Raw genomic sequence first — 53,021 nt, forward strand, 5'->3', positions numbered from 1 at the left:
CGGCGCGAATGGGTCCCGGACAAGCCCTGCGGGCTTTCCGGGATGACACGGGGAGCACGCCCACAACAAATGCGCCAAAGGCGCACTCCACCCCTCGCACCGCACCATCCGCCCCCACGGCGCCTTCGTGCTCTTCGTGTCCTTCGTGGTCTTGTGTTTCAAAATCCGCCGAGCAGCTTGCCCCAGCCGCCACCAGAAAAAGCAGGTGTCATCCCGGTTTGCGAAGCAAGACCGGGACCCATGAACACCGGATGGATCAGAACCCGGCACGGCCGCGCCTCATTCGTCAAACTCGGCGCGAATGGGTCCCGGACAAGCCCTGCGGGCTTTCCGGGATGACACGGGGAGGAGACCCGCGACAACCGCGCCAAAGGCGCACTCCACCCTTCGCATCACGCCATCCGCCCGCCCGGCGCGAACAAGCCCCCGCAAACCGGGACGCCCCCACGGATGCGGTCCCGTCAGTGCTCCCCGCCGCACAGCCGGTGGTCGGCCAGCGCCTCGATCACCCGGCATTGGGCCACCGGCCCGTGGCTGCAGCTTTCCAGCATCCGCGCCAGCTCGCCCTTCAGCGCCGTCAGCTTGGCGATCTTGTCCTCGACCGCCAGCAGGTGGCGGCCGGCGATCTCGTCGGCCGGCTCGCACGATCCGTCCGGCCGGTCGCTGAGCTCCAGCAGGGTGCGCACGTCGTCCATCTCGAAGCCCAGCTCGCGCGCATGGCGGATGAAGCTCAGCCGCCGCACGTGCCCGGCGTCGTACAGCCGCCGGTCGCCTTCGCTGCGCGGCGGCTTGGGCATCAGCCCGGCGCCTTCGTAGAAGCGGATGGTGGTCACTTTCACGCCGGCCCGGCGCGAGAGTTCGCCGATCGAGATGTCGCCCGTCATTGGCCTCTTGCTCCTACAGTCACTATAGGATGCATCATCTAGGCATGACCTACCAGATCGTCCAACACAAGGCTCCGCCGCCTGCCGCCGAGGGCGCCGCCTGCGCCTCGGCCGGCTGCGGTTGCGAATCGACCGCCCGGGCCGTCGAGACCGGCTCCCCCGCCTTCCGCCGCGCCGTCTGGATCGTGCTCGCCCTCAACGCCGGCATGTTCGCGCTGGAGGTGATCCAGGGCCAGTTGGCCGGGTCCATGGCCCTCCAGGCCGACGCCCTCGACTTCGCCGGCGACAGCGCCACCTACGGCCTGTCGCTGTTCGCCCTGACCCAGAGCGTGGGCTTCCGCTCCAAGGCCGCCCTGGTCAAGGGCGTCAGCCTGGGGGTCATGGGCCTCTACGTCCTCGCCGCCGCGCTCTGGCGCACCTTCGTCGAGGGCGCCCCCGACGCGGTGACCATGGGCTGGGTCGGCGCCCTGGCGCTCTCGGCCAACGTCATCTCGGCCCTGCTGCTGCTGCGCTTCCGCGACGGCGACGCCAATGTCCGCTCGGTCTGGCTCTGCTCGCGCAACGACGCCATCGGCAATGTCGCGGTGCTCTGCGCGGCCGGAATCGTCGCGCTGACCGCCACGAAATGGGCCGACCTGGCCGTCGCCGCCATCATGGCCAGCCTGTTCCTCTCGACCGCCTGGTCGATCATCCGGCAAGCTCGCGGGGAGTTGCGCGCCCTGGCGACTTGAGGCTTCCCAGGGCGTCATCCCGGCTTCGGCGCGGCCGAAGACCGGGAAGACTGGGGCGAAGCCCCCTACCCCTCCGCCAGCGCCCTCAGCGGCCCGTCCGTCAGCCGCCGCACGATCCACTCGGTCTGCGCGCTCGCCCCCAGCGAATCGTAGAACGCGATCGAGGGCGCGTTCCAGTCCAGCACCGACCATTCCAGCCGCGCCAGCCCCTCGTCCCGGCAACGCTGGGCCAGCCGCCGCAGCAGCGCCTTGCCGGCCCCCAGGCCGCGCGCCTCCGGGATCACGAACAGGTCTTCCAGATAGATCCCGTGCCGCCCGCGGAAGGTCGAGTAGTTGTAGAACCACAGGGCGAAACCAACCGGCCTCCCGTCCGCCTCGGCGATGTCGCAGAACGCTCGCGGATGATCGCCGAACAGGTGCCCGGCCACGTCGGCCTCCGTCGCCTCGACCTCGTGCAGCAGCTTCTCGTACTCGGCCAGCGCGCGGATGAAGCCATAGATCAGCGGCGCGTCCGCCGGGGCCGCCGGCCGCACGTGCACCTTGGCCGCAGCGGCGGTCTTCTCCTGACCCATGCCCATCTCTCCCCCTCGGCGGCCGCCGGATGTTCGGCGGCGTCTCCCGCCACGAGTTGTTCTTCGCCCTCATCGCTGACGACGTGCTCTACTTCAAGGCGGACCCGCTCAGCGTCCCCGACTTCGAGGCCGCGGGCTGCGAGCCCCTTGGATCCTCCCCTCTTGGAGGAGGTGGATCGATGCGCAGCATCGAGACGGAGGGGGACTGCTCTCAAGCTGAGTCAAAGTCCCCCTCAGCCAGCCATGCGGCTGACAGCTCCCCCGGCGGGGAGCATCTCGAACAGTTCACCCCACCACGACGCCAGGCGGCTTGCTGCTTTCGGGCACGAAGAAGTCCGGCGTCAGCCTACCGGTGAACTCGCGCCGCGGCTGGCGCGGATGCTCACAGGCTCACGCCGGTGATCGCTTCGGACATCGCCCACAGCCGGTCGGCGGCCTCGGGGTCCAGCGCGTGGGGCATGACCCCCTTCACCGGATTGTCCTTGCTCCAGGGCCCGGCCTCGGCGCAGTCCTCCAGATAGAGCCCGCCGATCCCTTCCAGCTCCTCGCCGACCGCGGCCCAGACGCTGGTCGAGGCGCCCTGCTCGGGGGTCTTGAAGCCCTCGCGGACATTGCCCTCCTCGTCCATCCAGCCCATCGCCACCATCTCCTCCTTGGGCAGGTAGCGCTGCAGCGGGGTCATGATGCCGCCGGGCATGACCGCATTGGCGGTGATCCCGTGCTCCTCGAAGCGGGCGTTGTAGCCGACCGCGAACAGCGAATTGGCGGTCTTCGACTGGCCGTAGGCCTCCCACTTGTCGTAGGGCCTAGTCAGGTAGTTGGGGTCGTCCCAGTTGACGCCGCTGCGCCGGTGGCCGATCGACGACAGCGCCACCACGCGGGCCAGCCGGTCCTCGTCCGAGGCGTTCAGCAGCGCCCGCGTCAGGCCCAGGGCCAGCACGAAATGGCCGAAGTGGTTGGTGCCGATCTGCAGCTCCAGGTCCTCGGCGGTCCGCAGCAGCGGCGTGGCCATCACCCCGGCGTTGTTGATCAGGATGTCCAGCGGCTGGTCGCCCCAGGCGTCGACGAAGGAGCCGACCGAGCCAAGGCTGGCCAGGTCCAGGGTCCCGGCCACCACCCGGTCGGCGCCGATGGCCTCGTTCATCGCCGCCGCCGCCTTCTCGCCGGCGACGCGGTCGCGCACCGCCAGCATGACGTCCGCCCCCGCCGCGGCCAGCGCCTTGGCGGTCTCGTAGCCGATCCCGCTCGCCCCGCCGGTGACGATGACGTTGCGGCCGGAGAGATCGTGGTCGCCGGCCACCACGCGGGCGGGGGTGAAGGCGCCGAAGCGGGAGCGGATCATCGGTCAGGACACCTTGCTGAAGTCGGGGACGCGCTTCTCGGCGAAGGCGGCGAACGCCTCCTTGGCCTCGGCGGACTTGAGCTGGGCGGCGAAGTGCGCGCCCTCCTCGTCCATGCGCTGGGCCAGGCCCGTCTCGTCGCGCATCAGCGCCTTGGTGATCACCACCGCGGCCGGCGGACGCGCCGCCACCGCTTCCGCCGCCGCCCGGGCCTTGGCGCGCAGCTCGTCCAGCGGCACGACCGCGTTGGCGATGCCCCAGTCGACCGCCTTCTTCGCATCGACCGCCTCGCCCAGCACGAACATCGAGAACGCCCGCGCGTGGCCGATCCGGCTCGGCAGGGTGACGCTGGAGGCCGCTTCCGGCACCAGGGCCAGGTTCACGAACGGCGTGGTCAGCAGCGCGTTCTCGGCCAGATAGACCAGGTCGCAGTGCAGCAGCATGGTCGTGCCCACGCCCACCGCGCGGCCGTTCACCGCCGCGATCAGCGGGGTCTTGGCCCGCGCCAGCGCCGCTAGCAGCGGATTGCCGCCGCGCCGCGCCTCGTTGGCCGAGGACTCGCCGGCGTTGACCGCCGCGAAGTCGGAAATGTCGTTGCCGGCGGTGAACATGTCGCCATTGGCCTGGATCAGGACGCAGCGCACGTCCTTGTCGAACTCGGCCTGGTCGATGGCGTCGCCCAGTTGCTGGTACATCTCCCGCGTCAGCGCGTTCTTCTTCTCCGGCCGGTTCATGGTCAGCGTCAGCACGCCGCCGGACTTCTCGATCAAAATGTGGTCGGACATTGAAATGCGCTCCTGAACTTACGCCGTATGCTAACGCGGCAGGGAGCATGGATCGAAGCGCTATTTTCCCGTGTCATCCCGGTTTCGGCGCTAGCCGAGGACCGGGACCCATGAACACCGGATAGATCAGAACCCGGTTCGGCCGCGCCCGACTGGCGTCCGCAAGCGCGAACTCGCAGCCCTAAGCCGCCCGGTACCAGATCACCCCGGCCTCGTCCGGCTCGGCGAGCGCCTGGCCGCGCGCCATCAGGCAGTTGAGGTGCGCCAGGCTCTCGCCGGTGGCCATGCCCAGCACCCACTGGTCGATCTTGCGGCGGAACAGCACCGGGAACACGTCCACCGCCCGCTTCGGCTCGGCGATCAGCTTGCGCAGCCGGCTGAGCCCCCGCTCGTGGCCGCTGATCAGGTGGTCGATCCGCGCGTGCAGCCCATGGAACGGCTCGTTGTGCGCCGGCAGCACCAGCACGTCGTCGCTGACCCGGTCCTTGATCGCCGCCAGGGTGGTCAGCCACTCGGTCAGCGGATCGCCGTCCGGCTCGGTCGGGAACACCGAGACGTTCGACGAGATCTTCGGCAGCACCTGGTCGCCGGAGATGAACAGCTTCAGGTCCTTCTGCCACAGGCAGACGTGCTCGGGGGAATGGCCCGAGCCGACCACCACCTCCCAGGGCCGCCCGCCGATCTCCACCACGTCGCCGTCGGAGAGCCGCCGGAACGCGTCGGGCAGGGCGTGCAGCCCCTTGCCGAAGCCGCCGAACCGGGCGCGGTAGTTCTCCAGCGCCTCCTCGTCCCAGCCGGCGGCGCGGTAGAATTCCAGCGCGTCGGCCGGGGCCTCGCGGCCGGTGTCGGCCGCCAGCGAGCGGCACATCAGGAACTCCAGCCGGCTGATCCACAGCCGGCACTGGAACTTGCGGGTCAGCCAGCCGGCCATGCCGATATGGTCGGGGTGCATGTGGGTCACGAACACCCGCGTCACCGGCTTGCCGCCCAGCACGCCGGCGAACGCCTTGCGCCAGGTCTGCTGGGTGTCGGAACCGCCCATGCCGGTGTCGACGATGGCCCAGCCCTCGCCGTCCTCGATCGCCCAGACGTTGATGAAGGCCAGCGAGCCGCCCAGCGGCATGCGCAGCCATTTCACCCCCGGCGCGACGTCCACCGCCCCGCCCGCTTCGGGGCCTTCCGCGAACGGATAGCTCAGCCGCGGCCGGGCGGTATGCTCCTGCGTCTCTTCGAAACCGTCGCGCAAAGCCAGATCCCCTTCTCGTAATCGCCCTATTTTGACCGCACTCTTGGTCAGGGCAAATGCAACCCTCAGCCGCGTTCAGACGTCGTTCACGACGAACTTGACCCACTGGCGCTGTGGGGGCTTATGTCCGCGCAATAGGGAACCACCCAGGAGTTTTTGAACCATGAGGCCATTCATCACGGGGCTGGCCGCCACCTTGGCCTTGCTGGCCTTGGCGCCGGCGGCCGTCTCGCAAGGCAAGAAAGCCGCCGAGATTTCGGAAAAGGCGCGCACCCAGGGGATGGCTGAAGCTCCGGCCCTCGCCAAGGCCGCCGGCATCGCCTGCAACGTCACCGACGCCTTCTTCATCGGCAAGACCGCCGACAAGGCGGCCAAGACCAACACCAGCTACTACGAGATCGACTGCGATCAGGGCGTCGGCTTCGTGCTGTCGGCGGTCGAGGGCGGCGCGACCACCTCGTTCACCTGCATCGAGGCCGGCACCCCGGGTCCGGACGGCAAGCCGTCGAACCTGGCCTGCAAGCTTCCCGGCAACGCCGATCCGAAGGCCGACCTCGGCCCGATCCTGGCCGCCGCCAAGGTCCAGTGCACGCCCGAGGCCGCCCGCGGCATCGGCCAAAGCGCCACCGCCACCTATCTCGAAGTCGCCTGCCAGGGCTCGGCCCAGGGCTACGTGCTGAAGACCAGCTCGCCGATCGACGCGGCCCAGCCGGTCGAGGCCAGCGACTGCATGCTGTACGACGGCGGCACCAGCAACATCTCCTGCACCCTGCGCACCAAGGAAGAGCGCCTGGCGGTGGTCGACACCATCGCGGCCTCGGCCAACAACGGCTGCACCGTGAAGGAGAAGAAGTACGTCGGCATGTCGCAGACCGGCTCGTCGTTCTTCGAGGCCGCCTGCGCCGACGGCAAGGGCTACCTCTACCGCGTCGACGCCGGCAAGCTGGCCCAGACCTACGAATGCGCCAAGGCCCAGGGCGTCATGGGCGGCTGCACCCTGACCGACACCAAGGAAGCGGTCACCGAGCAGAACGGCCTCTACACCAGGCTGGCCAAGTCGGCGGGCTTCAACTGCGAAGTCGAGAAGTACGCGCCGTTCCCCGGCCCGGCCGGCAAGGACATCGTCGAGATGGCCTGCTCCAACCGTCCGGACGGCGGCGTCGGCGTCTTCGGCGGCCCGAACGACAAGCCGGTCGTCTACGACTGCGCCCGCGCCCCGATCGCCGGCTACCGCTGCTCGTTCACCAAGCTGGACGTCAACAGCTACGGCTCGGTCACCGCCGACCTGAAGAAGATGGGCAAGGCCGACTGCGCGGTCTCCAACGCCCGCGTCATCGGCAAGACCGCCAGCGGCACGACCTACATGGAAGTCGCCTGCGCCGACGGCCTGAAGGGCTACGTCATGGAGTACAGCGCCGACCTGACCCCGCTGAACACCACCGGCTGCGCCTTCACCAAGGACTGCAAGCTGCCCGGCAACACCTGAAGCCGCGCCAGCCACGCCAAAGCGAAAGGCCCGGGGGCGACCCCGGGCCTTTTTTTCTTGGCTCCCTAGCCGCGCTGGGAATCCAGCAGCTCGTGGTTGGTCGCCACGTCCTGCGCCTTGGCGTAGCTCTCGATCAGCAGCAGGACCGCGTCGGCCGGATCGATGACCGGCCGCGCGCCCTCGAAATTGGCGGGAGCGCTCATGATGTTCAGCCGTCCGTCCGGTCGTAGGAGAACTGGATCCCGGCCGTGCCGCCGGTCTCGATGAAGAGGTTCATGAAGGCCGGGACGGTGTCGCTGCGCGACCAGTCGCGCTGCAGTTCGCAGAACAGTTGCGGCACGCTGATCATCTTGCCGCCGGCCTGTTCGATGCGGCGCAGTCCCATCTCGTGGGCCGCGACCGAGGTCCCGCCCACCGCGTCGGCGACCACATAGACCTCATAGCCTTCCTTCAGGGCGTCCAGCGCCGGGAAGGTCAGGCAGGCCTCGGTCCACAGCGCCGTCATGATCAGTTTCTTGCGGCCGGTCGCCTCGACCGCCTTGCGGAATTCGACGTCCTCCCACGAGTTGATCGTCGTGCGGTCATATGTCGGATAGCCGTCCAGCACCTTGCGTAGCTGCGGGATCGGCGGCTTGTTCAGCCCGGTCTTCACATTGACCGTCGAATGGACGATCGGCAGGCCGTAGGCCACCGCCGCCTTGGCGGTCCCGACGATGTTGTTGACCAGAAGCTGGCGGTCCATCGAGGCGATCGAGTTCACCTGCACCGGCTGGTAGTCGATGATCACGAAGGCCGAGTTCTGCGGCGTCAGCAGGTGGTCGCTGGCCGGATCGCGGATGGGTTCGCTGGTCATGGGTCGTTCCTTTCGGGGGAAAAGGGCGCCGCCGGCGGGGGGCCGACGACGCCAGGGGGGCTAGTGGGCGATCTGGCCGAACTGGCCGCGGTTGAAGTCGGCGACCGCCTGGGCGATCTCGTCCTGGCTGTTCATGACGAAGGGGCCGTAGCCGACGATCGGCTCGTCGATCGGCTCGCCGCTGAGCAACAGCACCACCGCGTCGGTGTCGGCCCGGACCTCCAGGCCCTGGCCGTCACGGTCCAGCATCACCATCTGGGCCTCGCGCACGTCCTGGCCGTTGACGTTGATCGCCCCGTCCAGCACGACCAGCGCCAGGGTCCGGCCTTCCTCGATCTCGAACCGGCTGATCCCGCCCTGCGTCAGGCGCATGTCCCAGACGTCCATCGGCGTGAAGGTCCTGGCCGGCCCGCGGCCGCCGCCGTACTCGCCGGCGATCACCCGCACTGCGCCCGCCCCGCCCGGCAGGGCGACCGAGGGGATCTCGGCGTCCAGCAGGGTCTGGTAGCCAGGGGCCGCCAGCTTGTCCCTGGCCGGCAGGTTCACCCACAACTGGACCATCTTCAGGGTCCCGCCGGCGCGGGTGAAGTCGTGGGAGTGGAACTCCTCGTGCAGGATGCCCGAGGCCGCCGTCATCCACTGCACGTCGCCGGGGCCGATCTTGCCGCCGGCGCCGGTGGAGTCGCGGTGCTCGACCTCGCCGTCATAGACGATGGTGACGGTCTCGAAGCCGCGGTGCGGATGCTGGCCCACCCCGCGCGGCTTGACCGCCGGCTCGAACTTGGCCGGCCCGGCATAGTCCAGCAGCAGGAACGGGCTCATGTGCCGCCCGTGGCTGTCGTAGGAAAACAGCGAGCGCACCGGAAAGCCGTCGCCGACCCAGTGCGGGCGCGGGGCGCTGTAGACGCCGAGTATCTTCTTCATGGTGGTCTCCTGAAGCTGGCCCAATCACGTTGGCTCAGGAGGTAGACCTGGGACGATAACGGCGGTAGGCGTCGATTTTCGACCTCAGAGTTCTGAAAATAGAACGACGACATGCAGGATCTGAACGACCTCTACTACTTCGCCCAGGTGATCGATCACGGCGGCTTCGCGTCCGCCAGCCGCGCCCTGGGCATCCCGAAGTCCAAGCTCAGCCGTCGCATCTCCGGGCTCGAGGAACGGCTCGGCGTGCGCCTCATCCAGCGCTCGACCCGCCAGTTCGCCATCACCGAAGTCGGCGAGGTGTTTTACCGCCACTGCCGGGCCATGGTGATCGAGGCCGAGGCCGCCCAGGACGCCGTCGACCAGGTGCGCTCCGAGCCGTGCGGCACGGTGCGCCTGGCCTGCCCCATCGCCCTGCTGCACGCCCATGTCGCCGCCGTCCTGGCCGAATTCCTGGCCCGCTACCCGCGCGTGAAGCTGCAGTTGGAAGCCACCAACCGGCACGTCGACGTGGTCGGCGAGCGCTTCGACCTGGCCTTGCGCGTGCGCTTCCCGCCCCTGGCCGACAGCGACCTGGCGCATCGGGCCCTGGGCGAGAGCCCCCAGCGCCTGGTCGCCCAGCCGGCCCTGCTCGCCCGCCTGGGCGAGGTTCGCAGCCCCGCCGACCTGCACGGCGCGCCCAGCCTCGACTGGGGTCCGCCCACCGGCGAGCACGTCTGGCGGCTGGAGGGACCGGACGGCGCCCGGGCCGAGGTGCGCCACGAGCCGGTGCTGACCACCGACGACTTCGAGACCCTGCGCACCGCCGCCCTGGCCGGCGCCGGCGTCGCCCAGTTGCCGACCCTGATGCTCGGCGACGCCCTGCGGACCGGCGCCCTGGTCGCGGTTCCGGCCGGCTGGGCGCCGCGCAGCGGCCTGATCCATGCCGTCTTCCCCACCCGGCGCGGCCTGATGCCCGCCGTGCGGGCCTTGGTCGACTTCCTGGCCGAGCGGTTCGCGACGCTGGAGCCGGCCTGATCTAGGCGATCCGCTCGAACACCGCCGGCGGCGCCTGCGGGTTGGCGGCAGCCAGCCGCACCTGCAGCTCGTCGCCGACCTCGACCTTGTGGGCGGTGATCCGCGCCACCACCGGCAGTTCGCATAGCTGCATCCGCGCCCCGCGCTCGTCGATGTCGGTGACCACCGCGCGGAAGCTCTCGCCCTCGCGCCCGTGCAGCATCACGCTCTCGGCCAGGTCGATCACCGCCCTGTCGATCTGCCCGGCCTGGGCGTCGGCCCGGGCCATGACCTTGGGCAGTTTCGCGAACGCCTCGGCCGCGGCCGGCGGGGTCGGCCGGCCGTTGGCGATCGCCAGGGCGGTGTCCACCACATAGCGGTCGGCCAGCCGCCGCAGCGGCGCCGTGGCGTGGGCATAGGTCGCCGCCATCGCCGCGTGCCAGGGCGGCGCGCCCTCGGAATAGGGCACGTAGGACGCCGCCGTGCTGGCCCGCCGGATGGCCAGCATGAACGCTGCGTCCTTCGGGTCGGCGGGATCGAGCGTCAGTTCGTACTGCGCCAGGCTGGCCATCGGCGGCCAGGCCAGGCCGAACGCCTTGGCGGTCTGGCGCAGGCGCTTGACCGCCCGCGCATCGGGCTCGGGCATCACCCGGAACAGGCCGGTGCGGCCGGCCTGCAAGGCCGCCGCGACGGCCAGGTTGGTCGCCAGCGACAGCGCCGCGTTCTGGTCCTCGGCCGGCGAGCGCGGGCGAAAGCGCAGTTGCGGCCGTCCGTCCACCATCACCACCTCCTGCTCGGGCGGATCGACCCGCGAGGCCCTGCGCCGCGCCTCGGCGTCCCTGACCCGCTCGGCCAGCTCGGCGAACCCGGCCGGCAGCTCCGCGGGCGTGACCGTGTCATAGGCCAGCTTGGCGACGCTGCGGATCAGCGCCCGCTCGACCCCGTCCAGCCGCACCTCCCCGCAGGGCCCGACCCGCACGGTGAACACCACCGCCGGCCGCGGCCCGGTCGGCAGCAGGCTGGCCGCCCCCTCGCTCAGCTCGCGCGGATAGAGGCTGGCCTTGCCGTCGGGCAGGTAGAGGGTCGCGCCCCGCTTCCAGGCCTCCTGGTCCAGCAGGTCGCCGTCGCGCACGAACCACGACACGTCGGCGATGGCGTAGTGCAGCAGCAGGTCGCCGCCGCTGGCCTCGATCGCGAAGGCCTGGTCCAGGTCGGTGGAGGTCGCCGGGTCCAGGGTGACGAACGGCCGGTCCGTCCGATCGACATGCTCGGCCGGCGCGCGCTGCGCCGCCGCCTTAGCGGCCGCCAGCACCTGCGGCGGAAAGCCGGCCGGAACCTTGAAGCGGACCCGCAACTCCGCCAGCCCCTGGCTCAGCGCATTGCGCGGATCGATGAGCGTCTTCATGCCCAAGCTCTGTCAGGCCCGCTCGCGCCTGTCACCCCCGTCCCCGCCCCCACGTGTCATCAAGTCAGTTGAGCTTTTGGGGCGGCGCCTCATTCGTCAGGCGCGGCGCGAATGGGTCCCGGACAAGCCCTGCGGGCTTTCCGGGGTGACACGGGAAGAACGCCCACAACAAATGCGCCAAAGGCGCACTCCACCCCTCGCACCGCACCATCCGCCCCCACGGCGCCTTCGTGCTCTTAGTGTCCTTCGTGGGCTTGGTGTTTCAAAATCCACCGAGCAGCTTGCGCCAGCCGCCGCCGGAGAAAAAACAGGTGTCATCCCGGTCTTGCTTCGCAAACCGGGATGACACCCAAGGGAACAGGACGTCGCCCCAAACGAAAAGGCCCGCGGATCGCTCCGCGGGCCTTTCTCGTCAGTTCAGGTCGCCGCTTACGCGTGCGAAGGCAGGTGCGAACCTTCGTCGCCACGCAGGCGCGCCAGGACCTTGCTCACGAACGCGTTCACCGCGCGGTAGAAAGCCAACTGACCTTCGACGTTTTCGTATTCAGCAAACAGCATGATCGCCTCCAAATGCTGAAGGCTATCTATGCTGCGACGCACACAAGATCAATGGTGCGGCGCAATATTTCATATTGTGATGAAAAACGTGAAGCGGGCGCCAGGGCCATCCGTGGTTGATTTCGGGCGGCGGCCGGCGCCGTTCGGTCAATGCTGCGTTGCGAAGTTCTCCTGTCGCGCCTGGGCGCAGGCCTGTTCGCACGCCTGCGCAGATGGAGCGCGCCTTCCTCCCCCATTCATGGGGGGGACCGGCGCAGCCGGTGGAGGGGGCGGCGGCTGGCGATGGGCTTGCGGCTCGCCCCCTCCACCACCCTTCGGGCGATCGCCCCTCTCCCGCCAGGGGAGAAGGAAAGCCAAGCCGTCCCTTAGATCGCCGCCTCGATGAACTTCGGGCCGGGCTCGGCCATGGCCCTGGCGAAGGCGGCGTCGAAGTCCTCGGCCGTCTCGCAGCGCACCGCCGGCACGCCCAGGCCCTTGGCCAGCGACACCCAGTCGATCTTCGGGTCGCCCAGGTCCAGCAGCTTGCTGGCCGACGGCCCCGGATTGCCCGAGCCGGTGCGGCCCATCTCGATGTTGAGGATGCGGTAGGAGTGGTTGGCGAACACCACCACCGTCACGTCCTGGTTCTCGCGCGCCATCGTCCACAGGCTTTGGACCGTGTACATCGCCGAGCCGTCGCCGTTCAGCGAGACGATCTTGCGGTCCGGCGCGGCGACCGCCGCCCCGATCGCCAGCGGCCCGCCGATGCCGATCGCCCCGCCGGTCAGGGCCAGCACGTCATGGGCCTTGGCGGTGGCGCAGGGCACGGCGACGCCGCCGCCCGAGGTCACCGAGTCGTCGCAGATGATCGCGCCTTCCGGCAGGTGACGCGCCACCGACACCCCCGCCGACTGCGGGGTCAGCGGGCCGGTGGGGGCGGCGTCGGCCACCTTGTAGGGCTGGGCCGGGCCGTTCGCCGGCGCGCCCAGGGCGTCGGCCAGGGCCGCCAGGCCCGCCACCGCGTCTTCCGAACGCTGCGCCAGGGTCAGGGTCTCGCAGCCCTCGGGGACCAGCACGCTCGGCCGGTCGGGATAGGCGAAGAACGCTACCGGCGTCACCGTCCCGACGAACACCATCAGGTCGGTCCCTTCCAGGTCCGCCAGCGCCGCCTCGCCGAAATACTGCATCCGCGCCGGCTGGAAGACGCCGGCCCCGCGCGGCTGGCGCGCGCAGAAGGTGTCGACCATCACCCGCACGCCCGCCGCCTGCAGGCGCGCGGCCTGCTCCAGGGCCTTGGCGCTGGTTCCCTGGCCGCCCAGCAGCAGCACCGGCTTGGCGGCGGCGCGGACCTTCTTGGCGACATCCTCGACCACGCCGCTCGCCGGCGGCGCGCGGGTCGGAACAACCGCCTTCACCGCGCCCTTGGTGGTTTCCAGCCAGGCCGAGTCGGCCGGCAGGATCAGGCTGACCGGGCCGCCGGGCGGGCCGTAGCTGGCGCTGACCGCCTCGGCGGTCAGCTCGGCCACGGCGTCGGGGCTGTCGGCCGACTTCACCCACAGCGAATTGGGCCCGACGATGGTCGGGATGTCCGAGTTCAGCGGCGCGTCGTACTGGCGGTGATAGGTGGCGTGGTCGCCGATCACGTTGACGATCGGGGTGAAGGCGCGCCGGGCGTTGTGCAGGTTGGCCAGGCCGTTGCCATAGCCCGGCCCCAGGTGCAGCAGGGTGCAGGCCGGCGTCTCGGCGATGCGGCCATAGCCGTCCGCCGCCCCCGTCGCCACGCCCTCGAACAGGCACAGCACCGGCCGCATCTTCGGCTCGCGGTCCAGCGCCGCGACGAACTGCATCTCGCTGGTGCCGGGATTGGCGAAGCAGGCGGTGACCTCGTTTTCGACGAGGGTGGTAATCAGGGCGTCGGCGCCGTTCATCGTCAGAACACCATCACATCAGGAGCTTCGGAAAACAGTCGCTCGGCCGCCTGCGCGTGCAGCGCCCTGGCGACCGGCTGGGCGATATAGCCCTTGTCGGTGATCTCCCCGGCGTTGGCGTCCGGAGGGCCGTCCAGCACCAGGGCCCGCGCCACCTTGCCGCCCGAGCCCTTGGCCCCGGCGTTGAACCGCGCGATCCCGGCGCGCACCGCCGCCTCGATCTCGCCGCGCGGCAGGTTCGGGTTCGGATAGAACAGCAGGCCGACCGCCTCCTGGCCCTCGCCGCAGACCACTGCGTCGGTGACCGCGTCGCCCACCGCCGAGACCGCCTTGACCCGCAGGTCGCCGACCGTGACGAAGGTGCCGCTGGCCAGCTTGAAGTTCTCCGAGATGCGCCCGTCGAAGGCCAGGCCCGCGCGCGGGTCGGCCTCGTCGATGAACCGCGCCGCATCGCCCAGCAGGTAGAAGCGCTCGGCGTCGAAGCTCTGCGCCGACAGCTCCGGGCGCCCCAGATAGCCCGGCGAGACCTGCGGCCCCTTCACCCGGAACTCCAGCTTGCCCGCCGCCGGCGTCAGCTTCACCGAGGCGCCCGGGACCGGCAGGCCGATCAGGCCCATCTTCTCGTTCGGCCAATGGACGTTGCAGGCCGTCGGCCCGGTCTCGGTCGCGCCGTAGCCCGAGGCGAAGCTGATCTTTTCGCCGACGCTCGCCAGCGCCACCGCCTGGATGCGGTCGCAGGTGTCCTGGCCCAGGGCCGCGCCGCCGTACTGCAGCACCCGCACCTGTTCGAAGAAGGTCCGCGCCAGCGCCTCGTCGCGCTCCAGCTCGCCGGCCAGCAGCATCCAGCCGGCCGGGACCATGTTGTGATAGGTGGTCGCCACCTCGGTCAGGTTGCGCAGGGTCTCGCCGAACCGCCCGGCCACCGGCTGGCCGGCGTCGATGTGCAGGGTCCCGCCGCGGTGCAGCGCCATGTGCAGGATCGAGTTGGCGCCCAGGCTGTGGCTCCAGGGGGCGGAATTGACCATCACCGGCGGCTCGTCGTCGGCGAAACAGGCCGCGATCTGGGCGGAGTTCACCGCGATGCCGCGATGCAGGCAGATCACCGCCTTGGGCAGGCCGGTCGAGCCGGAGGTCAGTAGGTACTTGGCGTGGTCGTCGGGCTTGGCGCTCGCCTCGACGCCGGCCGCGCTCAGCAGCCGCGCCAGCGGCACGTCGCCCGGCCGCGCGTTCCGGCCCGCGATCACCGGCAGCCCGGCCAGGAACGGCGCCTCCAGCGCCTCGGAGAACAGGCCCGCGTCCTCGGTGTAGACCGCCGCGGGCCTCAGCACCTCGACCGCATGGGCCAGCCGCGTCAGGTTCGCGCCCGGCAGGCCGTACTGCGGCGAGACCGGCGCGATCGGCATGCCCTGGCTCATCGCGCCATAGCTGACCAGCGCGTGGTCGATCCCGTTGCGGGCCAGGATCAGCAGCGGCCGCGCGCCCACCACGCCCAGCTCGCGCAGCCCCCCGGCGATCGCCCGCACCTGGTCGCGCGCCTCGCTGAAGGACGTCCGCCGCCAGCCCTCGCCCGAGCGTTCGGCCAGCCAGGTCCGCGTCGGCGCCTCGCGCGCCCAGCGCTCCAGCGCCTGGGTCATGGTGGTGAAATCGCGCGAATAGGCGGTCGGATTGGTGAGGATCAGCTCCCCGCCGCCCCTCTCCTCGATCTCCAGCCGGGCCGGCGCATAGCGCGCGTCGCGGAACGGGGCGTCTGTGGGGCGGATTCTGGCGTCCATGATGCGCATAGCCTTAGCGGGCGCGGCGCGAGGGGGGAAGCGGCGGAACGCAAGTTGCGTCGGCCGTCCCGCCAGGCGAGATTTCACATGGACCTGGGGGGAGGCGCATTCGTCATGAGAAGCACTGCTGTGCTGTCGGCGCTCCTGCTCGCCTCATGCGGCGCTGGAACAACCATCCCCGCCACCCTGCCCGTGGCGCAGGAATGCCGGTTGCTTCCGGAGCAGGGGCCGCGATGCCCGGAAGACCCGATCGCAACACGCTTCTGCGCGAACGGCGCCGCGCTCGTCTACGCCGACGGTCGTGAGACCTCGATGGAGGACCTCAAGGGCTTCGAGATCAGTTCAGGCCCAAAACTCTGCAAGGATGGCAGTCGTCCGCGCTGACCCCTCACCCATGTCATTCCGATTTGCAGCTCATCGGTCGGCGGCGCGCATGGCGGGGATCGCGGGGCGCGCGGTGGCGAACCCCGCCTCGCCGGCCAGCCGCGCGGCCCTGGCCCGCTTCGACAGCCGCCGCCCGGCCTCCAGGCGGGAAAAGACGAAGGCGCTCTCGCGCGCCGCGGCATAGGGCGCCAGCATCCCCAGCGAGACGATGCGCAGCGCCGTGTTGGCCACCCGCAGCCGCGCCCAGGCCCGCCAGTCCAGCGGCAGCCACAGGCCGAGCCCCGCCGCCAGCGCCGAGCGCCGCGCCGCCTGGTAGGGCGCCCATGCGCCGGCCAGGGCCAGCCACGCCGCCAGCGCCAGCGCCCCCAGCGCCGCCGCCTGGCTCCAGCCGGGCCGCGCGCGCAGGTCGGCGGGCGAGAAGCCTCCGGCCAGTCCGCCCAGCACCCCGGCCGCGAACAGCCCGATCATCACCGTGCCGAACCAGCCGATGGCGTAGGCGCTGTAGAGCGGCCGGCGCGCCGCGGCCGCGGCGTCATAGGCCGCCGGCCGGTGCGGATGGCGCAGCCCGCCCCACAGGGCCTGGGCCCGCAGGCGCTCGGCGTGCGGCGCCCACCATCCCAGCGTCAGCAGGTTCAGCCCCCAGTCGCGCAGTTCGGCCAGGGCGCAGGCCCCCGACGACCCGTCCATCTCGAACACCTGCCCGCGCCATTCGGTGCGGGTGGCCAGGTAGACGAAGCCGACGAAACGCGAGAAGCCGACGACCAGGGCCGCGCAGGCGCCCGCCGCCAGCGCCGCGGGCGCGCCCCACGGACCCAGCCCGCGGATCGCCGCCGCCGCGGCCAGCAACGCCGCCCCGACCACCAGCACCTGCAGCACGCAGCCGATCAGCAACTCGGCCCCCGAGCCGCCATAGTCCAGCGCCTCGCCGTTCAAGTCGGTGGCCTCCCACAGCGTCCGCCGCATCCGGGCGCGCGCCCAGAAGCCGTAGAATCCGAGGGTGGCGAGGTTGAAAAGCCCATGCCGAAGGCTCAGCGGCAGGAGATCCCGCGCATCGATGCTCTGCACGAGCACCAGACTCGGGCCGCCCGACTCGGCGGCGTTCGATCGCGACATCTACTCCCCCGCGACAGAGGCTCAGGGCGCGCACGAACGCGCCGGGTACTTCCCACCGCCGGTAGTATGGACGTCAATGGTTGCCGAGACCCGAACTCGGGACTTCGCCTCAGCCGCCCAGGGTCTCGGCGAATCGCACCGGCTGGCCCTGGCCAGGCGCCGTCAGTTCGTCGTCGCGCATCACCACCGTGCCGCGGATGATCGTCGCGGTCGGCCAGCCCTTGGCCTCGAAGCCGTCGAACGGGGTCCAGCCGACGCGGGTGGCCATGTCCTCGTGCCTGATGGTCCGCCGGGCCTTCATGTCGACCACGGTGATGTCGGCGTCGTAGCCGACCGCCAGCCGGCCCTTGTCGGCCATGCCGAACACCCGGTTGGCCCCGTGGCTGGTCAGGTCGACGAACCGCTCCAGGCTCAGCCGCCCTTCGTTCACATGGGTCAGCATCACCGGCACCAGGGTCTGCACGCCGGGCATGCCCGAGGGCGAGGCCGGATAGGGCCGGGCCTTCTCGTCCTTCGTGTGCGGCGCGTGGTCCGAGCCCAGCACGTCGGCGATGCCCGCGGCGATCCCGTGCCACAGCCCGGCCTGGTGATAGGCGCCCCGGATCGGCGGGTTCATCTGGGCGTAGCCCTTCAGCCGCTCATAGGCTTCCGGCGCGGTCAGGGTCAGGTGCTGGGGCGTGACCTCGACGCTGGCCACGTCCTTGTGCAGGGCCAGGAACTCGATCTCCTCGGCGGTGGTCACGTGCAGCACGTGGATGCGCTTGCCCAGCGCCTTGGCGATCCGCACCAGCCGGTGGGTCGATTCCAGCGCCGAGGCGGCGTCGCGCACCTCCTCGTGGCTGGTCCAGTCGCCGGTGCGGGCCAGCGGCCGGCGCTCGGCCAGCCGGTACTCGTCCTCGGAGTGGAACGCCGCGCGGCGGTTCACATGGCGCAGCACCTGCTCGATGCCCTCGTCGTCCTGCACCAGCAGGCTGCCGGTCGAGGCGCCCATGAACACCTTGATCCCGCAGCAGCCCGGCAGCCGCTCCAGCTCGCCCAGGAACGGCGCGTTCTCGTGGGTGCCGCCGACATAGAAGGCGTGGTCGGTGTGCATCCGGCCCTTGGCCCGCGCCAGCTTGTCGGCCAGGGCGTCGGGGTCGGTGGTGGTCGGCTCGGTGTTCGGCATCTCGAACACGGCCACGACCCCGCCCATGGCGGCGGCGCGCGAGCCGGTCTCCAGGTCTTCCTTCCACTCCAGGCCGGGCTCGCGGAAGTGGACCTGGGTGTCGATCACGCCGGGCAGCACGGTCAGCCCCCTGGCGTCGAACACCTCCCCGGCGCTGGCCTGCGACAGGTCGCCGATCTCGACGATCTTGCCGGCGCGAACGCCCACGTCGGCCGCGCCGCGGCCGGCATGGTTCACCACCTCGCCGCCCCTCACGATGAGGTCGAAGGTCTCGGGCATGTGTCGTCTCTGGGCTTAACTGGCTTTGGAACTGGTTTGGGCGAGCAGGTCCTTGGCGGCGGCTGTCACCCAGTCCACCGGCAGGTCCATCATGTGACAGAGCGCCTGCGACAGCGTCGGGTCAACCTCGCGGATGCTTTCGAAGCTGCGGATGCCGCGCACTACGCGGGTGTTGGGCCCCCACGGGCCGTAGAGCTTGTCGTCCGAGGGCCCGAACAGGCCGATGGTCGGCGCCCCGGCCGCGGCGGCCATGTGCATCAGCCCCGAATCGTTGCCGACGAACAGTTGCGCGCGCTTGAGGCAGGCATAGGCGGCCAGCAGCTCGACCTTGCCGGCCAGGTCGATGGTCCGCTCGCGCGGGACCACGTTGCGCAGCGCCGCGATCGCCCGGCCGTCGTCGGGCCCGCCCAGCAGCATCAGCCGCCCGCCGGCCATCGGCCCGCCCAGCAACTGGATCGCCACCTGCGCGAACCGCTCCGCCGGCCAGGTCTTGCCGACCCAGTTGGCGGCCGGGGCCATGGCCAGGATCGGTCCCTTGCCCGCGGTCAGTTCGTCGGCATAGGCCTCGGTCGCCGCCGAGGTGAACAGGTAGGGCGCGGGCGGATCGTCCTCGATCTTCAGCAGCCGCGCGGCCTCGACCACCTTGTGGACCCCGCCGCCCGAGCCGCGCTTGAACACCGCCCGCCGCTCGCGGCGCAGGAACTGCGAGATCGCCGAACCGCGCAGGTCGACGATCAGCCCCCACTTGCGATGGCGCACCTCGCGCCACAGCTTGAACCAGTGGCCGCCGTTCTTGGCCTTCTCCAGCACGATGAGCCGATCGAGGTTCGGCGTCTCGGCGAACAGCGGCGCGGCCGTCTTGCCCGCGACGATGGTGAATCGCGCGTTCGGGACCTCGTCCAGCAGTCGTTTGATCAGGCCGGAGGAGAGCACCGCATCGCCGATGCGGGTCGCGGTGATGAACAGAATCGGGAAGGACCCGTGCGCCATCGTCCATCTATAGGGCTCCTGACGCTGGCGCTCCACCCGCGCAGCCCTTAACTCCTCTCCCATGTCCACCCAGCCCCCGATCGCAGTCCTCTCCAGCCGCGCCCTGATCGCCGTCGCGGGCGAGGACTGGCGCAGCTTCCTGCAGGGCCTCATCACCCAGGACGTCGAAACCCTCGCCGCCGGCGAGGTTCGGTTCGGCGCCCTGTTGAACCCCCAGGGACGGCTTTTGTTCGATCTGTTCGTGGTCGGCCGCGACGACGGCGTCTGGCTCGACGTCGAGCGCGCCAGCCGCGAGGCCCTGGTCATGCGCCTGACCATGTACCGCCTGCGGGCCAAGGTCGCGATCGCCGCCGACGAGACGCCGGTGCTCGCCGCCTGGGGCGCCGATCCCGGCCCCGGCTGGCTCGCCGACCCCCGCCTGCCGGCCCTCGGCTGGCGCGGCTATGGCCTGGCCGATGCGCCGACCACCGACGAAGCCGCCTACGACGCCCACCGCCTGGCGCTCGGCGTGCCCGGCCCGGCCGACTGGGGCGTCGAGCAGACCTATCCGATCGAGGCCAATTTCGACCTGCTGCACGGCATCGACTTCAAGAAGGGCTGCTTCATCGGCCAGGAGACCACCTCGCGCATGAAGCGCCGCGGCCAGATCAAGAACCGCATGCTGCCGCTGGCCTTCGACGGCCCGCCGCCGCCCGCCGGCGCCGAACTCCTCCTCGACGGCGAACGCCGCGCCGGCGAGATCCTCTCCGGCGCCCAGGGCCGCGCCATGGCCCTCGTCCGCCTCGACCGCCTCGAAGGCCCCCTCACCGCCGAAGGCCGCGAAGTCCGCGCGGAGAGGCCAGCGTGGCTGGACACCAACTGAAGCTGTCAACACCCAGTGTCATCCCGGTTTCGGCGCAGCCGAAGACCGGGACCCATTCGCGCCGGGCGGGCAGGATGGGGCGGAGCCGTGGATTTGCCTGCACGATCTGGTGTTCATGGGTCCCGGTCTTGCTTCGCAAACCGGGATGACACGAGTGGTCACACCAACCGCGGCTGATCGGGCGTCATCATCGTCAGATAGAGATCACCCCAGTCCGGGTTCTCCGCCTCGATCAGCCGAACCTTCCACTCCCGCCGCCAGCGCTTGAGCTGCTTCTCGAAATGGATGGCCTCGGTCACCTCCCCATAGGCCCGCCACCACACCAGCCGATCGACGCCATATCGCTTGGTGAACCCCGCGACTTCCTTGGCCTTGTGCTGCGTCACCCGGCTCTCGAGGCTGTTCGTCACCCCGACGTACAGCGTCCCATGCCGACCACTGGCGAGGATGTAGACGAAATAGCTCATCCCGCGGACTGTGCGGCCAAGCTCCCACCCGTGTCATCCCGGTTTGCGAAGCAAGACCGGGACCCATGAACACCAGATCGCGCCGGCGAACCTGCGGGCTTTCCAGCGCTCAGGAAATCAAGAACCCCCGCAACGCCGCCAGCGTCTCCGCCGGCTTCTCCTCGGCCAGGAAGTGCCCCGCGCCCTCGATCGCCTGGCCGCGCAGGTCCGCGCACCAGGGCCGCCAGACCTCCAGCACGTCGTACCAGTGGCCCACCGCCCCCTTGGCGCCCCACAGCACCTGGGTCGGGGCGGCGATCTGCCTGACCCCGCGGTCGGCCTCGTCGGCCTTGACGTCGCAGGTCGCCCCAGCCCGGTAGTCCTCGCACATCGCCGCGATCACCGCCGGGTCGCCCAGCGCCGTCACATAGTCGGCATAGGCCGCCGGGTCGAAATAGGTCGCGCCCTGGGCGATGCGGAACGCGAAATGCACCGGGTCGGCGGCGATGAAGTGCTCCGGGAACGGATGGGCCTGGGCCAGGAAGCTCCAGTGCCAGTAGCCCAGCGCAAAGCGCCGGTCGGCCAGCCGCCAGACGTCCGCCGTCGGGATGATGTCGAGGATGCTGAGCTTGCCCACCGCCTGCGGGGCGTCCAGCGCCAGCCGGTAGGCCGTCCGCCCGCCGCGGTCGTGCCCGACCAGGTCGAAGCGCGCGAACCCCAGCTTCGCCATCAGCGCCACCGCGTCGCGCGCCATCGCCCGCTTCGAATAGGGCTCGTGGTCCTCCGTCGTCGGCGGCTTGGAACTGCCGCCATAGCCGCGCAGGTCCGGCGCCACCACCGTGAAGTCCCTGGCCAGCTCCCCGGCGATCTTGCCCCACATCATGTGGGTCTGCGGATAGCCGTGCAGCAACAGCAGCGGCGGCCCCGAACCGCCATGCCGCACCCGCAGCACCGCCTCGCCGACGTCGATCTGCTCGAGCCTGAACCCATCGAAGGCCATGCCTTCCTCCTCCGTCCGGCCACAGGGCTGCAGAGCCCCCTCGTTTTCCTCCCCCTCCCCCGCTGACGCAGGGGAGGAAATGGGCCAGCGTCCACGCGATGGCCCTCATGCTGGGAGCGAGCCTAGACCACCGTCCTCAGAAGAACAGCTTGCGCACCGTCAGGCGCACCGAGCGGCCGACCGGGTCCATCAGGTCGGGCTGATAGCTGATCGGCGTCGTCCCCTGCGGCGTGGTCACGTCCTGGCGCGCGTCGAACAGGTTGTCGACCGCCAGGGTGGCGCGCATGCCGCGCAGCCAGCGGTGCTCGCGGGCGATCGGCTGCATGCCGAGGTCGGCGAACAGGCGCAGGTTCACGGTGGTCAGGTCCGAGAACTTCAGGTCGTCGCCGCTCGGCCCGCCGTCGACATGGGTGGCGCTCTGCCACTTGGCGTTCACCGCCGCGCCCAGCCCGTTGCGGGTGTAGTTGCCCTGCACGTCGACCTGGTTGCGCGGCGAGCCGCCGCCCGAGCCCAGCGCCGCCCCGTCCAGCAGGTCGAGCTCAGGCACGCCCGGCCGGATCAGCACGTCGTCGCGGAACGCCACCGTATGATAGACGCCGAACTGGAAGACCCCGCCGCGCGGACCGCCGCCGCCGAAGCCGCCGGGGCCGCGCCCGCCGCCGGGACCGCCCATCCCCATGCCAGGACCGCCCATCCGCGGGCCCTCGCCGCCGGGCGCGGGCCCTTCCGGGGGCCGCTCGCCCTGCGCGGCCTGGCCCGGCTGAGCCTGCCCGCCCTGCGCCGCGCCCGGAGCCGCCGCGGCGCCTTGAGCCCCTTGGCCGCCCTGTCCCCCTTGGCCGGCCTGGGCCGCCTGCATCCGCCGCCGGAACTCGTCCGGGTTCGGCTGCGGCCCCACCGGCCGCGAATAGGTGAAGCCCCAGCGCAGCTCGTCGCGCGACTGCTTGGCGAAGTTCACCGGCCGCGCGTCGATCACCAGCAGCTCGCCCTCGGCGTTGCGCACGAAGCGCTCGGGGAAGGCGTCCTCCACCTGGGTCGAAGCCGAGGGGAACGCGGCGATGGCGTCGCTGGTGCGGGTCGAGACGAAGTTCGCCTGCAGCGTCAGGTTGGTCGCATCGAACGGCTTGTAGGTCACGCCCAGCTTGAAGACGTCGCGCTGGCTGGCGTCCAGGTCCTGGATGCCGCCGGTGATCTGCGTCACCTCGACGCTCTCGCCGCGCTGGAAATCGAACACCCGCACGCCCGGCGTGGTGGTCAGCGGGTCGCCCAACTGGTTCATGCTCGGGGCCTGGTCGGTGCGGCTGAACGAGGCCAGCACCCGCACCGGCTTGACCGGCGTCCAGTTCAGCCCCGCCCCCAGCGTCTCCAGGTCGCCGAAGTCCGACAGGTGCTGGTAGCCGAGGTTCAGGTTGGCCGACAGCTTGCCGATGTGCTCGCCCAGCCCCTCGCCGGCCCGGGTCAGCGGCACGTCGAAACTGGCCTGCAGTTGGCCGATGCTGCGGTCCAGGTCGGTCGACTGGCGCACCAGCGTCCGTTCGGCGTCGCTCTCCAGCCGCGTGGTCGAGACCCGCGCCGTCAGGGTCGAGCTGACCTGCCCGGCCGGCAGCTCCCACAGCGCCTTGTTGAGCACGATGTCCGACTGCGCCGAGGTGCTGACGCTCTTGGTGCGGTCGGTATAGGCCAGCCCCTCGAGCGCCCGGTCGGTGCGGGTCTTGGTCTCGTCGCGGCTGACCTCGCCGGTATAGGACCACTGCCAGCCGGCCAGCGCCCCGTTCGCCGCCGCGGCCAGGCGGCCGCTCCGGGTGTCCGACGTCCGGGTCAGCGCCTCCGAGGACAGCGGCGAGAGGCCCAGCCGCGACTCGCTCTCGCCGCTCTCGAAGGTCCCGTTCAGGGTTCCCGACATCCCCTCGCCCAGCGGCCGGGCCAGGATGGCGTTCAGCGCCACGTTGCTGGACTTCGGCGACAGGGTGCGGAAGTCGCCCTCGCCGCCCTCGACGTCGCGCTCGCCCTCGTAGATCGGCTCGCTATCGGTGACCTTGGCGTCCAGCATCAGCCGCTGGCCGCGCAGGATGTGCAGCAGCGAGCCGTGCGCCGTCCCGCTCTGGCCGCCGCCGTCCTGGGTCGGGGTCGATGCCGTCCCCTCGGCCAGCCAGGCCTTGAAGCGCTGGCGCAGGACGATGTTCACGACCTTCTGCTCGGCCGGGTAGCCGTACTTCAGCGAGACTTCCTCGGGCAGGATGTCGACCCGCACGATCGCCTCGGTGGGCAGGTCGCGCACCTCCTGCCAGCCCGAGACCCGGCCGCCGTTGATCAGCACCACCGGCCGCCCGCCGCCCTGGCCGCTGGCCGTCTGCGGCGCCAGCGCCGAGAGCAGCTCGGTCACGTTGGCCGCGCCATAGGCCCGGATCTCGCGCGGCGAGATCGACAGCTCCGGGGTGATGTCGCCGATCACCGCGCCGGGCAGGGTTCGCTGGCCGGCCACGACCACCAGCTCCTCGACCTCGGTGTCGACGTCATACTCGTCGCTCTGGGCCAGGGCGGAACCGGCCGCCAGCGCGGCGACGGCGACCCCGGTCAGCAGGCGAACGGCGATCCGGCGGGGAGGCGACGATGAACTCACGAGACACGATCCAGTCATGGGGGGAGGAGGAGGAATGAGGCGACAGCTCTGCGGCTAACTGCCTCCACTCTCCTGAACGGGAGATGAGGCGCTTTCCGTCGCGCTCGCGGCGATCATTCGTCAGGGCCGGCGAAAAACCTGCCGAAACGCCGATAGGGCTCCAACGCCCTGGCGCACAAGCCGCCGGCGCGCCGGCGCGAAGCGCCGCCGATCGCGTCGCCCCGCGACAACCGGCGCCCTGGCGGCCCTATCGTCAGTTTGCTGCAAGGCGGCGGACGGAAACCTGCCGATGGATCGCCAGCGCTTGAAGCCCTCCCCGCCGAAAGCCAAGACTGCGCCCATGACCGGCGACCTGATTCGATGCGGCTGGCGCGGCATGGCCGGCGACGCCCTCTACGAGGCCTATCACGACACCGAATGGGGCGTGCCGGAGTACGATTCCCGCGCCCTCTGGGAGAAGCTCGTGCTCGACGGCTTCCAGGCCGGCCTCGCCTGGATCACCATCCTGCGCAAGCGCGAGGCCTTCCGCGAGGCCTTTGCGGGCTTCGATCCGGAGGTCGTCGCCCGCTTCGGCGAGGCCGAGCGCGCCGCCCTGATGGCCAACGCCGGCATCGTCCGCTCGAACGCCAAGATCGACGCCGCCATTCAGGGCGCGCGGATCTATCTCGACATGCGCGAGGCGGGCGAGGACTTCAGCCAGTTCCTGTGGAGCTTCACCAACGGGCGGGTGATCCAGAACCAGTGGAGCGAGATCGGCCAGGTCCCGGCCCAGACCCGCGTCGCCGAGGAAATGTCCAAGGCCTTGAAAGCCAAGGGTTTCAAGTTCGTCGGCCCGGTGATCGTCTACGCCTTCATGCAGGCCACCGGCTTGGTCAACGACCACCTGACCTGCTGCCACCGCCACGAACAAGTCAAACGGCTGGTGCGTTGATGCCGGACATGATGCTCGAACTGGCCTGTCCAAGCGGCCCCGTCTGCGGGGTGGACGAGGCCGGCCGCGGCCCCTGGGCCGGACCGGTCAGCGCCGGCGCCGTGATCCTCGACCCGGGCCGCGTCCCGGGCGGCCTCAACGATTCGAAGAAGCTCAGCGCCAAGGCCCGCGACGCCCTGGAGCTGGAGATCAAGGCCAGCGCCCTGGCCTGGGGCGTCGGCTTCGCCTCGGTGGACGAGATCGCCGAGCTCAACATCCTGCACGCCACCGGCCTGGCCATGCGCCGCGCCGTCGAGGCCCTGGCCATCGCCCCGGCCTTCGCCCTCGTCGACGGCAACTACCGATTCAAATTACCCTGTGAAATCAAGACCGTGGTCAAAGGCGACTCGATCAGCGCCTCGATCGCCGCGGCCTCGATCCTGGCCAAGGTCGCCCGCGACCGGCTGATGGTCGAGATGGACGGCCTCTATCCCGGCTACGGCTTCGCCGGCCACAAGGGCTACCACGCCCAGGTCCATGTCGAGGCGCTGCGCGCCCTCGGCCCCTGCCCGATCCACCGCCGCGGCTGGGAGCCGATCCGCCTGGCCCTCATCGAGCGCGGCGAGCTGGACGCGGCCGGTTAACCAAGATCAACGGCCGTTAACCACGTTCGGTAAAACCCCCTTCACCACGATGACTCAGGATTCTGACTCCGGACATCGAGGTGAGCTTATGGGCGTTCTGGCCGACACGATCATTCAAGGCGACTGCATCGAGGAGCTGAAGAAGCTGCCCGAGAAGTCGGTCGACCTGGTCTTCGCCGACCCGCCCTACAACCTCCAGCTCGGCGGCGACCTGCTGCGTCCCGACAATTCCAAGGTCGACGCGGTCGACGACCACTGGGACCAGTTCGAGAGCTTCGCCGCCTACGACAAGTTCACCCGCGCCTGGCTGACCGAGTGCCGCCGGGTGCTCAAGGACGACGGCGCCCTCTGGGTGATCGGCAGCTACCACAACATCTTCCGGGTCGGCGCGACCTTGCAGGACCTGGGCTTCTGGCTGCTGAACGACATCGTCTGGCGCAAGTCCAACCCGATGCCGAACTTCAAGGGCACCCGGTTCACCAACGCCCACGAGACCCTGATCTGGGCGGCCAAGGGCCGCGGCTCGCGCCGCTACACCTTCAACTACGACGCCATGAAGATGGCCAACGACGACGTCCAGATGCGCTCGGACTGGACCTTCCCGCTGTGCACCGGCGAGGAGCGCCTGAAGGACGAGAACGGCGCCAAGGCCCACCCGACCCAGAAGCCCGAAGCCCTGCTGCATCGGGTGATCCTGGCCTCGACCAAGCCGGGCGACATCATCCTCGACCCGTTCTTCGGCACCGGCACTACCGGCGCGGCCGCCAAGCGCCTGGGCCGCCGCTATATCGGCCTGGAGCAGGACGAGAAGTACGTCGCCCTGGCCAAGGACCGGATCTCGAAGATCGTCCCCATCGCCCCCGGCGACCTGGAGGTCACCGGCTCCAAGAAGTCCGAGCCGCGCGTGCCGTTCGGCCAGGTGCTGGAGGCCGGCCTGCTCAGCCCCGGCGACGCCCTCTACTGCCCCAAGGGCGAGCGCATGGCCCGCGTCCGCGCCGACGGCAGCCTGGTGGTCGGCGACCTCTCCGGCTCGATCCACAAGGTCGGCGCCATGGTCCAGTCGGCCCCCGCCTGCAACGGCTGGACCTACTGGCACTTCAAGTCCGACAAGGGCCTGGCCCCCATCGACGTCCTGCGCGCCAAGATCCGCCAGGCGATGCCGGCGGCCTGAAAACTGTGACTTACGGCCTCGGGCTCGAGCGGACCGCCAATCGCCTGGCGGCGTCGCACCCACTGTGGGGACAGGCCTTCGAAGAGGAGGCCGTCCGCATTCGCGCGGCGGTCGGCCCGGACGTTCTGGCGATCGAGCACTACGGCAGCACGTCGGTGTCGGGCCTCCCGGCCAAACCGATCATCGACCTGCTGATCGGCGTCACTGACCTCTCCGTCGCCGACCGCCATGCGCCGGCCATGATCGCGCTGGGCTATGACGACTCTGGGAACGGCGGCGTCGAGGGCCATCGCATCTTCGGCAAGGGCGCAGCGCGCACCCATCTAGCCCACTTCGTCGTCTACGAGGGCCCGGAGTGGACCGCGACCCTGCGGTTCCGCGATCTGCTCCGCGCCGATCCCGAACTGCGCGCCGCTTACGAACAGTTGAAGACCCGGCTGGTCGCGGAGCATCCCACGGATCGCCCAGCCTACACGGCCGGGAAGTCGGCGTTCATCCTGGCGACGCTGGCCCGCCCCTAGAGCAAATTGCTCAACCCCGCCCGCGCGGCCTTCAGGAACACGCTGGGCAGGGCGTCCAGCCCCGCGCGCGGCGTCCAGATCAGCCCCTCGGCGTCGCCCTCGGCCCGCAGCAGGCGCAGGGTCAGGCTGAAGTGGGTGAAGACGTGCTCCACCTCCCCCACCGCCCGCCAGTCGGCGGGGGCCGGGGCGACGGCGGCGGCCTCCTCGTCGGTCCAGCCGACCGCCCGCCAGTCGCTGGTCGGCAGGGCCAGCATCCCGCCCAGCAGGCCCTTGGGCGGGCGGCGCACCAGCGCCACCTCGTTCCCGCGGGTCAGGATATAGGCCACGCCGTTGCGGTGCGGCCGCGCCGCCTTGGCCAGCTTGCGCGGATAGGTCTCCGGCTCGCCGCCGGCCAGGCCGGCGCAGACCTCGGTCAGCGGGCAGCGGTCGCACAGCGGCGCCTTGGGGCGGCAGACCGTCGCCCCCAGGTCCATCAGCGCCTGGGCCCAGTCGCCTGGCCGGTGGTCGCGGACCAGCGAGCCGGCCAGCGCCTTGAGTTCGGCCTTGCCGTCGGGCAGCGGCGTCTCGACCGCGAACAGCCGCGCCATCACCCGCTCGACATTGCCGTCGACGACGTTGGTCGGCAGGTCGAAGGCGATCGCGCCCACCGCCGCGGCCGTGTAGGGGCCAAGCCCCGGCAGCGCGCGCAGCCCCTCCTCGCTGTCTGGAAAGACGCCGCCGTGATCGCGCGCCACCGCCCGCGCGCAGGCCAGCAGGTTGCGGGCGCGGGCGTAGTAGCCGAGCCCCGCCCAGGCCGCCATCACCTCGCCGTCCTCCTCGGCCGCCAGGTCGCGGACGCTGGGCCAGCGACGGGTGAACTTCAGGAAGTAGGGCGCGGCGTGCGGCACCGTGGTCTGCTGCAGCATCACCTCCGAGAGCCAGACGCGGTAGGGGTCGGCGCGCACGCCCAGGCCATGGTCGGCCGGCCCCACCCGCCAGGGCAGGTCGCGGGCGTTGGCGTCGTACCAGTCGAGCAGGCGGGCGCGGAGGGTCTCGGGTGTCACGCCTCCTGGCTACCCGATCCTCGCCTCGGGCGGGAGCCTTGTTGTAGGATGGCGGCGATGGCCCGCCCCCTGCCCACGCCCGCCGAAGCCGCCGAGATCCTGGCGCGCAAGCGCACGCGGCCGCAGCGCCGGGCGCCGCCGGTGGCCGGGCGGGGCCTGACCAGGCTGCTCAAGGAGCTCGACGCCAAGTACGGCCAGGGCCCCGGCGCGCTGCAGGCGCGCTGGCGCGAGATCGTCGGCGTCGAAATGGCCAGGCGCACCGAGCCGGTGAAGCTGACCAAGCCGCGCGGCGGCGGTCCGGGCGCGCTGGAGATCCGCGTCGCCGGCGCCTCGGCCGCGCTCATCCAGCACCAGGCCCACGAGATCGTCGCGCGGGTGAACCTGTTCCTCGGCGAGGGCGCGGTGAACAAGCTGCGCATCGTCCAGGGTCCGCTGCGGGCGACCGGCGCCGACCTCAAACCCGTGCGCAAGCGGACCGTCCCGCTCGACGCCGCCCAGGAAGCCGCGCTCGCCAAGAGCCTGGAGAACGCCCCCGACGGCCCCCTGAAAGCCGCATTGCTGAGGTTGGGTCGCGGCGTGATGCGGCGGAACGCCGGCTGACCCCGGTTGACTTTGCCCCGGCCGCCACGTTCCTCCGGCCGGGAATCGCGCTTTAATCTTTCATTCGGAATTCCGCAGAGGTGCAAATGCCGAACTTCAACCGTCGCCTTCTCGTCGTCGCGGCCCTGGGCGCGCTCGCCCTGGCCGGCTGCTCCAAGGGCGGCGGCGGGTCCGTCGACACCGCCGACATGACCCTGGGCGACCCTAACGCCAAGGTGAAGATGGTGGAGTACGCCTCGCTGACCTGCAGCCACTGCGGGACGTTCAACAACGAGGTCTTCCCCGAGTTCAAGAAGAAGTACATCGACACCGGCAAGGTGCATTACACCTTCAAGGAATTCCTGACCCCGCCGAACGAGGTGGCCGCCGCCGGCTTCCTGACCGCGCGCTGCGCCGGCAAGGACAAGTACTTCCAGGTCACCGACGCCATCTTCCACGCCCAGCAGGAGATGTTCACCACCGGCGACATGCGCGGGGTCCTGCTGCGCACCGCCCAGTCGGCCGGCATGACCGAAGAGAAGTTCAACGCCTGCATCACCGACGAGGCGGCGCTGAAGGCCCTGAACGACCGCGTCGAAAAGGCCGTCAAGGTCGACAAGATCAGCGCCACCCCGTCCTTCGTCATCAACGGCAAGAAGGTCAAGGAAGGCGAGATGAGCCTGGCCGAGCTCGACGCCGCCGTCGCCGAGGCTTCGAAATAGGCCATGCGCCAGCCGAACCGCCGCATCGCCGTAGCCGCCCTCGGGGCGCTTGCGCTGAGCGCCGGTTCGGCCCCGGCCGCGCCGCCGCTCACCGGCGACATGTCGCTGGGCGATCCGAGGGCCAAGGTGAAGATGGTGGAGTACGCCTCGCTGAGCTGCACCCACTGCGCCGTCTTCAACAACGAGGTCTTCCCGGCCTTCAAGAAGAAGTACATCGACACCGGCAAGGTCCACTACACCCTGCGCGAGATCCTGACCCCGCCGGCCCAGGTGGCCGCGGCCGGCTACATGACCGCCCGCTGCGCCGGCAAGGACAGGTACTTCACCGTGGTCGACGCCGTGTTCCGCGGCCATGACGAGATGGTCAGGACCGGCGACGCGCGCGCGGTCCTGCTCGCCGCCGCCAAGGCCGGCGGGCTGAGCGAGGCCCAGTTCGAGGCCTGCCTCTCGGACAAGGCCGGGCTCGACGCGCTCAACGCCCGCGTGGCCAGGAACGCCCAGGACGGCGACATCTCCGGCACCCCCACCTTCGTCTTCAACGGCGAGAAGGTGAAGGAAGGCGAGATGACCGCCGCCGAACTCGACGCGGCCGTGGCCGCGGCCTCCAAGCGGTAGGAGGCGCCCCCGGCCCGTGCATTTCCAGAGGCTCCGACTCTCCGGCTTCAAGTCCTTCGTCGATCCGACCGAGTTTCGGATCGAGCCCGGAGTCACGGGCGTCGTCGGGCCGAACGGCTGTGGCAAGTCGAACCTGCTGGAAGCGCTGCGCTGGGTGATGGGCGCCAACTCGGCCAAGGCGATGCGCGCCGGCGGCATGGACGACGTGATCTTCGCCGGCTCCGGCAATCGCGCCTCGCGCAATCACGCCGAAGTCGTCCTGACCATCGACAATTCCGACCGCCGCGCCCCGCCGGCCTTCAACGACGCCCCGGTGCTGGAGGTCGTGCGGCGGATCGATAAGGGCGCCGGCTCGACCTACAAGATCAACGGCCGCGAGGTCCGCGCCCGCGACGTCCAGTTGCTGTTCGCCGACGCCTCGACCGGCTCCAATTCCCCGGCCCTGGTGCGCCAGGGGCAGATCTCCGAGCTCATCGCCGCCAAGCCGCAGAACCGCCGCCTGATCCTGGAGGAGGCGGCCGGCGTCTCGGGCCTGCATTCGCGCCGCCACGAGGCCGAGCTGCGCCTGCGCGCGGCGGAGACCAACCTCGCCCGCCTGGACGACGTCGCCCGGGAGCTGGAGACGGCGCTGGGCCGCCTGAAGCGCGAGGCGCGCCAGGCCGAACGCTACAAGAAGCTCTCGGCCGAGATCCGCGCCCTGCAGGGCGCGGTGCTGTTCGCCCGCTGGTCCGAGGCTCGCGACGCCGCCGCCCGCCTGCGCGAGGAGGCCGCCGCCGCCGCCGCCGCGGTCGAGGCCAATACCCGCGAGGCCGCCGCCGCGACCACCCGCGCCGCCCAGGCCGAGGAGGCGATCAAGCCGCTGCGCGAAGCCGAGACCATCGCAGCGGCGATCCTCAACCGCCTGGCCATCGACAAGGACCGGCTGGAGCGCGAGGGCGAGGCCCTGGCCGCCGAAGTCGAGCGCCTGACCAGCGACCTGACCCGGATCGAGGCCGACCGCGCCCGCGAGACCCAGATCGCCCACGACGCCGAGGCCGCCCTGAAGCGCATGGTCGAGGACCTGGAGGCGCTGGAGGCCGCCATCGCCGCCGCGCCCGAGCGCGCGCCCGAACTTGAGGCCGCCGCCCGCGCGGCCGAGGACGCCCGCATCGCCGCCGACAAGGCGGTCGAGGAACTGGCCGCCCAGGCCGCCGCCGACGAGGCCCGCCGCCGGGCCGGCGCGGCGCGGGTCGACGAGGCGCAGAACCGGGTCTCGCGGACCCGCCGCGCCCTCGACCAGGCCAAGGGCGAGCGCGCCCAGCTCGGCCCCGCCGTCACCCCGCAGATCGAAGAGGCCCGCGCCGAACTCGAGCGCGCGCAAGCCGCGCTGGCCACGCTCCGCGCCGCACTCGAAGCGGCCGAGGACGAACGCGGCAAGGCCGCCGCCGCCGAGGCCGAGGCGCGCGAAGTCTCGCGCAGGCAGGACGAGCAACTCGGCCGGCTGACCGCCGAGGCCCGCGCCCTGGCCCAGATCGTCGCCCAGCAGCGCCGAGGCGGTTTCGCCCCGGCCCTGGATTCAGTCGCCCCCGCCCGCGGCTACGAGCGCGCCGTCGCCGCCGCCCTGGGCGACGACCTCGACGCGGCGCTCGATCCCAAGGCCCCGGCCTTCTGGGGCGGCGGCGAGAGCGCCCCCGCCGCCTGGCCGCCCGGGGCCGAGCCGCTGGGCCCCAAGGTCAAGGCGCCCGAGGCGCTGGCCGCCCGGCTGGCCCACATCGCCGTCGTCGCCCGCGAGGACGGCGAGCGCCTGCAAAAGGGCCTGCCGCCCGGCGCGCGGCTGGTCTCGAAGGAAGGCGACCTCTGGCGCTGGGACGGCTTCGTCGCCCGCGCCGACGCCCCCAAGCCGGCCGCCATCCGCATGGAGCAGAAGACCCGGCTGGCCGAGGTCGAGAGCGAGATCGAGACCCTCGCGCCCAAGGCCGCCGACGCCAAGGCGGCGTTGCAGTCGGCCTCGGCCCGCGTGCGCGCCGCCGAGGACGCGCTGAAGGCCGCGCGCCGCGAACCGCCCGCCGCCGAACAGAAGGTCGCCGTCGCCCGCGGGAACCTGGAGAAGCTGGATCGCGAGGCAACCCGCCGCGAAGCCCAGGCCCAGTCGCTGGACGACATGATCGGCCGCTTCGAGGCCGAGCTGGCCGACGCCGAGCAGATCCTGGCGGTGGCGATCGCCGAGACCTCCAGCAGCGGCGAGCCCGGCGACCTCGCCGAACGCCTGGGGAAGGCGCGCGCCGCCGCCGGCCCGGCGCGCGAGGCCGCCGCCGCCGCCCGCTCGGCCCTGGAGCTGGAAGTGCGCGAGCGCGACGGCCGCGCCCGGCGGCTGGAGACCCTGAAGCGCGATCTCGACGACTGGACCCGGCGCGGCAAGACCGCCGCGCGGCGGCTGGACGACCTGGCCGAGGGCCGCGCCAAGGTGCAGGCCAATCTCGACAAGGCGCTGGAGGCCCCGGCCTCGCACCAGGAGCGGCTGGGCAGGCTGCTGGACGAACTGGCCGCCGCCGAGGCCCGCCGCGCCCAGTCCGCCGACGCCCTGGCCCAGGCCGAAGCCGCCCGCACCGAGGCCGACCGCGCCCTGCGCGCCGCCGAAAGCGCCGCCGGCGAGGCCCGCGAGCTGCGCGCCTCCCTCGCCGCCAGGCTGGAAGCGGCGCTCGAACGCCTGACCGAGATCACCGGCCAGATCCGCGAGACCGCCCGCATCGAGCCCGAGCAGCTCGGCCGCAAGCTGGCCGACGAGGCCGTCGCCATCCCCACCGACGCCGGCGGCATGGAGGCCCACCTCTACAATCTGGAGCGCCAGCGCGATTCGATCGGGGCGGTGAACCTGCGCGCCGAGGAGGAGGCGAACGAGCACGCCGCCCGCCTCGACACCATGATGAGCGAGCGCAGCGACCTGACCGGCGCCATCGCCCGCCTGCGCCAGGGGATCGACGAGCTCAACGGCGAAGGGCGCGAGCGCCTGCTGGCCGCCTTCGAGGTCATCAACGAGCACTTCAAGGCGCTGTTCCAGGCCCTGTTCCAGGGCGGCCAGGCCGAGCTGCGGCTGGTCGAATCCGACGACCCGCTGGAGGCGGGCCTGGAGATCTACGCCTGCCCGCCCGGCAAACGGCTCTCGACCATGAGCCTGATGAGCGGCGGCGAGCAGGCCCTGACCGCCTGCGCCCTGATCTTCGGGGTGTTCCTGGCCCAGCCGGCCCCGATCTGCGTGCTGGACGAGGTCGACGCCCCGCTCGACGACGCCAATGTCGACCGCTACTGCAACCTGCTCGACGAGATGCGCCGGCGCACCGAGACCCGTTTCATCACCATCACCCACAATCCGGTGACCATGGCCCGCATGGACCGGCTGTTCGGGGTGACCATGGCCGAGCGCGGCGTCTCGCAACTGGTCTCGGTCGATCTGCGCCAGGCCGAGGCCATGGCGGCGCAGTAAGGCGAGGTTCCGCAAGGGAATCCTGGTCCTGGTCCGGGTCCGTTCCGCGCGGACCGGCCCCACGCCCGGTGGACGAGTTGTCGCGACGCCGATTTTTTCAATAAATACAAAGCGCTAAATCACACAACCCCAGCCTTGACGCACTGCACCCGCGTCTATAGGTTCCGCGCGACTTGAAGCCCCGGCCGCGGCGGGCGACGTCGTGGTTCCATAAGGCCGCCCGACGCATGCCGCATCCGGACAATTCGCGCGACGAGGCGATCAGGCGCCTCGACGAAAGGGCTGCGGCGCTGGAACAGCGCACAACCCAGACGCCGCGCGACTACGGCTCCAAGGCCGCCGGCTACGGCTATCGCCTCATGGGCGTGCTGATAGGCGGCGTCTTTGTGGGGCTGGGCTTTGGAGCTGGGGCGGACGTTGTTCTGAAAACGGCGCCTTGGGGGATGATCACCGGAGTCCTCGTGGGCTTCGGCGTTTCGATTTGGATGGCCGTTCGCTCGGCCCAGCGCATGTCCGCCGAAGCGGCGAGGGAGTGGGGTCCGCCTCAGGATCTCCCCCCCGACGACGAGGACGATTGAAGGAGTTCGAGGCGGCATGGCCGACCCGATGCATCAGTTTGAGATCCAGAAGGTGCTGGATCTGCCCGCCATCACCCTTCCGGGCATCGGCGCGATCGACATGTCGATCACCAACTCCACCGTGGCCATGCTTCTGGCCGCGGCGTTCGTGGTGGTGTTCTTCGCGGTGACCACCGCCAAGGCCGCCGTCGTGCCGGGCCGCCTGCAGGTCATCGGCGAGGGGGTGTTCAGCTATATCGACGACCTGGTCGTCGGGATCATCGGCCACGAGGGCCGCAAGTTCTTCCCCTACATCTTCACCCTGTTCATGTTCATCCTGGCGATGAACATGCTGGGCCTGTTCCTGGTCTTCACCGCGACCTCGCAACTGGCGGTCACCGCCTCGCTCGCGGTCATGACCATCCTGATCGTGATCGTCTACGGCGTGATGCGTAACGGCCTGAACATGTACAAGCTGTTCGTGCCGTCGGGCGTGCCCTGGTACATGCTGATCCTGGTCACCCCGATCGAGATCCTCTCCTTCCTCCTGCGCCCGGTCACCCTGGCCCTGCGTCTGTTCGGCAACATGCTGGGCGGCCACGTGGCCCTGAAGGTGTTCGCCGGCTTCGTGGTCTCGCTGAGCGCCCTGGGCATGACCGGCGGGCTCGCCTCGCTCGGCTTCGCCGCCGCGGCCCTCTCGCTGGGCGGCGTCGTGGCCCTGACGGCGCTGGAGTTCCTGGTGGCCTTCCTGCAGGCCTTCGTCTTCGCGGTTCTGGCCTGCGTCTATCTCAACGACGTGGTCAATCTCGGCCATCACCACTGATCGGCCGATCACTCTTCAACTCTTCAACTTTCAAACGGGACTGAAAACTATGGACGCGGAAGCTGCTAAGTACATCGGCGCTGGCCTGGCGACCCTCGGCATGATCGGCGCCGGCGTCGGCGTCGGCACCATCTTCGGCCACTTCCTGGCGGGCGCCACGCGCAACCCGTCGGCCGCCGGCGGCCAGTTCACCAACCTGATCCTCGGCGCGGCTCTGACCGAAGCTCTGGGCATTCTGGCCTTCGTGCTCGGCCTGCTCATCCTCTTCTCCTAAAGCCAGTCTCGCAGGTCCCGAGGGGCGCGTCGTCATCGTCGCGCCCTGACCTGCGTTTATAAGGACGCCTAAGCCTTATGGCCGCCGAGACCCCAAACCACGCCGAGACCGCCGGCGCCGATCACGGAGCCCACGCTCCGGCCGGCACGACGGAAGTCGCCGCTCATGGCGGCGGCGAGAGCGGCGGTCTGCCTCAGTTCCGCATGGAATACTGGGGCGGTCAGATCGTCTGGCTCTTCCTCATCTTCGCTGTCCTCTACATCCTGCTGGCCAAGGTCTTCGTGCCGCGGCTGCGCAAGATCAAGGACAACCGCGCGGCGACCATCGCCGACGCCGTGAACCAGGCGCGCAGCGTCCAGGCCGAAGCCGAGGCGCAAGCCAAGGCCGCTCAGGCCGAGATCGACGAAGCCCGCAGCCGCGCTCGCGGCCTGGCCGTCGAAGCCAAGGCCAAGGCCGCGGCCGAGCTGGCCGCCAGCCAGAAGGCCGAGGACGAGCGTCTGCAAGCCCAGATGGACGAGGCGGAAACCCGCATCCGCGGTCTGCGCGATCAGGCCATGTCCAACGTCCGCGGCATCGCCGGCGAGACGGCCCAGGCCATGGTCGAGAAGCTGACCGGTCAGAAGGTGACCGCGGCTGAAATCGACGCGGCGCTGACCGCTCAAGGAGCCGCGTGATGCCTGAGTTGCTCGCTGAAGCCGAAACATGGGTGGGCGTCGGCCTGCTCATCTTCCTCGGCATCGTGATCTTCGTGGCCAAGGCCCCGAAGGCCATCAACACCGCGCTGGACGCGACCACCGCCAAGATCCAGGCCGACCTGGACGAAGCGGCCCGCATCCGCGAGGAGGCCCAGCGCCTGCTGGCCCAGCTCAAGGCCGAACGCGCCGAAGCCGAGGTTCAGGCCAAGGAGATGCTGGCCGCCGCCCACGACGAGGCCCGCCGCTACGAGGCCGAAGCCAAGGCGAAGCTGGAGGAGAGCCTGGCTCGCCGCCAGCAGCTCGCCGAGCGCAAGATCGCCAACGCCGAGGCGCAAGCCGCGGCCGAGGTGAAGGCCGCCGCCGCCGACCTGGCGGCCCAGGCCGCCGAGGTGGTGCTGACCAAGCGCCTCTCGGGCGTGAAGACGGATCCGCTGGTCGACCGTGCGATCAGCCAACTGGGCTCCAAGCTCCAGTAGGACCTACGGTTTAGCGCCGGCGTCTGAAAAGGCGCCGGCTGCGAACCATGAAGCGAAGGCCCTTAGGCGCCAGAAGACGCTCGATCTTCAAAGCCTGATGCCAGGACATCTGCAAAATCTGCGGGTCGCGCCGCAGCAGCCGCCGGATCGGCGAGATCACCCGCGGGTGGGCGTGATGCAGGCGCACGAACTGCCGCCTCGCCTTGAACGAGTTGCGCAGGATCACCATCAGGCCGACGACGATCACCGGGATCCCGCCCGGTCCCGGCAGCGGCGCGATGAGAATGCCGGCCAGCACGATCAGGCCGCCGACGACGACCAGCCCAAAGCGCACGAGCCGCCCCGCGAGATCGCGGGTGACGTCGTCGGGGGCGCGATGGCCGCGCACGCTGGGCATGGCGAGTGACACGTTCAGAACCTGGATTGAGCCCGCGCGCCGAACTGGGGGAGGACCAGCGGTCGGGCGTCCTGCCGATATGAGAACCTATCTAGGACTCGTAAAGGCGATCCTGCGGTTAAATTTCGTCCACCCGGCGGCTATTGCGCCGCGAGCGGCGCCGGGGACACACCCTTGTCATCGGGACGCCACGTAAGACGCGGCTTGCGGGCCGCCAGCGTCTCGTCCAGCCGCCGCAGCGGCGCCAGGTAGGGGGCGCCCTTGAAACGCTCGACGTCGCCCGCCTTGGCCGCGTGGGCCAGGGCGATCAGCGCCTCGCAGAATCGGTCCAGCTCCTGCTTGGGCTCGGTCTCGGTCGGCTCGATCAGCATCGCCCCGTGCACGACCAGCGGGAAGTACATGGTCATCGGGTGGAAGCCCTCGTCGATCATCGCCTTGGCGAAGTCGAGCGTGGTCACCCCCGTCCCCTCCAGCCAGGCGTCGTCGAACAGCGCCTCGTGCATGCACGGACCTTCGGAGAAGGCCGGGCTCATCACCGGCGACAGCCGCGCCTTGATGTAGTTGGCGTTCAGCACCGCATCCTCGGCGACCTGGCGCAGGCCGTCGGTCCCGTGGCTGACCATGTAGGCGTAGGCGCGGACGAACATGCCCATCTGGCCGTGGAAGGCGCTCATGCGGCCAAAGCCGGCCGCGGCCTCGCCGACCGTCTCCTCGACCAGCTTGAAGCCGCCCTCGCCCGACACCACCCAGGGGGCCGGCGCGAAGGCCGCCAGGGCTTCGGAGAGCACCACCGGCCCCGCGCCCGGCCCGCCGCCGCCGTGCGGCGTCGAGAAGGTCTTGTGCAGGTTGATGTGCATGGCGTCGACGCCCAGGTCGCCCGGGCGCACCCGGCCGACGATGGCGTTGAAGTTGGCGCCGTCGCAGTAGAAATAGGCCCCGGCCTCGTGGGTCAGGCGGCCGATCTCGATCACGTCGCGCTCGAACAGCCCGCAGGTGTTCGGGTTGGTCACCATGATCGCGGCGACCTCGGGCGACAGCTTGGCGGCCAGGTCGGCGATGTCGACGCGGCCGTCCTCGGTCTGGGCGATCTCGACCACCGAATAGCCCACGAAGGCGGCGGTGGCCGGGTTGGTGCCGTGGGCCGAGGTCGGCACCAGCACCGTGCGGCGACGCCCCTGCCCCTTGGCCTCGTGCGCGGCCTTGATGGCCAGCAGGCCGCAGAGCTCGCCGTGGGCGCCGGCCTTCGGCGACAGGGCGACGGCCGGCATGCCGGTCAGGGTCTTCAGCCAGTGGGCCAGGCGGTCCATCAGCGCCAGCGCGCCCTGGACAGTCGACTGCGGGGCCAGCGGGTGCAGGTCGGCGAAGCCGGCCAGGCGCGCCATCTTCTCGTTCAGGCGCGGGTTGTGCTTCATCGTGCACGAGCCGAGCGGATAGAGCGCCAGGTCGATGGCGTGGTTCTTCTGGCTCAGCCGCACGTAGTGGCGCATGGCTTCCGGCTCGGAGAGGCCCGGCAGGCCGATCGGCGCGGCGCGGACCAGGTCGCCCAGGTCCGAGGCGTCCTGCGACGCCGGCGCCAGGTCGACGCCGGTCTTGTCCCAGCCGCCCATCTCGAAGATCAGAGCCTCGTCCTGCAGCAGGCCGCGGCCGCCGGTCAGCGAGCCATGCCCCGCGGTCTCGGCGGCGCCTTCGGGACGGGTGGGGCGGCCAACGTTCAGCATGGTCATTACGCGGTCCTCCCGGCGAGCGCCTGGGCGAAGGTCTGGATGTCCTGGGTGGTGGTGGTCTCGGTCGCCGCGACCAGCAGGACGTCGTCCATGCCGGCGCCGGGGTCGAGCCGCGAGAACGGCACGCCGGCCACGACGCCGTCGGCCAGCAGGGCCTCGACGGCCGCGGCCGCATCGCCCTTCAGGCGGATGGCGAACTCGTTGAAGAACCGCGGGGTCAGCACCTGCACGCCCGGCACGGCGGCCAGGGCGTCACGCAGCTCGCGCGCCCGCGCGTGGTTCAGCGCCGCCAGCTCGCGCAGGCCGCGCTCGCCCAGCAGCGACAGGTGGATGGTGAAGGCCAGGGCGCAGAGGCCCGAATTGGTGCAGATGTTCGAGGTCGCCTTCTCGCGGCGGATGTGCTGCTCGCGGGTCGAGAGCGTCAGCACGAAGCCGCGGCGGCCCTCGGCGTCCACGGTCTCGCCGCAGAGGCGGCCGGGCATCTGGCGCACCAGCTTCTCGCGGCAGGCGAACAGGCCGACATAGGGGCCGCCGAAGTTCAGGCCGTTGCCGATCGACTGGCCCTCGGCCACGGCGATGTCGGCGCCCATCTCGCCCGGCGACTTCAGCAGGCCATAGGAGACCGCCTCGGTGGTCACCACGATCAGCAGCGCGCCGGCCGCATGGGCCGCCTGCGCGATCTTCGTCACGTCGGTCACGACGCCGAAGACGTTCGGCGTCTGCACGACCACGGCGGCGGTGTCGCCGTCGATGGCGTCCAGCACCGCGGCCTCGGCGTCGATCGCCGCGGCCTGGCGCACGATGTCCATGCCCTCGGCATGGGCGATGGTCTGGGTGGTCGCCGCATAGTGCGGATGCAGGCCGCCCGACAGCACCGCCTTCTTCCGGCGGGTGACGCGCTGGGCCATCATCACCGCCTCGGCGCAGGCCGTGGAGCCGTCGTACATCGAGGCGTTGGCCACCTCCAGCCCGGTCAGGGCCGCGACCTGGGTCTGGAACTCGAACAGCACCTGCAGCGTGCCCTGCGCGATTTCCGGCTGATAGGGCGTGTAGCTGGTCAGGAATTCCGAGCGCTGGATGATGTGGTCCACCGTCGCCGGAACGTGGTGCTTATAGGCCCCTGCCCCGCAGAAGAACGGCCCCGCCCCGGCCGGGCGGTTCATCGCCGCCAGGCCGGAGAGCTCGCGCTCCACCTCCATCTCGCCCGCATGCAGCGGCAGGTCGAACAGCTCGGCCTTGCGCGCGGCCTGCGGCACGTCGGCGAACAGGTCGTCGATCGAGCCGGCGCCGATGGTCGCCAGCATGTCGGCGCGATCGGCGGGGGTAAGGGGCAGGTATCTCATCAGCTTCTTCTTTCCCGCTCATCCCCGCGCAGGCGGGGACGGGCGGTGTGATTACAGGGTCCCGAGGAAGGCTTCGTAGGCGTCGCGGTCCATCAGCGCCTCGACCTCCGCCGGGTCGGCGACCTTCACCTTGGCGAACCAGCCCAGGCCTTCGGGCTGGTCGTTGACCGTCTCGGGCGCGTCCGACAGGGCGGCGTTGCCCTCGATCACCTCGCCCGAGATCGGGGCGTAGACGTCCGAGGCGGCCTTGACGCTCTCGACCACCGCCAGGTTGTCGCCGGCCTTCACGGTCTTGCCCGCTTCCGGGACCTCGACGAACACCACGTCGCCCAGTTGCTCGGCGGCATAGGCGGTGATGCCGATGGTCGCGACGTCGCCCTCGAGGACGACCCACTCATGATCCTTGGTGAAACGCATCCGGGTGGTCCTCTCTCAGAGCTTGCGGACGTAACGATGGGGAACGAAGGGCATGGCCGTGACCTCGGCGGTCTGGGCCTTGCCCCGCACGATGACCTTCAGCTTCGAACCGGCCGCGGCGTGGGCCGGCGGCACGAAGCCCATGGCGATCGGCTTGCCCAGGCTGGGCGAAAAGCCGCCGGACGTGACCACGCCGATCACATTGCCGGCGTCGTCGGTGATCTGCGCGCCCTCGCGGGCCGGCGCGCCTTCCAGCACGACGAAGCCGACGCGCTTGCGGCTCACGCCCTCGGCCAGTTCCTTGGCGATGCGGGCCGCGCCCGGGAAGTCGCGGGCGTCGCGGCGCTTCTTGGAGACCGAGAAGGCCAGGTCCGCCTCGACCGGGCTGACGCTCTCGTCGACGTCGTGGCCGTAGAGCGGCAGGCCGGCCTCCAGGCGCAGGCTGTCGCGCGCGCCCAGGCCGATCGGCCGCACGCGCGCGTCGGCCAGCAGGGTGTTCCAGACCCGCTCGGCTTCCGAGGCCGGGATCGAGATCTCGTAGCCGTCCTCGCCGGTATAGCCCGAGCGCGAGATGATCGCGTCGGTCCCGAAGGCGCTCATCGTCCGGGCGTCCATGAACACCATGCCCGCCGCCTCCGGCGCGTGCTGGGCCAGGACCTCGGCCGCCTTGGGGCCCTGCAGGGCCAGCAGCGCGCGGTCCTCCAAGCGCTCGATGCGCACCTGGCCGGCCAGTTCGTCGTCGATGACCTTGAAGTCGTTGTCCTTGCAGGCGCCATTGACCACCACGAACAGGCCGTCGTCGTCCGGACGCGCGGCCATCAGGTCGTCGATGATGCCGCCCTTCTTGTTCAGCAGCACCGAATAGCGCTGCTTGCCGGGCTTGAGGCCGATGAAGTCGCCGGGCGTGACCTCCTCGAAGGCCGACAGCGGCGAGACGCCGCGCAGCCGCGCCTGGCCCATGTGCGAGACGTCGAACAGGCCGGCGTTCTCGCGGGTCCAGAGATGCTCCTTCAGCACCCCGTCCTTGTACTGCACCGGCATGGAATAGCCGGCGAACGGCGCCATGCGGGCGCCCGCGGCGATGTGCGCGGCGTTGAGGGGCGTGGTCTTCAAGTTCTCTTCGGACACGTCGGACTCCGGCTGATGACCTCGCGAGCGCGCACGCGGGCCTGGCCCTCGCCACGTTCGCGCCCCCGCTGTCCCTGAGCCTGAGAGATTTCGGGGCCGCGCCTGGCGATCCCTTGCTCCTTCGGCGAGCGCAGGTTTCCCGGCGCTACTTTCCAGCGTGCATCAGCTCGCGCGGTCCTTTTGCCTGAGCGTTTCCGGGGCGGTTGCGCCTTCGGCTCCGGACCCCGAAAGGCCCGATCTCTCCCGCGAGAGTCGGCGCATAACTCTTCGATCGCCGAAGGGGAGTCAACGCGCAAAGCGTCCCGCGCCGCCCCAGGCGCGAGAGCTTGTCGTCACATGCGCTCGGGCGCCTCGATGCCGAGCAGGTCCAGCGCCTGTTCGAGCTGGCGCAGGGTGGTCTGGGCTAGGGCCAGGCGCGAGCCTTTCACCGCCGGTTCGGCGCTGAGGATCGGGCAGGCCGCGTAGAACTTCGAGAACGCCTGGGCCAGCTTGTAGGCGTGCTCGGCGATGAAGTTCGGGGCCTTCTTGTCGTAGGCGTCGACCAGCGCCTGGTCGAAGGCGTCCAGCAGCAGCACCAGGTCGCGTTCGGCCGGTTCGCTCACCACGATCGGCCCGGCCTGGGCGCCCTCGGCCTGGGCCTTGCGCAACAGCGATTTCACCCGCACCGCCTGATAGAGCAGGTAGGGGCCGGTCTTGCCCTCGAAGCTGGAGAAGCGGTCGAGGTCGAAGACGTAGGACGTGCCGCGGAAGTTCTGCAGGTCAGCGAACTTCAGCGCCGCGACCGCCACCTTGTGCGCGGTGTCCTCGAAGGTGTCGGGATCGAGCTCGGCGCCCAGCCCCGCCTCGTGCAGCCGCTCGCGCGCCTTGTCGCGGGTCATGACGATCATGTCGTTCAGCTTCAGGACGCCGCCCTCGCGGGTCTTGAACGGCTTGCCGTCGGTCCCGTTCATGGTGCCGAAGCCGACATGCTCCAGGCTGCCCCTCTCGGCGTAGCCGGCCAGGTAGGCGGCGCGGAACACGATCTCGAAATGGTCGGCCTGGCGCTGGTCCACGGCGTACAGCACATGGTCGGGGCCAAAGCTCTGCTTGCGGTCGAGGATCGTCGCCAGGTCGGTGGTGCCGTACATGGCCGAGCCTTCCGACGAGACCACCAGCAGCGGGTCGGGGCTCGGGACCACCACCACCGAACCGTCGGGCAGCTTCTTCTTCTTGGTCTCGTTCGGGCCGGCGACGTGGACGATGCGCGCGCCCTGATCCTCGACCAGCAGGCCCTTGGCCTCCAGGTCCTCGACCATCGGCTTGATCAGCTCGTCGACGTCGCTCTCGCCCTTCCAGAGGTCGAAGTCGACGCCCAGGGCGTGGAAGTCGCGCTCCAGGGCGACCTTGGTCACCTTGGCGAAGTGCCGCCACAGCAGGAAGTAGCCGCGCTTGCGGGCCTGCAGCTCGGCGGTCAGCTTGCGCGCGCGGTCGCGATAGTCGGGCTCGGTCTTCCCGCGGGCCGCGGCCATCGGATAGAGCCGGTCGAGGTCGGCCAGGCTGACCTTCTGGTCGAACAGGGCGAAAGCCGCCGCCTCGTCCTGCGGGCTCACCTCGGAGCTGGCGTTGAGCTGCTCCACCAGGCTGGCGATCGCCGCGTCCTCGTCGGTGACCGCGCCGATCAGCAGGCCCATCTGGTAGCCCCAGTCGCCGAAGTGGGCGTCGCCCAGCACGGTGTCGCCGCGGAACCGGTAGATGCGCTTGAGCGACTCCCCGATGATCGAGGAGCGCAGGTGGCCCACGTGCATCGGCTTGGCGACGTTGGGGCCGCCGTAGTCGATCATCACCTTGCGGGCGGTCTCGACGTTCAGCGCCCCCAGGCGCGGGTCGGCGGCGATCTCGGCGGCGCGGGCCGACAAGGCCTGGTCGCTGACGCGCATGTTGATGAAGCCCAGGCCCGCGGCCTCGACCGAGGCCAGGCGCGGGTCGCCGGCCAGGTTCGCCACCACCTCGGCGGCGATCTCGCGCGGGTCGCGCTTGGCGACCTTGGCGGCCGGCAGCGCGCCGTTGCATTGGAAGTCCGCCAGGTCGGGCCGGTCAGACGGCGTCACCCGGCCAAGCTCGGCCGGCAGTCCCGCCGCGGCGAAGGCGGCGGCGACCGCTTCGCTCAGGCCCCTTTTCAGGTCACTCATTTGTTTTCGTTGGTGTTCCCGGCGACGGTCGACCCGGCGTTGAGCCGGAAGCGCTTACCCTCGCGGTTGAAGGCCGCCATCTGCGGCGTGACGTCGAAACCGACCAGCACTTCGAAATTGGCGCCGCTGGTGGTCATGGTGGCGCGCGGAATGGTGATCTGGTTGATCGTCTCGGTCGCATAGACCCGATCCTGCCCGGCCGCGAAGTTGATCGGCAGGTTGAAGTATTCCTTGGCCAGCACCGACTCGCCGCGCTGGGTCACCGCCACCCAGTAGCGGTAGGTCTTCGAGGAACCCTCGGCCTGCGGGCCCTTGCCCAGCTCGAACAGGATTTCCATGGTGACCTTGATCGGCTCGGCGTCCTTGTACTGGCAGCCGGCCGAAATCCCCTGGATCTCGCCCGAATAGCCGACGGCGGCCGAGGCCTCGCGGTTGTCCTTGAACTCGACGTAGCGGGCCGCGTCGTACAGCACCTTCACATAGGGGCACGGGCCGGCGTTGCGCAGTTGCGGCAGCGGGGCCTGGACGTCGCTCCATTCCGAATCGCGCTTGCGCTTCTTGGAGGCCTCTTCCTGCTGGCGCTGCTCGTCGTTCCCACGGCGTTGGGCGAGCGCCAGCTCGGGAACCGTGGACCCGGCAAAGATCAGGCCGGCGGCAAGCAGCATCAGGGAGCGGCGCATCGGGGGTCGTCCAAAGCCAGAGGGGCGCAGCCGCCCCTCCGGGCGCTGCGCATGCGTCACCCCTAGTAATGGCTATCGATTGAGGCCGCAACGCGGCTGGCGGACGCCGCCCCGAACGCCTAACTTGCGCCCCATGTTGCAAGAGCCCCGCCCTCGCCCGCCGCTGACGGTCCTGCTGGCCACGCCGCGCGGGTTCTGCGCCGGCGTCGACCGCGCCATCCAGATCGTCGAGCGCGCCATCGAGAAATACGGGGCGCCGGTCTATGTGCGGCACGAGATCGTCCACAATCGCCACGTGGTCGAGCGCCTGAAGGACCTGGGCGCGGTGTTCGTCGAGGAGCTGTCGGAGTGCCCGACCGACCGCCCGGTGGTGTTCTCCGCCCATGGCGTGCCCAAGTCGGTGCCGGCCGAGGCCAAGGGCCGCCAGATGCTCTATCTCGACGCCACCTGCCCCTTGGTCTCCAAGGTGCACGTCGAGGCCCAGCGCCACTACGACGCCGGCAAGGAGATCGTGCTGATCGGCCACGCCGGCCATCCCGAGGTGGTCGGCACCATGGGCCAGCTTCCCGAGGGCGTGGTCCGGCTGATCGAGACCGTCGAGGACGCCCGCGCCTTCACGCCCAAGGACCCGGCCAACGTCGCCTTCGCCACCCAGACCACCCTGTCGGTGGACGACACCGCCGAGATCGTCGCCGCCCTGCGCGAGCGCTTCCCCGACATCGCCGCCCCGCACAAGGAAGACATCTGCTACGCCACCACCAACCGCCAGGACGCCGTCAAGGCGGTGGCGGCGCGCGCGCAGGTGCTGCTGGTGCTCGGCTCGGCCAACTCGTCCAACTCCGTGCGCCTGGTCGAGGTCGGCAAGCGCTCGGGGGCCAAGGGCGCCTACCTGATCGACGACGCCCGCGGCCTGGACCTCGCCTGGCTGGACGGCGTCTCGACCGTCGGGGTCACCGCCGGCGCCTCGGCCCCCGAGGTGCTGGTGCAGGGCCTGATCGACAAGCTGGGCGAAGCCTTCGACGTCACCGTCGAGGAAGTCGACACCGTGCGCGAGACGGTCAGCTTCAAGCTGCCGCGGGCGCTGATCAGCGCCTGACGGTCCGCGCCCGCATCCAGTCGGCCAACTGGTCGACGTCCCGGTTCCCGGCCGCCACGCCCAGCACGGTGAGCGCCGCATCCGCGTGTTCGGCGACCAGTTGCAGGCCGTTCAGCAGCAGGAACAGGCCGCCCGCCAGGAAAGCCGCGCGCTTGTTCCCGTCAGCGAAGGGATGATTGGCCGCCACGCCCACGACATAGGTCGCGCCCAGCACATGCAGGTCGTTGATTTCCTCGTAGTGGAAACGGTTGGCCGGCCGCTGCAAGGCCGATTCCAGCAGCCCTTCGTCGCGCACGCCCGATACCCCGCCGTGCAGGGCGATGCTGCGATCGTGCAGGATCAGAAGCGCGTCCTTGGAGACCCAACGCGGCTCGTTCACTTGGCCAGCGCCCGGAACGTATCCCGGTACTGATCCATGAACTGCTCGCCGAGCGCGACCTCCTCGGCCACCTCCGGGCTATAGGCGGAAAGCCGCATCTCGCCGCTGGCGGCCTCGGTCAGATAGACCGTGTCGCCCTTTTCCACGCCCAGCTTGAGGAGCGCTTCCCTGGGGAGCACCACTCCGACGGAGTTTCCGATCTGCGTGAGTTTCAGGGTGATCATGGCGGCCTCTGCATAAGCGCAGCGGCCGTTATAACGCATGTAATACCTCAAGTCGACTTGACCGGCCGCCCGCGCTCCCGCATCCCGGCGCCACCATGGCCGTCTACACCGATATCTCCGACGAGGAGCTAAGCGCCCTCCTCTCCGACTTCGACCTCGGGGCGCCGCTGGCGTTCAAGGGCATCGCCGAGGGCGTCGAGAACTCCAACTTCCTGCTCGAGACCGAGGCCGGCCAGTTCATCCTGACCGTCTACGAGAAGCGAGTGCGCGAGGACGAGCTGCCTTTCTTCCTGGGCCTCACCCGCTGGCTGGCCCAGCACGGCTATCCCTCGGCCACGCCGATGATCGACCGGTCCGGCGAGGCGCTCAAGCGCGTGCGCGGCAAGCCCTGCGCGATCTTCTCCTTCCTGCCCGGCCTCTCCGTGCGCCGCCCGAGCGCCGCCCACTGCCGCGAGGCCGGCGAGGGCCTGGCCCGGCTGCACCTGGCCGCGCAGGGCTTTTCCATGACCCGGCCCAACGACCTGGGCCAGGACGCCTGGGCGCCGATGTTCGCGGGGCTGAAGGCCGACGCCGAGGCCCTCAAGCCCGGCCTGGCCGCCGTGATCGAGGGCGACCTGCAGCGCATCGCCGCGGCCTGGCCCCAGGACCTGCCCAGCGGCGTGATCCACGCCGACTACTTCCCCGACAACGTCTTCTTCCACCAGGGCGGCAAGTTCGCCGGGACCATCGACTTCTATTTCGCCTGCAACGACGCCCTGGCCTACGACATCGCCGTGGCCCTGAACGCCTGGTGCTTCGAGCCCGACGGCAGCTTCAACATCACCAGCGCCCGCGCCATGCTGGCCGGCTACGAGGCCCACCGCCCGCTGACCCCGGCCGAGCGCGCCGCCCTGCCGGTGCTGGCCCACGGCGCGGCCATGCGGTTCTTCCTGACCCGGCTGCACGACTGGGGGGCGACGCCGGCCGGCGCCCTGGTGCGGCCCAAGGACCCGCTGGAGTACGAGCGCAAGCTGGCCGTCCACCGCGCGGCCCCCGATCTCGTCCTGCTGGGCGAGGCCTCGTGACGCCCCAGGTCGTGATCTACACCGACGGCGCCTGCTCGGGGAATCCGGGCCCGGGCGGCTGGGGCGCGGTGATGCTCTCCGGCGAGCACGTCAAGGAGATCTGCGGCGGCGAGCCGGGCAGCACCAACAACCGCATGGAGCTGATGGCCGCCATCCAGGCGCTGGAAGCCCTGAAGAAGCCCTGCAAGGTCGAGCTCCACACCGACAGCACCTATGTGATGAAGGGCATCTCGGAGTGGATCCACGGCTGGAAGAAGCGCGGCTGGAAGACGGCCGACAACAAGCCGGTCAAGAACGACGACCTGTGGCGGCGGCTCGACGCCGCCCGCCTGCGCCACGAGGTCTCGTGGAAGTGGGTCAAGGGCCACGCCGGCCACGAACTGAACGAGCGCGCCGACGCGCTCGCCCGCAAGGGCCTGGAGCAAGCGCGCAAGGCTTGACCGTTAGATATCGAACCATAACAGTGTTCGACATCAAATAACGGGAGGCCGAATCATGGCCCCGACCCTTCAGGACCGCCCCGACGTCGCGGTGTTCAGCGAGATCGGCGTCATCGAGCACCTGATCCGGCAGTCGGTGGCCCACCACCTGCCGCCCGGCATGACCTACGCCCACTTCGAACTGCTGCAGCACTTCCATCGGGTCGGCGACGGCCAGACGCCGGCCGAGCTGGCCCGCGAGATGATGCTGTCCAAGGCCGCGCTCACCAACATCCTGCAGCGGATGAGCGCGCTGGGCCTGGTCAGCGTGCTGGGCGACGTCAGCGACGGCCGCAAGAAGCGCGTGCGGCTGACCCGGGCCGGCCAGGAGACCCACGCCGGCGTGCTCAAGGACATGAAGTGGAAGATGGACCTGCTGCGCGAGGGGTTCACGGAAGGCGAGTTCCGTCAGGCCCTGCCCTTCCTGCGCAACCTGCGCCTCTTCCTCGAGGAGGTCAGTGCGGGCCCCGCACCCGAAGCCTCGAGCCGCCGCTGAGCCCGATCACCTCGACGATCGCCTCCAGTTCCAGCGGCGCGCCGTCCTCGGACTCCGCCGCCCACTCCTTGCCGTCGATCAGCACCCGGCCCGCGCCGTGCACGAAGGCGGCCGAGACCCGCCCCTTGTGGCCGACCAGCCGCCCGACATTGTCGTTGATGTCGGTGGTCGGATGGCGCTCGCGCGGCCAGAAGCGCCGCGCCACCAGGGTCGTCACGATGGTCAGCACCGCGAACAGGCCGATCTCGACCACCGCGTTGTCGGTGAACAGGCTGATCACCGCCACCACCGCCGCGCAGGCCGCCGGCCACAGCAGCCAGCCCGACCCGAAGGCGATCTCCACCGCCAGCACCGCGGCCCCCACGGCCGCCCAGACCCAGAAGCCGTGCGCGATGTAGAACTCGGCCAGCGGGCTCATCGGGTCAGGCTCCGGTCGGGGGGACGGCTCCACGCCCGGCGCGCGGCGCCGGACGCGGCGGCTCGTCGGTGCGGATGGTCTTCACCAGTTCCCCGACCCCGGCCAGCGAGCCGACCAGGGCCGACATTTCCGCGGGCACGATCACGGTCTTCTGCTGCGGGCTGTCGGCCAGCTTGGCGAAGGCCTCGACGTATTTCTGGGCGACGAAGTAGTTGATGGCGTTGACGTCGCCGCGGGCGATGGCCTCCGACACCATGGCCGTCGCCTTGGCCTCGGCCTCGGCCTCGCGTTCGCGCGCCTCGGCGTCGCGATAGGCCGCTTCGCGGCGGCCCTCGGCCTCCAGGATCGCCGCCTGCTTGGCGCCCTCGGCGCGGGCGATGGCGGCGGACTTCTCGCCGTCGGCCTCGGTGATCACCGCCCGGCGCTCGCGCTCGGCCTTCATCTGCCGGGCCATGGCGTTGGTGATGTCCGGCGGCGGCATCAGGTCCTTGATCTCGATCCGCGCGACCTTCACGCCCCAGGGGCCGGTGGCCGCGTCGATCACGTGCAGCAGGCGCGAATTGATCTGGTCGCGCTGCGAGAGCACCTCGTCCAGCTCCATCGACCCGACCACCGTGCGCAGGTTGGTCATCGCCAGTTGGGCGATGGCGTAGTTGAGGTTGTCGACCCGATAGGCGGCCGCCGCGGCGTCCATCACCTGGATGAAGACGATGCCGTCGACCTTCACCACCGCGTTGTCCTTGGTGATCACCTCCTGCTGGGGCACGTCCAGGACCTGCTCCATCATGTTCACCTTGCGGCCGATCCCCTCGACGAACGGGGTCAGGAAGCTGATGCCCGGCGGCAGCGTGCGGGTGTAGCGGCCAAAGCGCTCCACCGTGAACTCGCGCCCCTGCGGCACGATCTTGATGGCTCCGAACAGGATCACCAAAGCCAGGATCAGTAGGACGACGACCGCAGTCAGTTCCATGACAACCTCCCCGAGAACCGGAGACTACACTAGCGCGGCGCAGGCTCCGCCGTCACGCCTTCCTCTTCGGGCGCGAACGGCATGACGCCCGTGCGATACTTGGCGTGGGCCAGCGTGGTCGAAAGCTCGCGCCCGCGGACTGCGGTCATCTCCTGGGCGCGCCGCGCCCCGTCGTCGCACGACCGGTAGAGTCGCCGCATCTCGGCGAAGCCGGCGTTGAAGCTGTCCTGCAACTGGCGCTCCAGCTCGGCGTCGGCCTGCTCGGTCTCCACCAGCCGCGTCATGCGCGAGCGCCAGTACGTGTCGTCCGCCCCGTCGCAGGCTTGGCGCAGGGCGTGGCTTTCGCCCAGCACCCGCGTCAGCCCGACCAGCGACTGGCGCATCTCGGCCGAGCGGTCCTGGGCCGAGGCGGCCGGCGCGGCGAGCAGCAGCAGCGGCGCGATCAGGAGGAAGGAGCGCATGGGCCGCACTTAAATCCGCCGGCGGCCGCTTGTCACCCGCCGCCCTGAGGGGCTAGCGCTCCTCGTCCAGCCCTTGAGAGACGTTCATGCGCCTGCTGCCCATCGTCCTGGCCCTCGCCGTCGCCTCGCCCGCCGCCGCGGCCGAGCCCGCCAAGCCGGCCCCGAAGGCGCCGGCCTTCGACGCCCGCGACCCGGCCGCCCTGGTCGGGCTGCTGGCCGCCATGGACGCCAAGGCGAGCGTGGTGAGCTCCGGCGAGGGGGTCGCCGTCCTCGACATCGTCACCCCCGGCGGCAAGTTCGGCGCGCAGTTCGTCGACTGCGACGCCAAGGGCAAGGCCTGCGGCATGGTCGCCTTCTCGACCGCGTTCGAGCGGCGCGGCCCGACCCTGGCGCAGATCAACGTCTTCAACCGCACCCAGGTCGCCTGCCGCGGCTACCTCACCGACGACGGACGCTCGAACGTGATGTACGGGGCGATGCTGACCGCGCGCATGCCCGCGGCCGAGATGCGGCAGCACCTGGGCGTCTGGCAGGGTTGCCTCTCGACCTTCGGCCGCTTCAACCGCGACCCGCAGGCCTTCAGCATCGGGAACTAGAGCCCGGTCTCCCAGGGGACGGCCGCCAGCCGCTCGGCCAGGAAGTCCATCAGCACCTTGACCCGCACCGGCCGCAGCCGCCCCGGCGGGCTGACGATGTGCAGCGCCGGATTGGGCGGGCGCCAATCGCACATCGCCGTTTCCAGCGCGCCCGCCTTCAGGTCGCGCCAGCAGATGAACTCCGGCTGCAGCGCCACGCCCAGGCCCGCCCGCAACGAGGCGCTGAGGCTCTCGGAACTGTTCACCCGCATCGGGCCGGCGACCGTCACGCTCTGTTCCTCGCCCGCCGCATTGGTGAACCGCCACAGGTCCGGGCTCTCGACATTGGCGTAGGTGAAGCAGCGGTGCTGGGCCAGGTCGCGCGGGTGCGCCGGCTTGCCGAACGCCTCGAAATAGCGCGGCGCCCCGACCAGCATCACCCGCATGTCGCAGATCTTGCGCGCCAGCAGCGAGGAGTCCTGAAGTTGGGCGATCCGCACCGCCAGGTCGTATCCCTCGGCGACCAGGTCCACCTTGTGGTCGGCCAGGTTCACGTCGAGCGTCACCTCCGGATAGCGGGCCAGGAAGTCGGGCAGGATGTCGGCCATGTGCAGCAGGCCGAATGACACCGGCGCGGCCAGCCGCACCAGCCCGCGCGGGATCGCCGACTGGGCCGCCGTCTCCGCCTCCACCGCCTCGCCCTCGGCCAGGATGCGGTTGGCGCGCTCCAGCGCCGCGCGGCCGCTCTCGGTCAGCGACAGCCGCCGCGAGGTCCGGTGGAACAGACTGGCGCCCAGGCGCGCTTCCAGGCGGCTGATCGCCTTGGAGACGGTGGCCTTGGAGAGCTCCAGCTCGTCGGCGGCGCGGGCGAACGAACCGGCCTCGGCCACCCTGGCGAAGATCGCCCAGGCCTCGAAATCAGGAAGCTTTGACATCGCACTTTCGGAAACAGTCTGTTTCCATCGTTTCTATTTCTAAATCTCCAGGGATCGCTACCTTTTTCTCGAACGGACGGCCCCCGTCCCGGAGCGTAGCAGCCGTAAGTGGATGCCGGTTACGGCGCCGGCCACGCTCCGAATGTCTGAATCGAGCCCTTAGCCGGGCTCAAGGGAGATGCACATGATCGACCTTCGCCCCTTCAACACCCTCGGCGGCGCCAACCACGGCTGGCTCGACGCCAAGCATCACTTCTCGTTCGCCGACTATCACGATCCCAAGCGGATGAGCTGGGGCGCCCTGCGCGTCTGGAACGACGACAAGATCGCCCCGAACTCCGGCTTCCCGCCGCACCCGCACGCGAACATGGAGATCATCACCTATGTCCGCACCGGGGCCATCACCCACCAGGACAGCATGGGCAACCAGGGCCGGACCGAGGCGGGCGACGTCCAGGTGATGAGCGCCGGCTCGGGCGTCCGTCATGCCGAGTACAACGTCGAGAACGAAGACACGACGCTGTTCCAGATCTGGATCCTGCCGACCAAGGCCGGCGGCGAGCCCTCCTGGGGCGCCAAGCCCTTCCCCAAGGGCGACCGCGCCGGGAAGTTCGTGACCCTGGCCAGCGGCGTCGACGGCGACGAGGACGCCCTGCCGATCCGCGCCGACGGCCGCGTGGCCGCCGCCACGCTGAAGGCCGGCGAGACCACCGAGTACCAGCTCGGCGAAGGCCGCTACGCCTATCTCGTGCCCGCCACCGGCGCGATCGAGGTCAACGGCGTCAAGGCCAACGCCCGCGACGGCCTGGCCATCCGCGACGAAGCGACCATCCGCGTCACGGCCCTGGAGGACGCCGAACTCGTCCTCGTCGACGCCGCCTGACGCAAACTGGGCCCGGACGCTCCCCCGTCCGGGCCGCTCCTTTTTTCACCCCGAAAGCCAGGAACCGCCCGATGACCAAAGTCCTCGTCCTCTATCACTCGACCTACGGCCACATCGAAACCATGGCCAAGGCCGTCGCCGAAGGCGCGCGCGAAGCCGGCGCCAGCGTCGACATCAAGCGCGTTCCCGAGACCGTGCCGGACGAGCTGGCCAAGGCCTCGGGCTACAAGCTCGACCAGGAGGCCCCGATCGCCACCGTCGAGGACCTGGCGAACTACGACGCGATCATCGTCGGGGTCGGCACGCGCTATGGCCGCATGGCCTCGCAGATGGCGGCGTTCTGGGATCAGACCGGCGGGCTGTGGGCCAAGGGCGCCCT

General features: G+C 70.4%; 58 protein-coding genes and 1 riboswitch (1 of these 59 running past the window's edge). Of the genes, 26 read left to right on the forward strand and 32 right to left on the reverse strand.

The window, feature by feature from the left end:
* Positions 1 to 461: 461 nt before the first annotated feature.
* Positions 462 to 884, reverse strand: coding sequence for a helix-turn-helix domain-containing protein (locus tag RTL41_RS00005; protein ID WP_312160073.1), 423 nt, complete (start codon positions 882 to 884; stop codon positions 462 to 464).
* Positions 885 to 928: 44 nt separating this feature from the next.
* Between RTL41_RS00005 and RTL41_RS00010 the strand changes: the two genes are divergently transcribed.
* On the forward strand, positions 929 to 1,615 hold the full coding sequence (locus RTL41_RS00010; protein WP_312160074.1) for a cation transporter: 687 nt from the start codon (positions 929 to 931) through the stop codon (positions 1,613 to 1,615).
* 65 nt (positions 1,616 to 1,680) lie between these two features.
* On the opposite strand, the gene RTL41_RS00015 is transcribed toward RTL41_RS00010, so the two are convergent.
* Positions 1,681 to 2,187, reverse strand: a complete 507-nt coding sequence (locus RTL41_RS00015) for a GNAT family N-acetyltransferase (protein WP_312160075.1) — start codon at positions 2,185 to 2,187, stop codon at positions 1,681 to 1,683.
* A 29-nt stretch (positions 2,188 to 2,216) separates the two neighbouring features.
* Here RTL41_RS00015 and RTL41_RS20835 point away from each other — a divergent pair, with 29 nt between their 5' ends.
* Complete coding sequence (locus tag RTL41_RS20835; RefSeq protein ID WP_409418290.1) at positions 2,217 to 2,543, forward strand: TfoX/Sxy family protein; 327 nt, start codon at positions 2,217 to 2,219, stop codon at positions 2,541 to 2,543.
* 26 nt (positions 2,544 to 2,569) lie between these two features.
* Here RTL41_RS20835 and RTL41_RS00025 read toward each other — a convergent pair whose 3' ends face one another.
* The 3 genes from RTL41_RS00025 to RTL41_RS00035 form a co-directional block, all read right to left on the reverse strand.
* Positions 2,570 to 3,529: an oxidoreductase gene (locus tag RTL41_RS00025; RefSeq protein WP_312160076.1), complete on the reverse strand. Its 960-nt coding sequence runs from the start codon at positions 3,527 to 3,529 to the stop codon at positions 2,570 to 2,572.
* Positions 3,530 to 3,532: 3 nt separating this feature from the next.
* Positions 3,533 to 4,312, reverse strand: coding sequence for an enoyl-CoA hydratase-related protein (locus RTL41_RS00030; RefSeq protein WP_312160077.1), 780 nt, complete (start codon positions 4,310 to 4,312; stop codon positions 3,533 to 3,535).
* A 181-nt stretch (positions 4,313 to 4,493) separates the two neighbouring features.
* Positions 4,494 to 5,558 carry an MBL fold metallo-hydrolase gene (locus RTL41_RS00035; RefSeq protein ID WP_312160078.1) on the reverse strand — a complete coding sequence of 355 codons (1,065 nt, stop codon included), beginning with the start codon at positions 5,556 to 5,558 and terminating at the stop codon, positions 4,494 to 4,496.
* Between the two features lie 163 nt (positions 5,559 to 5,721).
* Between RTL41_RS00035 and RTL41_RS00040 the strand changes: the two genes are divergently transcribed.
* Entirely contained in the window at positions 5,722 to 7,044 is a 1,323-nt protein-coding gene (locus RTL41_RS00040; RefSeq protein ID WP_312160080.1) for a hypothetical protein, read from the forward strand.
* A 65-nt stretch (positions 7,045 to 7,109) separates the two neighbouring features.
* On the opposite strand, the gene RTL41_RS00045 is transcribed toward RTL41_RS00040, so the two are convergent.
* Genes RTL41_RS00045 through RTL41_RS00055 form a run of 3 tightly spaced genes read right to left on the reverse strand, consistent with a single transcriptional unit; the run spans position 7,110 to position 8,821 of the window.
* Entirely contained in the window at positions 7,110 to 7,247 is a 138-nt protein-coding gene (locus tag RTL41_RS00045) for a hypothetical protein (RefSeq protein WP_312160081.1), read from the reverse strand.
* A 5-nt stretch (positions 7,248 to 7,252) separates the two neighbouring features.
* Positions 7,253 to 7,897 carry a hydrolase gene (locus tag RTL41_RS00050; protein WP_312160082.1) on the reverse strand — a complete coding sequence of 215 codons (645 nt, stop codon included), beginning with the start codon at positions 7,895 to 7,897 and terminating at the stop codon, positions 7,253 to 7,255.
* A gap of 60 nt (positions 7,898 to 7,957) precedes the next feature.
* On the reverse strand, positions 7,958 to 8,821 hold the full coding sequence (locus RTL41_RS00055; RefSeq protein ID WP_312160083.1) for a pirin family protein: 864 nt from the start codon (positions 8,819 to 8,821) through the stop codon (positions 7,958 to 7,960).
* A gap of 111 nt (positions 8,822 to 8,932) precedes the next feature.
* On the opposite strand from RTL41_RS00055, the gene RTL41_RS00060 reads away from it, so the two are divergent.
* The gene (locus RTL41_RS00060) at positions 8,933 to 9,838 is read left to right on the forward strand and encodes a LysR family transcriptional regulator (RefSeq protein WP_312160084.1); all 906 of its coding nucleotides are present in this window, start codon (positions 8,933 to 8,935) and stop codon (positions 9,836 to 9,838) included.
* A 1-nt stretch (position 9,839) separates the two neighbouring features.
* Here RTL41_RS00060 and RTL41_RS00065 read toward each other — a convergent pair whose 3' ends face one another.
* The 4 genes from RTL41_RS00065 to RTL41_RS00080 form a co-directional block, all read right to left on the reverse strand.
* Positions 9,840 to 11,222 carry an RNB domain-containing ribonuclease gene (locus RTL41_RS00065; RefSeq protein ID WP_312160086.1) on the reverse strand — a complete coding sequence of 461 codons (1,383 nt, stop codon included), beginning with the start codon at positions 11,220 to 11,222 and terminating at the stop codon, positions 9,840 to 9,842.
* 429 nt (positions 11,223 to 11,651) lie between these two features.
* Positions 11,652 to 11,780 carry a hypothetical protein gene (locus tag RTL41_RS00070; protein WP_312160087.1) on the reverse strand — a complete coding sequence of 43 codons (129 nt, stop codon included), beginning with the start codon at positions 11,778 to 11,780 and terminating at the stop codon, positions 11,652 to 11,654.
* Positions 11,781 to 12,145: 365 nt separating this feature from the next.
* The gene (locus tag RTL41_RS00075; protein ID WP_312160088.1) at positions 12,146 to 13,687 is read right to left on the reverse strand and encodes an acetolactate synthase large subunit; all 1,542 of its coding nucleotides are present in this window, start codon (positions 13,685 to 13,687) and stop codon (positions 12,146 to 12,148) included.
* A gap of 2 nt (positions 13,688 to 13,689) precedes the next feature.
* On the reverse strand, positions 13,690 to 15,459 hold the full coding sequence (locus RTL41_RS00080) for a feruloyl-CoA synthase (RefSeq protein WP_312160089.1): 1,770 nt from the start codon (positions 15,457 to 15,459) through the stop codon (positions 13,690 to 13,692).
* A gap of 114 nt (positions 15,460 to 15,573) precedes the next feature.
* Here RTL41_RS00080 and RTL41_RS00085 point away from each other — a divergent pair, with 114 nt between their 5' ends.
* The gene (locus RTL41_RS00085; RefSeq protein WP_312160090.1) at positions 15,574 to 15,843 is read left to right on the forward strand and encodes a hypothetical protein; all 270 of its coding nucleotides are present in this window, start codon (positions 15,574 to 15,576) and stop codon (positions 15,841 to 15,843) included.
* A 30-nt stretch (positions 15,844 to 15,873) separates the two neighbouring features.
* Here RTL41_RS00085 and RTL41_RS00090 read toward each other — a convergent pair whose 3' ends face one another.
* The 3 genes from RTL41_RS00090 to RTL41_RS00100 all read right to left on the reverse strand — a co-directional run bounded on the left by RTL41_RS00090 (position 15,874) and on the right by RTL41_RS00100 (position 19,390).
* Positions 15,874 to 16,956 carry a DUF898 family protein gene (locus RTL41_RS00090; RefSeq protein WP_312160091.1) on the reverse strand — a complete coding sequence of 361 codons (1,083 nt, stop codon included), beginning with the start codon at positions 16,954 to 16,956 and terminating at the stop codon, positions 15,874 to 15,876.
* A gap of 109 nt (positions 16,957 to 17,065) precedes the next feature.
* A complete protein-coding gene (locus RTL41_RS00095; protein ID WP_312160092.1) occupies positions 17,066 to 18,400 on the reverse strand; it encodes a dihydroorotase in 1,335 nt (444 codons plus the stop codon).
* Between the two features lie 15 nt (positions 18,401 to 18,415).
* Positions 18,416 to 19,390 carry a glycosyltransferase family 9 protein gene (locus RTL41_RS00100; protein ID WP_312160093.1) on the reverse strand — a complete coding sequence of 325 codons (975 nt, stop codon included), beginning with the start codon at positions 19,388 to 19,390 and terminating at the stop codon, positions 18,416 to 18,418.
* 61 nt (positions 19,391 to 19,451) lie between these two features.
* On the opposite strand from RTL41_RS00100, the gene RTL41_RS00105 reads away from it, so the two are divergent.
* Positions 19,452 to 20,252 (forward strand): folate-binding protein YgfZ, encoded by an 801-nt coding sequence (locus RTL41_RS00105; RefSeq protein WP_312160095.1) that lies wholly within the window; start codon positions 19,452 to 19,454, stop codon positions 20,250 to 20,252.
* A gap of 158 nt (positions 20,253 to 20,410) precedes the next feature.
* Here RTL41_RS00105 and RTL41_RS00110 read toward each other — a convergent pair whose 3' ends face one another.
* The 3 genes from RTL41_RS00110 to RTL41_RS00120 all read right to left on the reverse strand — a co-directional run bounded on the left by RTL41_RS00110 (position 20,411) and on the right by RTL41_RS00120 (position 24,315).
* A complete protein-coding gene (locus tag RTL41_RS00110; protein WP_312160097.1) occupies positions 20,411 to 20,719 on the reverse strand; it encodes a GIY-YIG nuclease family protein in 309 nt (102 codons plus the stop codon).
* Positions 20,720 to 20,828: 109 nt separating this feature from the next.
* Positions 20,829 to 21,698, reverse strand: a complete 870-nt coding sequence (locus RTL41_RS00115; protein ID WP_312160099.1) for an alpha/beta hydrolase — start codon at positions 21,696 to 21,698, stop codon at positions 20,829 to 20,831.
* Positions 21,699 to 21,834: 136 nt separating this feature from the next.
* On the reverse strand, positions 21,835 to 24,315 hold the full coding sequence (locus RTL41_RS00120) for a TonB-dependent receptor (RefSeq protein WP_312160101.1): 2,481 nt from the start codon (positions 24,313 to 24,315) through the stop codon (positions 21,835 to 21,837).
* Between the two features lie 340 nt (positions 24,316 to 24,655).
* Here RTL41_RS00120 and RTL41_RS00125 point away from each other — a divergent pair, with 340 nt between their 5' ends.
* From RTL41_RS00125 to RTL41_RS00140, 4 genes are all read left to right on the forward strand, one after another.
* Positions 24,656 to 25,246, forward strand: a complete 591-nt coding sequence (locus RTL41_RS00125; RefSeq protein WP_312160102.1) for a DNA-3-methyladenine glycosylase I — start codon at positions 24,656 to 24,658, stop codon at positions 25,244 to 25,246.
* A complete protein-coding gene (locus RTL41_RS00130) occupies positions 25,246 to 25,869 on the forward strand; it encodes a ribonuclease HII (protein ID WP_312160103.1) in 624 nt (207 codons plus the stop codon). Before RTL41_RS00125 ends, RTL41_RS00130 begins: the two co-directional genes overlap by 1 nt.
* An 88-nt stretch (positions 25,870 to 25,957) precedes the next feature.
* The gene (locus RTL41_RS00135) at positions 25,958 to 27,040 is read left to right on the forward strand and encodes a site-specific DNA-methyltransferase (RefSeq protein ID WP_312160105.1); all 1,083 of its coding nucleotides are present in this window, start codon (positions 25,958 to 25,960) and stop codon (positions 27,038 to 27,040) included.
* A gap of 5 nt (positions 27,041 to 27,045) precedes the next feature.
* Positions 27,046 to 27,561, forward strand: a complete 516-nt coding sequence (locus RTL41_RS00140) for a GrpB family protein (RefSeq protein ID WP_312160106.1) — start codon at positions 27,046 to 27,048, stop codon at positions 27,559 to 27,561.
* Here RTL41_RS00140 and mutY read toward each other — a convergent pair.
* Positions 27,558 to 28,604, reverse strand: a complete 1,047-nt coding sequence (mutY, locus tag RTL41_RS00145) for an A/G-specific adenine glycosylase (RefSeq protein WP_312160107.1) — start codon at positions 28,602 to 28,604, stop codon at positions 27,558 to 27,560. The two genes, RTL41_RS00140 and mutY, sit on opposite strands and share 4 nt — an antisense overlap.
* Before the next feature lie 57 nt (positions 28,605 to 28,661).
* On the opposite strand from mutY, the gene RTL41_RS00150 reads away from it, so the two are divergent.
* From RTL41_RS00150 to RTL41_RS00190, 9 genes are all read left to right on the forward strand, one after another.
* A complete protein-coding gene (locus RTL41_RS00150; protein WP_312160109.1) occupies positions 28,662 to 29,204 on the forward strand; it encodes a DciA family protein in 543 nt (180 codons plus the stop codon).
* Positions 29,205 to 29,290: 86 nt separating this feature from the next.
* On the forward strand, positions 29,291 to 29,905 hold the full coding sequence (locus RTL41_RS00155) for a DsbA family protein (RefSeq protein WP_312160111.1): 615 nt from the start codon (positions 29,291 to 29,293) through the stop codon (positions 29,903 to 29,905).
* A 3-nt stretch (positions 29,906 to 29,908) separates the two neighbouring features.
* Complete coding sequence (locus tag RTL41_RS00160; protein ID WP_312160113.1) at positions 29,909 to 30,520, forward strand: thioredoxin domain-containing protein; 612 nt, start codon at positions 29,909 to 29,911, stop codon at positions 30,518 to 30,520.
* 16 nt (positions 30,521 to 30,536) lie between these two features.
* Positions 30,537 to 33,980 (forward strand): AAA family ATPase, encoded by a 3,444-nt coding sequence (locus tag RTL41_RS00165; RefSeq protein WP_312160114.1) that lies wholly within the window; start codon positions 30,537 to 30,539, stop codon positions 33,978 to 33,980.
* 227 nt (positions 33,981 to 34,207) lie between these two features.
* Positions 34,208 to 34,558 (forward strand): AtpZ/AtpI family protein, encoded by a 351-nt coding sequence (locus RTL41_RS00170; RefSeq protein WP_312160115.1) that lies wholly within the window; start codon positions 34,208 to 34,210, stop codon positions 34,556 to 34,558.
* 16 nt (positions 34,559 to 34,574) lie between these two features.
* Entirely contained in the window at positions 34,575 to 35,360 is a 786-nt protein-coding gene (locus RTL41_RS00175; protein WP_312160117.1) for a F0F1 ATP synthase subunit A, read from the forward strand.
* Positions 35,361 to 35,409: 49 nt separating this feature from the next.
* Entirely contained in the window at positions 35,410 to 35,634 is a 225-nt protein-coding gene (locus tag RTL41_RS00180) for a F0F1 ATP synthase subunit C (protein WP_056016592.1), read from the forward strand.
* A gap of 77 nt (positions 35,635 to 35,711) precedes the next feature.
* Positions 35,712 to 36,308 (forward strand): hypothetical protein, encoded by a 597-nt coding sequence (locus RTL41_RS00185; RefSeq protein WP_312160123.1) that lies wholly within the window; start codon positions 35,712 to 35,714, stop codon positions 36,306 to 36,308.
* Complete coding sequence (locus RTL41_RS00190) at positions 36,308 to 36,805, forward strand: F0F1 ATP synthase subunit B (RefSeq protein ID WP_312160125.1); 498 nt, start codon at positions 36,308 to 36,310, stop codon at positions 36,803 to 36,805. Before RTL41_RS00185 ends, RTL41_RS00190 begins: the two co-directional genes overlap by 1 nt.
* 10 nt (positions 36,806 to 36,815) lie before the next feature.
* Here the strand turns inward: RTL41_RS00190 and RTL41_RS00195 are convergent, their stop codons facing one another.
* From RTL41_RS00195 to RTL41_RS00225, 7 genes are all read right to left on the reverse strand, one after another.
* Positions 36,816 to 37,202, reverse strand: coding sequence for a PGPGW domain-containing protein (locus tag RTL41_RS00195; protein ID WP_312160126.1), 387 nt, complete (start codon positions 37,200 to 37,202; stop codon positions 36,816 to 36,818).
* Between the two features lie 140 nt (positions 37,203 to 37,342).
* Entirely contained in the window at positions 37,343 to 38,926 is a 1,584-nt protein-coding gene (gene gcvPB, locus RTL41_RS00200) for an aminomethyl-transferring glycine dehydrogenase subunit GcvPB (protein ID WP_312160127.1), read from the reverse strand.
* Positions 38,926 to 40,269: an aminomethyl-transferring glycine dehydrogenase subunit GcvPA gene (gcvPA, locus tag RTL41_RS00205; protein ID WP_312160130.1), complete on the reverse strand. Its 1,344-nt coding sequence runs from the start codon at positions 40,267 to 40,269 to the stop codon at positions 38,926 to 38,928. The genes gcvPB and gcvPA overlap by 1 nt, the downstream gene beginning before the upstream one ends.
* A gap of 51 nt (positions 40,270 to 40,320) precedes the next feature.
* A complete protein-coding gene (gene gcvH, locus RTL41_RS00210; protein WP_312160131.1) occupies positions 40,321 to 40,686 on the reverse strand; it encodes a glycine cleavage system protein GcvH in 366 nt (121 codons plus the stop codon).
* Between the two features lie 15 nt (positions 40,687 to 40,701).
* Positions 40,702 to 41,814, reverse strand: a complete 1,113-nt coding sequence (gene gcvT, locus RTL41_RS00215; RefSeq protein ID WP_312160133.1) for a glycine cleavage system aminomethyltransferase GcvT — start codon at positions 41,812 to 41,814, stop codon at positions 40,702 to 40,704.
* Between the two features lie 162 nt (positions 41,815 to 41,976).
* A riboswitch (glycine riboswitch) is annotated at positions 41,977 to 42,070 on the reverse strand.
* A gap of 76 nt (positions 42,071 to 42,146) precedes the next feature.
* The gene (gene argS / locus RTL41_RS00220) at positions 42,147 to 43,982 is read right to left on the reverse strand and encodes an arginine--tRNA ligase (RefSeq protein WP_312160135.1); all 1,836 of its coding nucleotides are present in this window, start codon (positions 43,980 to 43,982) and stop codon (positions 42,147 to 42,149) included.
* Complete coding sequence (locus RTL41_RS00225; RefSeq protein WP_312160137.1) at positions 43,979 to 44,662, reverse strand: Tat pathway signal sequence domain protein; 684 nt, start codon at positions 44,660 to 44,662, stop codon at positions 43,979 to 43,981. The genes argS and RTL41_RS00225 overlap by 4 nt, the downstream gene beginning before the upstream one ends.
* Before the next feature lie 133 nt (positions 44,663 to 44,795).
* Between RTL41_RS00225 and ispH the strand changes: the two genes are divergently transcribed.
* Positions 44,796 to 45,758 carry a 4-hydroxy-3-methylbut-2-enyl diphosphate reductase gene (gene ispH / locus RTL41_RS00230; protein ID WP_312160139.1) on the forward strand — a complete coding sequence of 321 codons (963 nt, stop codon included), beginning with the start codon at positions 44,796 to 44,798 and terminating at the stop codon, positions 45,756 to 45,758.
* Here the strand turns inward: ispH and RTL41_RS00235 are convergent.
* Together RTL41_RS00235 and RTL41_RS00240 are read right to left on the reverse strand one after the other, a co-directional pair.
* Complete coding sequence (locus tag RTL41_RS00235; RefSeq protein WP_312160141.1) at positions 45,748 to 46,137, reverse strand: type II toxin-antitoxin system death-on-curing family toxin; 390 nt, start codon at positions 46,135 to 46,137, stop codon at positions 45,748 to 45,750. The genes ispH and RTL41_RS00235 overlap by 11 nt on opposite strands.
* Positions 46,134 to 46,361, reverse strand: coding sequence for an AbrB/MazE/SpoVT family DNA-binding domain-containing protein (locus RTL41_RS00240; protein ID WP_312160143.1), 228 nt, complete (start codon positions 46,359 to 46,361; stop codon positions 46,134 to 46,136). Before RTL41_RS00240 ends, RTL41_RS00235 begins: the two co-directional genes overlap by 4 nt.
* A 95-nt stretch (positions 46,362 to 46,456) precedes the next feature.
* On the opposite strand from RTL41_RS00240, the gene thrB reads away from it, so the two are divergent.
* The 3 genes from thrB to RTL41_RS00255 are packed head-to-tail and all read left to right on the forward strand — an operon-like array spanning position 46,457 to position 48,400.
* A complete protein-coding gene (gene thrB / locus RTL41_RS00245; protein ID WP_312160145.1) occupies positions 46,457 to 47,425 on the forward strand; it encodes a homoserine kinase in 969 nt (322 codons plus the stop codon).
* Positions 47,422 to 47,865 (forward strand): ribonuclease HI, encoded by a 444-nt coding sequence (gene rnhA / locus RTL41_RS00250; protein WP_312160146.1) that lies wholly within the window; start codon positions 47,422 to 47,424, stop codon positions 47,863 to 47,865. The genes thrB and rnhA overlap by 4 nt, the downstream gene beginning before the upstream one ends.
* Before the next feature lie 55 nt (positions 47,866 to 47,920).
* The gene (locus tag RTL41_RS00255; RefSeq protein WP_312160148.1) at positions 47,921 to 48,400 is read left to right on the forward strand and encodes a MarR family transcriptional regulator; all 480 of its coding nucleotides are present in this window, start codon (positions 47,921 to 47,923) and stop codon (positions 48,398 to 48,400) included.
* Here the strand turns inward: RTL41_RS00255 and RTL41_RS00260 are convergent.
* From RTL41_RS00260 to RTL41_RS00270, 3 genes are read right to left on the reverse strand one after another with little or no spacing between them, the layout of a single operon-like run.
* The gene (locus RTL41_RS00260) at positions 48,360 to 48,818 is read right to left on the reverse strand and encodes an NfeD family protein (protein ID WP_312160150.1); all 459 of its coding nucleotides are present in this window, start codon (positions 48,816 to 48,818) and stop codon (positions 48,360 to 48,362) included. The two genes, RTL41_RS00255 and RTL41_RS00260, sit on opposite strands and share 41 nt — an antisense overlap.
* A 4-nt stretch (positions 48,819 to 48,822) precedes the next feature.
* A complete protein-coding gene (locus RTL41_RS00265; RefSeq protein ID WP_312160151.1) occupies positions 48,823 to 49,788 on the reverse strand; it encodes an SPFH domain-containing protein in 966 nt (321 codons plus the stop codon).
* A 29-nt stretch (positions 49,789 to 49,817) separates the two neighbouring features.
* Positions 49,818 to 50,249, reverse strand: coding sequence for a TIGR02301 family protein (locus tag RTL41_RS00270; RefSeq protein WP_312160153.1), 432 nt, complete (start codon positions 50,247 to 50,249; stop codon positions 49,818 to 49,820).
* 86 nt (positions 50,250 to 50,335) lie between these two features.
* Here RTL41_RS00270 and RTL41_RS00275 point away from each other — a divergent pair, with 86 nt between their 5' ends.
* The gene (locus RTL41_RS00275) at positions 50,336 to 50,845 is read left to right on the forward strand and encodes a hypothetical protein (protein ID WP_312160155.1); all 510 of its coding nucleotides are present in this window, start codon (positions 50,336 to 50,338) and stop codon (positions 50,843 to 50,845) included.
* Here RTL41_RS00275 and RTL41_RS00280 read toward each other — a convergent pair.
* Positions 50,842 to 51,759 (reverse strand): LysR family transcriptional regulator, encoded by a 918-nt coding sequence (locus tag RTL41_RS00280; RefSeq protein ID WP_312160158.1) that lies wholly within the window; start codon positions 51,757 to 51,759, stop codon positions 50,842 to 50,844. The genes RTL41_RS00275 and RTL41_RS00280 overlap by 4 nt on opposite strands.
* Before the next feature lie 184 nt (positions 51,760 to 51,943).
* Between RTL41_RS00280 and RTL41_RS00285 the strand changes: the two genes are divergently transcribed.
* Both RTL41_RS00285 and wrbA read left to right on the forward strand, forming a co-directional pair.
* The gene (locus RTL41_RS00285; protein ID WP_312160161.1) at positions 51,944 to 52,642 is read left to right on the forward strand and encodes a pirin family protein; all 699 of its coding nucleotides are present in this window, start codon (positions 51,944 to 51,946) and stop codon (positions 52,640 to 52,642) included.
* 71 nt (positions 52,643 to 52,713) lie between these two features.
* A protein-coding gene (gene wrbA, locus RTL41_RS00290) for an NAD(P)H:quinone oxidoreductase (RefSeq protein WP_312160163.1) crosses the window boundary here: on the forward strand, positions 52,714 to 53,021 show its 5' portion. 292 nt of this gene lie beyond the right edge of the window; the window shows 308 of its 600 coding nt (coding positions 1-308); the start codon lies at positions 52,714 to 52,716; the stop codon falls past the right edge of the window.

It is taken from the genome of Phenylobacterium sp. (assembly GCF_031984885.1).
Lineage (GTDB): Bacteria > Pseudomonadota > Alphaproteobacteria > Caulobacterales > Caulobacteraceae > Phenylobacterium.

What these genes read in the sequence shown, in the direction of transcription:
- RTL41_RS00005 (WP_312160073.1), bottom strand. Translation starts at nt 884, where the DNA reads ATGACGGGCGACATCTCGATCGGCGAACTCTCGCGCCGGGCCGGCGTG.
- RTL41_RS00010 (WP_312160074.1), top strand. Translation starts at nt 929, where the DNA reads ATGACCTACCAGATCGTCCAACACAAGGCTCCGCCGCCTGCCGCCGAG.
- RTL41_RS00015 (WP_312160075.1), bottom strand. Translation starts at nt 2,187, where the DNA reads ATGGGTCAGGAGAAGACCGCCGCTGCGGCCAAGGTGCACGTGCGGCCG.
- RTL41_RS20835 (WP_409418290.1), top strand. Translation starts at nt 2,217, where the DNA reads ATGTTCGGCGGCGTCTCCCGCCACGAGTTGTTCTTCGCCCTCATCGCT.
- RTL41_RS00025 (WP_312160076.1), bottom strand. Translation starts at nt 3,529, where the DNA reads ATGATCCGCTCCCGCTTCGGCGCCTTCACCCCCGCCCGCGTGGTGGCC.
- RTL41_RS00030 (WP_312160077.1), bottom strand. Translation starts at nt 4,312, where the DNA reads ATGTCCGACCACATTTTGATCGAGAAGTCCGGCGGCGTGCTGACGCTG.
- RTL41_RS00040 (WP_312160080.1), top strand. Translation starts at nt 5,722, where the DNA reads ATGAGGCCATTCATCACGGGGCTGGCCGCCACCTTGGCCTTGCTGGCC.
- RTL41_RS00045 (WP_312160081.1), bottom strand. Translation starts at nt 7,247, where the DNA reads ATGAGCGCTCCCGCCAATTTCGAGGGCGCGCGGCCGGTCATCGATCCG.
- RTL41_RS00050 (WP_312160082.1), bottom strand. Translation starts at nt 7,897, where the DNA reads ATGACCAGCGAACCCATCCGCGATCCGGCCAGCGACCACCTGCTGACG.
- RTL41_RS00055 (WP_312160083.1), bottom strand. Translation starts at nt 8,821, where the DNA reads ATGAAGAAGATACTCGGCGTCTACAGCGCCCCGCGCCCGCACTGGGTC.
- RTL41_RS00060 (WP_312160084.1), top strand. Translation starts at nt 8,933, where the DNA reads ATGCAGGATCTGAACGACCTCTACTACTTCGCCCAGGTGATCGATCAC.
- RTL41_RS00065 (WP_312160086.1), bottom strand. Translation starts at nt 11,222, where the DNA reads ATGAAGACGCTCATCGATCCGCGCAATGCGCTGAGCCAGGGGCTGGCG.
- RTL41_RS00070 (WP_312160087.1), bottom strand. Translation starts at nt 11,780, where the DNA reads ATGCTGTTTGCTGAATACGAAAACGTCGAAGGTCAGTTGGCTTTCTAC.
- RTL41_RS00075 (WP_312160088.1), bottom strand. Translation starts at nt 13,687, where the DNA reads ATGAACGGCGCCGACGCCCTGATTACCACCCTCGTCGAAAACGAGGTC.
- RTL41_RS00080 (WP_312160089.1), bottom strand. Translation starts at nt 15,459, where the DNA reads ATGGACGCCAGAATCCGCCCCACAGACGCCCCGTTCCGCGACGCGCGC.
- RTL41_RS00085 (WP_312160090.1), top strand. Translation starts at nt 15,574, where the DNA reads ATGAGAAGCACTGCTGTGCTGTCGGCGCTCCTGCTCGCCTCATGCGGC.
- RTL41_RS00090 (WP_312160091.1), bottom strand. Translation starts at nt 16,956, where the DNA reads ATGTCGCGATCGAACGCCGCCGAGTCGGGCGGCCCGAGTCTGGTGCTC.
- RTL41_RS00095 (WP_312160092.1), bottom strand. Translation starts at nt 18,400, where the DNA reads ATGCCCGAGACCTTCGACCTCATCGTGAGGGGCGGCGAGGTGGTGAAC.
- RTL41_RS00100 (WP_312160093.1), bottom strand. Translation starts at nt 19,390, where the DNA reads ATGGCGCACGGGTCCTTCCCGATTCTGTTCATCACCGCGACCCGCATC.
- RTL41_RS00105 (WP_312160095.1), top strand. Translation starts at nt 19,452, where the DNA reads ATGTCCACCCAGCCCCCGATCGCAGTCCTCTCCAGCCGCGCCCTGATC.
- RTL41_RS00110 (WP_312160097.1), bottom strand. Translation starts at nt 20,719, where the DNA reads ATGAGCTATTTCGTCTACATCCTCGCCAGTGGTCGGCATGGGACGCTG.
- RTL41_RS00115 (WP_312160099.1), bottom strand. Translation starts at nt 21,698, where the DNA reads ATGGCCTTCGATGGGTTCAGGCTCGAGCAGATCGACGTCGGCGAGGCG.
- RTL41_RS00125 (WP_312160102.1), top strand. Translation starts at nt 24,656, where the DNA reads ATGACCGGCGACCTGATTCGATGCGGCTGGCGCGGCATGGCCGGCGAC.
- RTL41_RS00130 (WP_312160103.1), top strand. Translation starts at nt 25,246, where the DNA reads ATGCCGGACATGATGCTCGAACTGGCCTGTCCAAGCGGCCCCGTCTGC.
- RTL41_RS00135 (WP_312160105.1), top strand. Translation starts at nt 25,958, where the DNA reads ATGGGCGTTCTGGCCGACACGATCATTCAAGGCGACTGCATCGAGGAG.
- RTL41_RS00150 (WP_312160109.1), top strand. Translation starts at nt 28,662, where the DNA reads ATGGCCCGCCCCCTGCCCACGCCCGCCGAAGCCGCCGAGATCCTGGCG.
- RTL41_RS00155 (WP_312160111.1), top strand. Translation starts at nt 29,291, where the DNA reads ATGCCGAACTTCAACCGTCGCCTTCTCGTCGTCGCGGCCCTGGGCGCG.
- RTL41_RS00160 (WP_312160113.1), top strand. Translation starts at nt 29,909, where the DNA reads ATGCGCCAGCCGAACCGCCGCATCGCCGTAGCCGCCCTCGGGGCGCTT.
- RTL41_RS00170 (WP_312160115.1), top strand. Translation starts at nt 34,208, where the DNA reads ATGCCGCATCCGGACAATTCGCGCGACGAGGCGATCAGGCGCCTCGAC.
- RTL41_RS00175 (WP_312160117.1), top strand. Translation starts at nt 34,575, where the DNA reads ATGGCCGACCCGATGCATCAGTTTGAGATCCAGAAGGTGCTGGATCTG.
- RTL41_RS00180 (WP_056016592.1), top strand. Translation starts at nt 35,410, where the DNA reads ATGGACGCGGAAGCTGCTAAGTACATCGGCGCTGGCCTGGCGACCCTC.
- RTL41_RS00185 (WP_312160123.1), top strand. Translation starts at nt 35,712, where the DNA reads ATGGCCGCCGAGACCCCAAACCACGCCGAGACCGCCGGCGCCGATCAC.
- RTL41_RS00190 (WP_312160125.1), top strand. Translation starts at nt 36,308, where the DNA reads ATGCCTGAGTTGCTCGCTGAAGCCGAAACATGGGTGGGCGTCGGCCTG.
- RTL41_RS00195 (WP_312160126.1), bottom strand. Translation starts at nt 37,202, where the DNA reads ATGCCCAGCGTGCGCGGCCATCGCGCCCCCGACGACGTCACCCGCGAT.
- gcvPB (WP_312160127.1), bottom strand. Translation starts at nt 38,926, where the DNA reads ATGACCATGCTGAACGTTGGCCGCCCCACCCGTCCCGAAGGCGCCGCC.
- gcvPA (WP_312160130.1), bottom strand. Translation starts at nt 40,269, where the DNA reads ATGAGATACCTGCCCCTTACCCCCGCCGATCGCGCCGACATGCTGGCG.
- gcvH (WP_312160131.1), bottom strand. Translation starts at nt 40,686, where the DNA reads ATGCGTTTCACCAAGGATCATGAGTGGGTCGTCCTCGAGGGCGACGTC.
- argS (WP_312160135.1), bottom strand. Translation starts at nt 43,982, where the DNA reads ATGAGTGACCTGAAAAGGGGCCTGAGCGAAGCGGTCGCCGCCGCCTTC.
- RTL41_RS00225 (WP_312160137.1), bottom strand. Translation starts at nt 44,662, where the DNA reads ATGCGCCGCTCCCTGATGCTGCTTGCCGCCGGCCTGATCTTTGCCGGG.
- ispH (WP_312160139.1), top strand. Translation starts at nt 44,796, where the DNA reads ATGTTGCAAGAGCCCCGCCCTCGCCCGCCGCTGACGGTCCTGCTGGCC.
- RTL41_RS00240 (WP_312160143.1), bottom strand. Translation starts at nt 46,361, where the DNA reads ATGATCACCCTGAAACTCACGCAGATCGGAAACTCCGTCGGAGTGGTG.
- thrB (WP_312160145.1), top strand. Translation starts at nt 46,457, where the DNA reads ATGGCCGTCTACACCGATATCTCCGACGAGGAGCTAAGCGCCCTCCTC.
- RTL41_RS00255 (WP_312160148.1), top strand. Translation starts at nt 47,921, where the DNA reads ATGGCCCCGACCCTTCAGGACCGCCCCGACGTCGCGGTGTTCAGCGAG.
- RTL41_RS00260 (WP_312160150.1), bottom strand. Translation starts at nt 48,818, where the DNA reads ATGAGCCCGCTGGCCGAGTTCTACATCGCGCACGGCTTCTGGGTCTGG.
- RTL41_RS00265 (WP_312160151.1), bottom strand. Translation starts at nt 49,788, where the DNA reads ATGGAACTGACTGCGGTCGTCGTCCTACTGATCCTGGCTTTGGTGATC.
- RTL41_RS00270 (WP_312160153.1), bottom strand. Translation starts at nt 50,249, where the DNA reads ATGCGCTCCTTCCTCCTGATCGCGCCGCTGCTGCTGCTCGCCGCGCCG.
- RTL41_RS00275 (WP_312160155.1), top strand. Translation starts at nt 50,336, where the DNA reads ATGCGCCTGCTGCCCATCGTCCTGGCCCTCGCCGTCGCCTCGCCCGCC.
- RTL41_RS00280 (WP_312160158.1), bottom strand. Translation starts at nt 51,759, where the DNA reads ATGTCAAAGCTTCCTGATTTCGAGGCCTGGGCGATCTTCGCCAGGGTG.
- RTL41_RS00285 (WP_312160161.1), top strand. Translation starts at nt 51,944, where the DNA reads ATGATCGACCTTCGCCCCTTCAACACCCTCGGCGGCGCCAACCACGGC.